Below are 53007 nucleotides of genomic sequence, written 5' to 3'. Positions count from 1 at the left end.
ATGAAATTGGCCAGCGCGCGGGTGCGGCCGGGATGGCCCGACAGCCGCAGGTGCAGCGCGACCGGCATCATCCGGGGCCGCGCGGCGCCTTCCTTGTAGAGCCGGTCGAAAGCGGCCTTCAGGTGCAGCTCGAAGTCCCGCGGCGATCCCGTCATGCCGGTCTCGAATTTCAGGTCGCTGTTGGCGAGCGTCCCGGGGACGACCAGATGCGGGCGGCCCCCCGCCTCGGTCCAGACCGGCAGGTCGTCATTGTAGCTGTCGGCGTCATAGGCGAAGCCGCCCTCCTCGGCGAGCAGCTCGCGGGTGTGCAGGCTTGCGCCGTAGCGGCTGGACCAGCCGAGCGGCCGCGCGCCGGTCGTCTCCGCGATCGAGGCGATGGCGCGGCGCAGCCGCATGGCCCGGGATGCCCCGCTGCCAGCGCCGAAACCGCAGCGGGAGCCATTCCGCCGCGGCGGGCCGCCGCGCCTCGAGCGCCTTCATCCGGCGCCAGTCCAGCCGGCGAAGAGCGTCTCGAACTGCGCCCGGTTCAGCGGCATTGCCCTGTCGGTCACGGGAGGCCAGGCGACGCCGGACTCCTCCAGGCGCTTGCAAGCCATGACCGGACCATTCGCCGTTGTCGCCCGGAATTGCCCATCGCGGCGCCATCGGTCCGGGCCCGATGGGCGGCGGCGCGACATGGCCCATCGTCGCGGAACAGCAGCTTGGGCCTGTCGGCCCGTTTCGAACGGAAGACGAAGACGGCTCCGGCGAACGGGTCTTCCTCCGGCACCGGCTGCACCAGCGCGGACAGGCCGTCATGGCCCTTGCGGAGCTCGACGGGCTTGGTGGCCACGCGGAACCGCACCCGGCCGGACGGGATCATGCCGGCGCCCGCACCACGGCGGCGCTCCGCTCGGCCGAGGCTCCGGGCTCGAGATCACGCCCTCGCGCTCCAGCCGCGAGAGCGCCGATCGCAGCGGCGTGCGAGACACGCCGGTCTGCTCGGCGAGCTGGCGTTCGCTGAGCACGTCCTCGGGCGCGAACCGCGTTTCGAGGATCGCCTGCTTGATCTCGCGCCGGCCTGCGGCGCCGGAGCGGCGCCCGACAGGACGGCCGCCTTCAGCGTCTCCACCGCGCGGGCCAGATCGGCGGGGTCCATGCCCTCTTCGGGGCAGTGGCTGCCATCCCAGTTGCGCACGAAGATCATCGCCGACTCCCAGCCTGCCGCGGCGAAGGCCGCTGCGTCAATCTGGGATCCGCAGGGCATGATGCTCTGACATCCCCATGACATCGCGGCGGGCGCCTGGCGGCGCCCGCGCGGGGATGCGCCGGGGCGCAGGCGATCCGAAAGGCGGCCCTCAGGGGCCGCCTTCCGCGTTGCCGGGACAGGCCTGCGTTTGGGGCCTGCGTTTGGGGCTTGCGGGGGCAGGGCCAGCCGGTAGAGTGAAGGCCAAGACGATGGCCCCCTTCGCCGCACCGGAGGACGCCGCGCGTCCCCTGCATCTTGTCTTTGCCGAAGACCTGTCTTCCTTCGTCGCCACCCTGGCACCCGAGCCCGCCGCCTGGGCCGCCGCCGCGGGCTTCAAGGCCGCGCCGGGCGAGCTTTTGCTGCTGCCGGGCGGCGAGGGCGGAACACGCGCCGCCGCGGGGGCGTCAGTTGCCGCTGCCGGTCATCGGGCCATGGCCGCCCGGCATGCCGTGCTGCATCTGGCCCGGGCCGCGCTGCAGGTCGACGGGGATCTCGACTGCGATCTCGCCCGCCTTCTCGAAGGTCAGCGTCAGCGGAACCATCGCGCCGTCCTCGAAAGGCCGGGTGAGTCCCATGAACATCACGTGGTCGCCGCCGCGCGCCAGCGCGTGGCGGCCATGGGCCGGGATCTCGAAGCCCTCTTCGACCTCGGTCATCCGCATCACGCCGTTGGCGTCCTGGAGATGGGTGTGCAGCTCGACCCGTTCGGCGGCGGGCGAGGCGGCCGAGACCAGCCGGTCGGGCGCGGAGCCGGCATTCTCGATGACCATGAAGGCGGCGCCCGAGGCCGACATGGGCGTCGAGGCGCGGGCATAGGCGTCATGGACGGAAATCTCTCCGGCCGATGCGGCGGCGGACAGGACGGACAGTCCTGCGGACAGGATGAAGGTGCGGAACATGGATGTCTCCTCCTCGGAATGCGTTGAAGCGGGTCAGAAGGAGAGGAGTGGGGGCCCCCTTGCCGGAAGGGCGGGATGCCGGAACCCATGCGCTGCCGGCTGCGCGGGGCGATGGCCCCCAGCCAGGACGTGCGGCGCCGGCGGGACCGGCAGAAGCGCGGGCGGCATCAGCCCCGCCAGCTGGTGGTGCGCTTGGGCGGCGGGCGGCGGCGCCCGGGCGACGAGATCGACCATTCGGCGGGGCTCTCCCAGGTCGCCTCGATCGGTGAACGGGTGGACCAGTTCCGGCCGCTGGCGGTGGTGCATGCCGCCGACAATGCCGCNGCGATGCTGGTCGCCGAGGAAGCGATCCTGCCGCCGATGATCTACGGGAGGGTCGATCCGTGACGCGGGCTTTCCTGGTGGTGATGGACAGCGTCGGCATCGGCGGCGCGCCGGATGCCGCGGCTTTCGGCGATGCGGGCGCGGACACGCTGGGCCATATCGCGGCGGCCTCAGCGCCAGGTGCCGGTCAGGCACGCCCGCGGGCGCCGCGACCACGTTCCTCCCCGGCAGGATCACCGCCTCGGCGAAACCGCCGTCGATCGCCTCGCCAACGAAGCCCATCGTCTCGCAGACCTGCGCCAGCCCGGCCCGGCAGTTGCGGCAGCTGCCGCAGGTCACCCGGCTGTCGACAATCACCCGGTCGCCGGCGGCAACATGGGACACGCCGCCGCCGACGGCTGCGACCATCCCGGTGAATTCATGCCCCGCCACCGAAGGCGCGCGGCTGATCCAGGCGCCGGTGCGGAAATTGTGCAGGTCCGACCCGCAGATCCCCGCCATCGCCACCCGCAGCAGCACCTCGTCCGCACCGGGCGCACCCGGAGCCGCAATCTCCTCGACCCTCAGGTCCTGCACGCCATGCAGCCGCACCGCCTTCATCGCTCAGCCCTTCAGATAGGCGTCGCGCATCGGCCCGACGGCATTGGCATGGGACGAGAACCCTTCGTAATCGGCGAGGATCTTCGCGTTCCGCGCCAGCTCGGGATAGCCCTTCGCGGTGACATAGCCGACCGAGGAGCGGCGCACGAAATCCGACACCGAGAGCGGCCCCCAGCTGCGCGCCCCGCCCGAAGTCGGCAGCACCGCATTCGGGCCGAGGGCGAAATTGCCGATGCAGACCGGCGTGTGCGGCCCCATCAGGATCTCGGCGGCTTCGGTGATCTCGCCGAGATGCTCGAAGGGCTGGGTCGAGAGCAGCTCCAGATGCTCCGGCGCGTACTCATTGACGAAATCATAGCTTTCCTGCAGCGAGCCGGTCAGGACGATGCCGCCGCAAGGCCCGCAGAGCACCGCTTTCGAGAACGCCTCCCGCTGCGGCGCCATCTGCGCCCAGTGCTCCGGCAGCGCGGCCAGCGCCTCCTCGGCGACCCGGCGCGAATGCGTCACCAGCCAGGCCGAGCTGTCCGGCCCGTGCTCCGCCTCGATCAGCAGGTCGAGCGCGGCCAGCCCGCCATGCACCGTGTCATCGGCCAGGATCAGCGATTCCGACGGCCCGGCAGGCAGGCCCGGATCGATCACCCCCGACAGGAGCCGCTTGGCCGCCACCACCCAGGGAGAGCCGGGACCGACGATCTTGCGGCAGGGCTTCACCGTCTCGGTGCCATGGGCCGCCGCCGCCACCGCCTGGGCGCCGCCGACCTTGTAGACGGTTTCCACGCCCGCCAGCCGCGCCGCGACCAGCGTCCCGCCGACCGGCCCCAGGGGCAGGGCTCACCCCACCCGGCGCAGCGCGTCCTGGCCGAGGGCCTTCAGCTCGTCGACAGAGCTCAGCCCCATCAGCTGCAGCGTGATGCCGATCTCGGCCGAAAGCATGTCGAAGGCCGCCGCCACGCCGCGGCGGCCCTCCGCCGCCACCGCCCAGGCAAAGGGCCGCCCCATCAGCACGAAATCCGCCCCCAGCGCCAGCGCCTTGACGATGTCGCTGCCGCGCCGGAAGCCGCTGTCGACATAGATCGCCTTGTCCGCCCCCAGCGCCGCGCGGATCTCGGGGATCAGCTCGACGGTCGACAGCCCGTGGTCGAGCTGCCGCCCGCCATGGTTGGAAATCACGATCCCGTCGATATCCTCGGCCGCCGCGAGCGCCGCATCCTCGGCATCGGAAATCCCCTTGATCACCAGCTTGCCCTTCCAGCGCTGGCGCAGCCGCCGGATCTTCTCCCAGGTCAGGTCCTTGTCCAGCCGGCCCGCCAGGGCCGCCGCCTGCGCCAGGGCCCCCTTGCCGTATTCCGGCCGCCCGGTGACCAGCTCCACCTCGGGAAAGCCGTTGCGCAGGAGGTCGAGCGACCAGACCGGCCTGGTCGCGAACTGCCAGAACAGCTGCGGCGTGATCGTCGTCACCGCGCGGAAGCCGTTCCTGCCGTCGCGCTCGCGGTTCGAGGTGATCGCCGTGTCGACCGTGACGAAGATCGTGTCCGACCCGGCGGCTTCGGCGGCGGCGACATAGCTGTCGGTCCAGTCCGCGTCCTTGTCGAGATAGAGCTGGAACTGCGGCACCTTCCCGCTGCGCTTCGCGATTGTCCCGAGCCCGTTGATCGAGAAGGTCGACAGCACCATCGGCACGCCGCGCGCCGCCGCCTCCTGGCCGATCAGAACGTCGCCGTCGCGGCGGTAGAGGCCGAGGAAGCCGACCGGACCGGGGCCGAAGGGCAGCGCATGGCGCTCGCCCAGCACCTCCGCCGACAGGTCGAGCGGCCCGAACGGACGCAGCGTGCGCTGGCGCAGCGCCCAGGCATCGAAGCCCTCGCGGTTGCGGCGCAGCGTGGTTTCGGAGAACGCGCCGCCCTCGATGTAATCGGCGAAGATGCGCGGCAGGCGGCGGCGCGCGGCCGCAGCGAAATCCTCGACATTCTGGTAGCGGCGGGAAAAGCTCATGAGTCTGCTCCGGAAATGCTGTCGCTCAGGACCTGCCACCCGCGGGCGGCAGGGGCAAGACGCCCGGCCGCTTGGCGCAACGGCAGGGCGGGGAACCGTGCCGGCCGCGACCGGCCCGGCCCCCGGCTTCCTCGATCTCGACCGCGATGCGGGCGAGGCGATGGCGGCGGAGACCGGCGCCGCCTTCGAGCCCTGCGACCTGCGCGACATCGAGGCGCTGAAATCCGCCGTCGCGCGGCTGGCGGAGCGCTGCGGTCCCGCCACGGTGCTGGTCAACAATGCCGCGCGCGACGACCGGCATGACTGGCGCGAGGTCACGCCGGACTACTGGGACGAGCGCATGGCGACCAACCTGCGCCACCAGTTCTTCGCCATCCAGGCCGTGGCGCCGGGGATGATCGCCGCCGGAGGCGGGTCGATCGTCAACATGGGCTCGGGGTCCTGGCTTCAGGGCACGCCGCAGCTGCCGGTCTACGGCACTGCCAAGGCCGGGGTGCACGGGCTGACGCGGATGATGGCGCGCGAGCTCGGGCCGCACCGCATCCGGGTCAATGCGGTGATCCCCGGCTGGGTGATGACCGAGCGCCAGCAGGAGCTCTGGGTGACGCCGGAGAAGCTCGACGGGCTGCGCGCGCGGCAATGCCTGCCGGACCTCCTGGCGCCCGGCGACTTGGCCGATGCGGTGCTGTTCCTCGCCTCGGACGCGGCGAAGATGATCACCGCTGCCGAGCTGATCGTGGATGCAGGCGCGCTCTAGCGCGGTGCCGCAAGAGCCAGATGGGCGGGCTGGCGCCCGGCGCGGCTACCGCGGCAATGGCGCCGGCCAATCCTGTCCCTCGCCGCGGATCGGCGTAGCGGCCCGGATTTCCGCGAAGCATGGCGGCAAGGCCGCTTCCGGCGCGGGGGCGAGGCCGTGCCGCCCCCGCGCTCCGGAGGAGTTCTCGATCCGCTTGCGGGAATTTTGCATCAGGCTCGGGGGCGGGCCGGGATGCGGTCAATGACCGGAGAACTCACCGCCTGGGCGCCGGGCGGGGCCGACACGGCGCGTCGGCTGCGGCTCTGACCGAACCGTCTCCGTCCGTGCGGGATCAGGCGCCTGGGGCCTGGGCATCGGCATGCCGTGCCGGTCGGCAATGCCGTGCATGGCCACCGGCGGCCGGAAATTGCAGGGTTTCGGCCTGAGTCGTGCTCTTCCTTGCAGGGCATGGCGAAGGAAACAGGGCGAAATCTGCAGGGTATCAATGCAATGGGACTTGTTCAGGACGAACTGGGGAGTGGGAAGCATCAGGGAACGATCCGAGGTCGCTTCACCGTCCCCAGCCCCTCGCTCTCGACGGCCAAACTGACAGGCCGTGGCTTGGCACATTACGCAAACGGAATCGCGGTTCATGGAAGGCCATGCAGCCGCCGCGCCATTGCCGCCAAAGTCCTTTTTCCGTCTCGGACAAGGCGCTGCCAATCTACGCCCCCCCGACCAATAACGCTTGCGCGTCATCCCGAACCGAAAGGCTCGGTGGACCGTCCTACGGAACGGCGTCGTCGCAGCCCTCTGATGCCTGTGGTTTCACGCGCCCGGCATAGGCGCGCGCCAGCGCCAAGAGCATGTCCTCGCGGCCGAGCGGGCGGCCCAGCACCTCGGCCAGCGAGATCGGCAGCGTGCCGCCCTGTTCGATCAGCCCGGGATCGGGCGCGGCGGCCAGATTCGCCAGATGCGACAGCCGCCCCGCCTGCCCGGCGCTTTCCAGCAGGATGCCCGCGGCCTTGCAGTCGTAGAGCAGCACGTCGTTCGGCCATTTCAGCGAGATCGCGGAGCGGGCCACGCCCACCGCCTCGAAGGCTTCGGCCAGCGCCACGGCGGCGACGAAGCTGCGCAGGCCGATCCGAAATCCGGCGGCGTCGCCCATGGCGCGCGGGTCTTCACCCATCCGCAGGCGCATCACGTCCCCGAGGTGATCGACGGCATCGCCGCGCGCGAGGCCGAGGAGCTGCTGCGCGGCTTCTTCGCCGATCGCCGCCGCTGAGGCGCCGCGCCCCTTTCCTGCGGGCGGCCGAGCCCCTACCTTCGCGGCAGCGACAGGAGAGCGGCATGCATGACAGCGACGACGACTATCTGCACCGGGATGGCCGGTTCGAGCGGATCCTCTACATGATCGTCTTCCTGGTCCTCTTCGCGATCGGCGAGACGCTGCTCTGGGCGGTGACCGTGGCGCAGATGATCTGGGTCGCGGTCTATGGCCGCCCGAACGACCATGTCGCCGAATTCGGCGCGCGGCTCGGCGTCTGGATCAAGCGCGTGGTGCTCTACCAGTCGGGCGCGACCGACGAGAAGCCCTTTCCGTGGCGCGAAATCGACTGAGCCGCGCGGGATCCGGGCCGGACGGCCGGGGCCGGAAGACGGAGGCCGGAAGACGGAGGCCGGAAAATGGACCGGATTTTAACTGTTAGGACGGCGGTAACGGCAGGGGCCTAGGGTCGGTGGCGATTTGCGCCAAGAGACCGGAACCGTCCCATGTACACGCCGCTCCTGCCCGGCACCTCGCTTTCCAGCTGGCTCTACCTGAAAGACAGCCGCGCGGCCCAGCTCGGCGCCTTCTCCCAGGACGGGCTGCTCAAGCGCGAACAGCAGAATTTCGTGCAGAAGATCGGCCAGATGTCCTCGGTGGACGATCTAATGAAGGACTACCAGTCGCTGAAGGTGGCGCTGGGGGCGCATGGGCTGAAGGACGACCTGCCCAACCGCTATTTCATCCGCCAGGTGATCGAGCAAGGCACCGACGATCCCGGCGATTTCGCCAACCGCCTGTCGGACGGGCGCTATGCGGCGCTGGCCAAGACCTTCGAGGCGCTGGGGCTGACCGGGACCGGCGGGGCCGGGGCTGCGCTGCCGACGCTCAGCGACGGTCTGGCAAGCGCGGTGCAGGCCGCCCATGGCGAAAGCCCGATCTACCTCAATGCGGCGGCGCGGATGTCGAGCAGCCTGACGCTGGGGCTGCTCGGGGCCGACTCGGCCGAGCGGATCTGGGAACGGGCGCTGCGGGTGCCGGGCATGGCCAACACCTTGGGCCGGATCCTCGGCACCTCGGCCACGGTCAGCCTGCTCGACACCAAGGGCCAGATCAGCGTCTTCCGGGATGCGGCGGAGGCCGCCTTCGGCGGCGACCGGCTCTCCGTGCTGACCGATCCGTCGAACGCCTTCGCGGTGGCCGATGCCTATCTGGGCACGGCGGGGCAGGCGCTGGAGGCGGGATTTTCCTATGGCGGCATGAAATCGCGGATCGACGCCATCACGAAAGCCAGCAGCGCGGATGCCGCCCGCTGGACGGCGCTGCAGGCGGATGCGCCGCTGCGCGACGTGCTGGCCAAGGCGCTCGGCGTGTCGGCAGGTTTCGCAGGGCTGTCGGCCGCCGACCAGATCGCCGAGATGAAGACCCGCGCCGGGGCCGTGTTCGGCCGGTCGGAATTCAGCGTCTTCAGCAGCCAGGCCAGCCAGACCCTGATGGGCGACCGCTATCTGGACCCGGATGGCAAGGGGCTCGCCGGGGCCTTTTCGCTCGGTGCCTTCACCGAAGCGGTCTCGGCGGCGCGCGCCGAGGGGCCGAGCATCGACCAGAAATGGGACAGCGTGCTGAAGGTCGAACCGCTGCGCGAAGCGCTCGTCCAGGGGCTGGGGCTGCAGGACGGGTTCGCGGCGCTGTCGCCGGAAGGGCAGGTCGACGCGCTGAAGGCGGCCATGAAGGCGCAATACGGGACAGAGGATGTCGGCGCGCTGGAGGACCCGAAGCTTCTGGCCGCGCTGTCGGGCGCCCAGGTCGATGCGCGAATCGCAGAGGTCACGAAGAACTATGTCGAGCAGGAATTCCGCATCGCCGTGGGCGAACTGCGTCCCGAGCTGAGGGTCGCCATGTCGTTGGCCGAAGAGCTGAGGACTGCGGTGGAAACCGGCGGCACCGAGTCCGGCCAATGGTACCGCATCCTCGGCAATTCGGTGCTGCGCGAGGCGTTCCAGGGCGCCTTGGGGATGGGCGCCAATCTCGGCCAGATGGAGCTCGACGCCCAGGTGTCGCTGATGCGGGCCGGGGCCGAGCGGCTGATCGGGTCGCAGAGGGCGGCGGATTTTCTCGATCCGCAGAACCAGGACAAGCTGATCACCCAGTATCTGGCGCGGGCCGGCAGCAGCGGGACCAGTTTCGCGGGCGCCCCCTCGGGATCGCTTTTTGCCAGCGCCTCGGCCGGATCGATCCTCGCGACCCTCTACGGGGCCTGATCCGCTGCAGGCCTTTCGATGCGCACTACCGGACTTGGCGCGGGGGCCCGGTGTGGCGGACTGAGGCGTCTGATCCGTCAGCCAGGCCCTGGTTGAGCCAAGCGAGGACTTGCCCGGGTGTCCAAGCGGCCTGGTCCGCCCGCAGGCCCTTCGATGCGTACCGCCGGAATTGGCGCGGGCGCCCGGCACGGTTGCCTCCGCGCTGCCGTCATTTACATGCTGATCGGCACGGCCAAGCCGAACGGCATCGCCCTGCAAGGAGGGCTCGCCGATCTCATTGCCCACATTTCGGACCTGCCGGTCCCGCGAATGCCGAATTGCTGCCGTGGTACTGGAAAAGGCCGGAATGGCGATCGGCGCAGGCAGCCTGATGGCCCGCGTCACAAACGTCCCGTCGATGGGCGCGGTCGGCAAGCGGAACGGCGAACCCCCTTGAGCTCATTGGCGCCAATACCGACAAAATCTATTGCGGCGAGATGATCTGGGTCGACAATGGCACCGTGGACGGGATCACGACCTTTGCCGACCGCGGCATCGAATGCCTGCAGGAGGTCCTTGCCGACATCCGCACCCAGGCAGGCGGACCCCGAGAGTTCCTGCGCGACGCGCAATGGGAGTCCGTCGCCATTGAACGCATCATGTCCGGGGAGGAAAGGCGCTGAGGCAAGACGGCTCTGCGCGTCGCCTTGCGTCGATGGCTGCTCGCCGGGAGGCGGACGAAATCTGCGGCTGGCACCTTGCGGACCATACCTTCTCGGTGGTTGCGCGTGCCGACGCCTTCGCCGAACCGTGCGGGCCAGGCACGGAACTGCCTGCAAGACGTCGGTCTCCCTCCCGCGCTTCCGGGGGCACGATGCCGTCCACCGGCGCCATCCACGCGCCTTGCAGGGCTTCGGGATAACCGTCCAGAGACCGAGTTCCGAGTTGCGGTGCGGCTAGCTGCGGGGCCGCTTGCAGTCCATTTCTGGGCGTCCATTCCAGTGCGGATGCACGGCATTTCCAGCCCCCGGAACGCGAAGGACCGAACTGAGGCGGTGGATGCCGCCACCCAACGACATCCCGCAGGCCATGATGGTCCCTTCGCGAGGGCGGGGCGGAGGGCACGGCCATGACGAAGTCCATCAGCATGCGGGCCCTCGATCTGGCAAACGGCAGGTTCCAGGTCTGCGCCGTGGAGCCGGTCGGGCCGTGTTTGCCCCCCTGTTCGGCAGCCGCAATCTTCGGATCGCCGACGGGGGCTTCGAGCGGACATGCGCTCGGCCTCTTGGCGCGGCCTCCGATGGCGCCACGGGCCGGAAGGCCGGGTCAGAGAGCCGCAAGCGCTCCGGCCTCGGGCCTGAATCGCCCTGCCTTGTCCTTCGAATTCCCTGCCGCCTGCTCCCCGCCGATCGCCCACCTTGGCCTTGCGGCCATGTCGTGCCCTTGGCTTTCCCGGGGCTGAGCCACGCCATCCGGGAGTCCTTCTGCGCCCTGGCCATGCTCCGAAGTGAGCAGGCGGACGCCATGGTCCGGTAGAGCCTGCGGAGGCGGGCCATCTTGCCGAGCCGGGTCCCGCCGCTGGCCGATCGCTGCCTCGGGACAAGGCCGGGCCGGGCCGCGACATTGCGGCCGCTGTCGAAGGTTTCGGGATCCGGCGCGGCCGCGGCTCCCGCAGCGACAGCGGCGGTCCCGGGGGCATGTCCGTCTCCGTTGCCGATTCCGGATCGTCTGCCGGGGGCAGGACCAGCTTGGCAAGATGTCCGGCCTGGCGAAGATGGACCGCTCCCATCTCCCGGGCTCCCGGGCGGGGAGCGGAAGATCGCCCGCCTTGCCGACGGGAGCGGCGTCCGGCAAGCTTCAGGCTTGCCGGCCCTTCCGGTGCCGCGAGGCGCTATCCGGCAAGATGGCCCCGGCGGGCATCGGCACGCCTCGGGCGCTGGCGGAGCGGGCCGGAAGGCACCGGCCCGCGCGCAGACAGACAGCGGCGCCGGGTCAGGCGGCGAGCTCGATCCAGACCGGGACGTGGTCTGAGGGTTTCACCCGGCCGCGCACGGCGCGGTCGATCTGGGCGTCCTCCAGACTTCGCTGCCGTCGATCCGCTTGACCGTGTCGCCCAGCTCCACCGCCCGCGTGACCGAGCCGTTCATCGGCATCCGGTCCTTGTCATGCGCGGTCAGCGTGGTCAGCCCGCCCAGCGGCTCGGCGCCGTGGCGGCCGTTCTGCGGGCCCGGCACCGGCACCTTGCCCGCGGCCAGCTCGTCGAGGATCTCGATGAAGCGCTCGGCGGTCAGGTCCTCGTAGTAATCCTTGCCGATCTGGACCATCGGCGCATTGGTGCAGGAGCCGAGGCATTCCACCTCTTCCCAGGAGAACCGGCCGTCCTCGGACAGCACATGCGGCTTCTTCGCGATCTTCTCTCGGCAGATGCCGATCAGATCCTCGGCGCCGCAGATCATGCAGCTGAGCGTGCCGCAGACCTGGACATGCGCGACCGAGCCCACCGGCTGCAGCTGGAACATGAAGTAGAAGGTCGCGACCTCGAGCGCCCGCATGTAGGGCATGCCCAGCATGTCGGCGACATGCTCGATCGCGGGCCGGGTCAGCCAGCCTTCCTGTTCCTGGGCGCGCCACAGGATCGGGATGATCGCCGAGGCCTGGCGGCCCTCGGGATAGCGGGTCATCTGCGCTTCGGCCCAGGCGCGGTTCGCGGGCGTGAAGGCGAAGCTGTCGGGCTGTTCGGGATGGAGGCGACGCAACATTCAGGCTTTCCCTTCTGCTAGCCCGCAGCACCGGACGGGTGCCCGTCCTGCCGCCGGATATTCGCTCGGTGCGCGGTTCCGCGCGCGGTCTTCGCTGTGCAATTTCATCTCCCGCGCGGGCCGGGCCGCGCCTCCGGGGACCGTGCGGCCGTGCTGCCGGACACCTCCCGTCCGCTGCAGCCCCCCGCGTGCTCCGCCGCCGATTTGGCAGGAAATCCCGCGCTGCACAACGGCATAAATGGAGGGGATCCGCAGCGCCGTCACTGTTCGCACTCCACCAGCCGGGCAATCCGCGTCGAGCGGTCGAAGGTGATCCTGCCCTTGCGCAGCAGCCGCTCCAGCGTCTGGGTGAAGAGATCGTCGGTCAGCCGCATCATGCCGGGCTGGAGGCTCCCCGGAATGCCGAGCGCCGCGCCGAAGGNCCGGGAGCACATCCGCGCNGCAGCACCGCGGCGCGGCCGAGATCGACCTGGCAGCCCTGCGCGGAGAGCGTGCGCCGCCCGGCCTCGAGGAACTCCGCCTCGGACAGGCCCAGCACGCGGCTGCGCTCCTCGGCCAGCGCCTGCTGGCGGTCCGAGGCCGCCTTGGCCGCGGTATAGGCCTCGACCTGGCCGTCGGTCAGCACCGGACGGCAATTCGACAGCAGGACGATATTGGCGATGTCGGTGTCGCACAGGAAGGCCGGTCCGCCGCGTTCCTGCACCAGCAGGCCGCCCTCATAGGGGCCGATCACCGAATAGCCGCCGGTTCCGTCGAAATCAGGCAGGCCGTCCTCCGCCGCAACGGCGGGGACCGCACCGATCGCTGCCATTGCCAGCCCGGCCAGAAACGCCCGGGCCTGCCTTGCATGCGGATGCATCTGCATCCCTTTCCATCCATTGCCCGCGGAGCGGTCCGGCTGCCGGGTATGGCCTGGCGCCCCCGATCCGGTCCCTGCCCCGCCTCGAAACATCCTAGCGGTCGACCTCGCCGAACACGATGTCCATCGTGCCGATCAGCGCGGCGACATCGGCCAGCTGGTGGCCCTTGGCGACATGGTCCATCGCCTGCAGGTGCAGATAGCCCGGCGCGCGGATCTTGGCGCGGTAGGGCTTGTTGGTGCCGTCCGATTTCAGGAACACGCCGAATTCGCCCTTGGGCGCCTCCACCGCGCAATAGACCTCGCCCTCGGGGACGTGGAAGCCCTCGGTATAGAGCTTGAAGTGATGGATCAGCGATTCCATCGAGGTCTTCATGTCGCCGCGCTTCGGCGGGGTGATCTTGCCGCGCGCCAGCACGTCTCCCTGGTTTTCGGGCGCCTGCAGCTTGGCGCAGGCCTGGCGGATGATCTTCACGCTCTCGCGCATCTCGGCCATACGGCAGAGGTAGCGGTCATAGCAGTCGCCGTTCTTGCCCACCGGGATCTGGAAGTCGAACTCGTCGTAGCATTCATAGGGCTGCGCGCGGCGCAGGTCCCAGGCCAGCCCGGAGCCGCGCACCATCACGCCCGAGAAGCCCCAGTCGAGGATCTCCTGCTCGGTCACCACGCCGATGAAGGCGTTGCGCTGCTTGAAGATGCGGTTTTCCGTGAGCAGGCCATCGATGTCGTCGAGCACCTTGGGGAACTCGACCGCCCAGGCGTCGATATCCTCGATCAGCTTCGGCGGCAGGTCCTGATGCACGCCGCCGGGCCGGAAATAGGCCGCATGGAGACGCGCGCCGCAGGCCCGCTCGTAGAAGATCATCAACTTCTCGCGCTCCTCGAAGCCCCAGAGCGGCGGCGTCAGCGCGCCCACGTCCATGGCCTGCGTGGTCACGTTCAGCAGATGGTTCAGCACCCGGCCGATCTCGCAGAACAGCACCCGGATCAGCGAGGCGCGGCGCGGCACCTCGGTGCCGGTCAGCTTCTCGATGGCGAGGCACCAGGCATGTTCCTGGTTCATCGGCGCCACGTAGTCGAGCCGGTCGAAATAGGGCAGGTTCTGCAGGTAGGTGCGGCTCTCCATCAGCTTCTCGGTGCCGCGGTGCAACAGCCCGATATGCGGATCGCAGCGCTCCACGATCTCGCCGTCGAGCTCAAGCACCATGCGCAGCACGCCATGCGCCGCCGGGTGCTGCGGGCCGAAATTGATGTTGAAGTTCCGGATCTTCTGTTCGCCGGTCAGAGCATCGTCGAAATTCGCGCCGTCCATCATGCCCGTCCTCCTTCGCTCCGCGCGGGCACGGCGCCCGCCGCGGAGTCCATGTGTGCGTTATCCGCCTGCGGCCGTTCGGCAGCCGCCCATTGCCAGCTCTCCGGCGCGTCGCTGCCGAAGCGCTCGCGGATGAAGTCGTACTGGACCTTCAGCGCGCTGCCGAGCATCTCGCGGACCGACTCGGGCATGTCCAGCCCGGTCCCCTCGTTCGAGCGCCGCCCGAAATCGGCCGGCATATGGTCGATTCCGGCGAAATCGCAGAACATTCCAACCGTGTCCTCGGTGAAGAGCTTCTCGTAGAACAGGTACTGGATCCGCTCGCGCGGCACCGCCGCCTCGAGCTCGGTGATGGTGCGCCGGTAGTTCGAGCGCGGCAGGTCCGCTGCCTGGTAGTTGCCCAGGTAATGCTTGAGCGCCTTGTGCGCCGCCGCCTCGAAATCCGCGCCGGAATTGCGGGCCAGGATGTTCTTCGAGGCCATGCGCGCCTGCGACCAGAGCCGGTCGACCGGATCGCGCATGATGAAGACGAAGCGGGCCTCGTCGGCGAGGCTGTCCATGAAGCCGAAGACCGTCCGGTCGCAGGTCGCGTAGGACGGCGTGAAATCGCACAGATGCGTCGCGTCCCCGGCCCGCGCGGTCATCAGCCGCAGATAGGCTGCCAGCCCGCGGTCGTCGGGCGCGAAGAGCTCGGCCCGCTGCGCTGCCATCTGCAGCTCGGCGAGCTTCTGGCCGAACTGGAAATTGTCCGCCGCCAGCATCGTGTCGAGATGGCGCTTCATGTTCCTGATGGCGACCTTGCGGGCCTGCATGTCGAAGCCGTAGCGCGTGTCGAAGAAGTGGCATTCCTTCATCGGCGGCATGTAGCACCGCGGATGCCCGGCCACGTAATCGGCAAGCCAGGTCGTCCCGCCCTTCTGCGCGCCGACGCAGTAGACCACCGTCTTCCCGTCTGGGAAGCGCATCGGATTGGCCGCAATGCTGGTCACGTTACTCATGTCACCGACACCCTCTTGCGCTCCACGCGCGCCTTGAACCTGTCCCACTGCACCACCGCACGCTGGTGGCGGCCTTCGCCGATCATGTCGGCGCCGTCATGGCCGCGGACGCGGAACCAGACGAATTTCCCGTCGAAGGATTCGATTTCGGTCTCGACCGTCACGGTCAGCCCGGGCGGCGTCGGCGCCACATGGGTCAGCTCGAACCCGGTCCCGAGCGAGCCCTCGCCCGGTTCGTAGAAGGGCGCGATCTGCTCGACGCAGGCCCATTCGAACAGGCCGATCATGTAGGCCGAGGCCAGCACATGCGGCATCGGATCCATCACCCGCGCGTCGGGAAACAGCAGGGGCACCACCTCCTCGGGACGGACCACGCGGGAAAACGTGGCGCGGTCACCTATGGAGAGCCCCGGCTTCACGCGTCAGGCCTCTTTCTTCTCGTCGCCGGGCAGGATGTATTCGGCACCCTCCCAAGGCGACATGAAGTCGAACTGCCGGTATTCCTGCACCAGCTTGACCGGCTCGTAGACCACGCGCTTCTCGACTTCGTCATAGCGGACTTCGGTATAGCCGGTGGTCGGGAAGTCCTTGCGCAGCGGATGGCCGCGGAAGCCGTAATCGGTCAGGATGCGGCGCAGGTCGGGATGGCCCTTGAAGAGGATCCCGAACATGTCGAACACTTCGCGCTCGAACCAGTTGGCCGAGGGGAAGATGCNCGGTGAGGCTCGNGCACCATCTCGTCCTCGAACACCGCGGCGCGCAGGCGGATCCGCTGGTTCTGGTACATGCTGAGGAGATGGTAGACGACGTCGAAGCGCTTCTCGCGCTGCGGATAGTCGATCGCGGTGATGTCGACCAGCGTCGAGAACCGGCAGGTCGGCTCGGTGCGGATGAAATCGGCGAAGCCCGGCAGGCGCGCGGGCGCCACGTTCACGGTCAGCTCGCCGAGGGCGANTCTCGGNTCGACANGGACGCAGTCCGGGCGCTTGAGCTCCAGCGTCGCGGCGAGTTCCTCGAGTTCCTGGCTCATGGTGCCTCCTCAGCGGACGATGGTGCCGGTGCGGCGGATCTTCCGCTGCAGCTGCATGATGCCGTAGAGCAGCGCTTCGGCCGTCGGCGGGCAGCCCGGCACGTAGACATCGACCGGCACGATGCGGTCGCAGCCGCGCACCACGGAATAGCTGTAATGGTAGTAGCCGCCGCCATTGGCGCAGGAACCCATCGAAATGACGTAGCGCGGCTCGGGCATCTGGTCATAGACCTTCCTGAGCGCCGGAGCCATCTTGTTGGTCAGGGTGCCCGCGACGATCATCAGGTCGGACTGGCGCGGCGAGGCGCGCGGCGCGGTGCCGAAGCGTTCGAGGTCGTAGCGCGGCATCGAGGTATGCATCATCTCGACGGCGCAGCAGGCAAGCCCGAAGGTCATCCAGTGCAGCGACCCGGTGCGCGCCCAGTTGACGATGTCCTCCACCGAGGTCAGCAGGAATCCCTTGTCCTGCAGCTCGCGGTTCAGGGTCTGGGTCGCGACCTCGCGGTCGGGCCCGGCGGAATAGGCGGCGGTGCTCACTGCCATTCGAGCGCCCCTTTCTTCCATTCATAGGCGAAGCCCGCGGTCAGCACGCCGAGGAAGGCCATCATCGACCAGAAGGCGGTCATCGAGATGTCCNTTGAAGGCGACGGCCCAGGGGAACAGGAAGGCGATTTCCAGGTCGAAGATGATGAACAGGATCGACACCAGGTAGAACCGCACGTCGAATTTCATCCGCGCATCGTCGAAGGCGTTGAAGCCGCATTCATAGGCGCTGACCTTCTCGGGGTCGGGGTTGCGCACCGCGGCGATGCCGGCGGCGGCGATCAGGATGACCCCCAGCGCGATGGCGATCCCGAGGAAGACGAGGATGGGAAGGTACTCTCTCAAAAGCTCGTCCACGGTCACCTCCTCCTGAGCAGCATGCCTTGACTGGCTAGTTATCGTGGATAAGCCCGTCAAGATTTCCGGTCAACCAACGGGAGGTTAATTCGGCCGGGATAAATGCAATAGCCCACAGGAGTTTACCGATTGGAATCGCCCGGCAGCGCGCTAATGACGCAGCCCCCCGGCCTTCCGGGGCGCAACGGGGGCGCAAGCCCGTGCCGGCGGACGCGGAAACCGCCGCAGGCGGGGCCTGCGGCGGTCAAGGCATCGTGAAGGGCAAAGGTCCCGCGGACCCGGCTCAGCCGCCGGTGTAGCTGCGCCCGTAGCGGCGTCCCAGCGAGGTGAAGAGCTCGTAGCCGATCGTGCCGGCCACGTCGGCCAGCGTGTCGAGCCCGTGATCGGCATTCACCAGATCCAGCGTCTCGGGATCGTGGTCGAGCGCCGAGACGTCGATCGTCAGCAGGTCCATCGACACCCGCCCGACCAGCGGACAGGCGGTCTTGCCCGACCACAGAAGCGCCCGGTTCGACAGTGCGCGGTGGATGCCGTCGGCATAGCCCGCCGCGACGGTCGCGATCCGCGTCGGCTTCGTCGCGCCCCAGACCCAGCCGTAGCCCACGGCCTCGTCGGGCTCGACGGTGCGCACCTGGATCACCGGCAGGCTCAGCGTCACCACCGGCGCGGCCGCTTCGAAAGGCCGCCCGCCATAGAGCCCGATGCCCGGACGCACCACCTCGTAATGGTAGTCGCGGCCGAGCAGGACGCCGCCGGTCGCCGGAAGAGCCGGCCCTTGGGCCGCTCCTCCCGGACCCCCGCCATGTGCCTTCCGCGGGACCGGGGCCCGCGAGCCTGACACCACGGCGCGGGATCACGCCTGCCGCTGCTGGGCGCGCCGCCAGGCGCCAGGGGGATCGCCGACAATGGTGCGGAACGCGCGGATGAAGGCCGATTCCGATTGGTAGCCGACCTGCGAGGCAATCTCCTCGAGCGGGATGTTGGTGTCCCTAAGGTACTGAGCGGCCAGCTGCATCCGCCAGAGCGCGAGATAGCGCATCGGCGAATGGCCGATCACCGAGGTGAAGCGCTCGGACAGAACGGCGCGCGACAGGCCGCTTTCCTTCGCCAGCCCGTTCAGTGTCCAGGCCGCCTGCGGCTGGCCGTGCATCAGCTGCAGCGCGCGGCGGACGCCGTCGTCGCGCATCCCCGCGAGCCAGCCCTTGGAATGCTCCGGCAGGCTCTCGATATGGCGCCGCAGCACGCGCACGAAGAGCAGTTCGCTGAGCTTCGACAGCACCGCTTCGCCGCCGGCCCGCTGCGCGTCGCGCTCGCGCAGCGCGCTGTGGATCAGGTCGACCTCGATATGGTTGCCGTTTTCCGGGCGCGGCGACAGCACCCTGAGCGGCAGCGCCTCGAGCAGCGGGTTGAAGGGCGACTCGGCGCAGGCGAAGTAGCCGCAAACGAAATGCATGCTCGAGCGGCCGCTGTCGTCGAGATCCATCATGATCGGCAGCTGGCTGTCTCCGGGACGGCGGTAGAGGTCGAGATCCGGTTCCAGCCGGTCGCCGATATTGGACACGAAGATATGTCCGTGCCCGTGCGGATAGAAGATGACATCGCCCTCGCGGAACTGGACCGGGGGCTGCGGGCTCTCGGTATCCTCGACCCAGCAGCTCCCCCTCAGCATGATGTGGAACGGAATCACATGGCTGGCCCCGGGCATCACCCGATGGCCGATCAGCTTCATGTTCGGGGTTTCGGCGACGACCGGGTCGCAGGCACGCACATCGAAGAAAACGGCACCGTTGAGGCGTACGGACTGCAGGACGTTCGACAGCACATCCATATGGTTCTCCTTCCGCGGGAACCGGGTCAGCCTGCATGCCGACCCGGACGATCTGCATGTGCATAGCATGAAAACAGGAAATCTGCATGGAAACGAAGACACCTGCGCATGGCCGGAAAGCGGCTTAGGAGCTAGCCTGAATGCAACCTGGAGCAGAATCCGGGCGAAAATGATTTCGGACAGCCAGCGGAGGAACACATGGACAGCCTGCAGATCGACATTCCCGAACGGCTACGCGCCGCTGCGGTCACCCCGGAGAGCCCGGGCTATGACGAGGCCCGCGCGCTCTACAACGGCATGATCGACAAGCGGCCGCGCTTCATCCTGCGCTGCCGCGATCCGGAGGACGTGCGGGCGGCGATCGGTTTCGCCCGCGCCGCGCAGCTGCCGCTGGCGATCCGCGGCGGCGGCCATAACGCCTGCCGAATCCGGAAGGCCGGCCGGGACCGCCCGCCGCCGCCCTCCCGGGCCGGGCTTCCGCCGCTGCGGTATCGCGCGATACCGCGGCGGGCATTGGAGCCGCAGCCCGGATCGGCCAAGCATGGGGACGGACCGGAAGCCCGCCGGAGGAGAGGCGGGCCGGGAAGATCGGAGGACGCCCCATGGGCAAGGTCACGCTAGAGAACATCACCGACATCGTCACCGCCTCGCTGGGGCGGAACGGCGAGATCGACGCCCGCCAGCGGGAGATCATGGCCGCGCTGCTGCGCCACCTGCACGGCTTCGCCAAGGAAGTCCGCCTGCAGCATCACGAGTTCCTCGCCGCCTGCGACTTCCTCGCCCGCGCCGGGCAGACCTGCGATGACAAGCGCCAGGAATTCATCCTGCTCGGCGACATCCTCGGCGTCGAGGTGCTGGTCGACATGCTGACCAACGCGGTCGAGGACGGCGAATCCGAGTCGACCGTCCTGGGCCCGTTCTACCGCGGCAACCCGCCGGTCCTGCCCAAGGGCGCCTCGACCGTGCAGAAGGCGTTCGACGGCCAGGAGACGGTCTATTTCGAGGGCACCATCCGCGATGCCGCGGGCCAGCCGATCCGGGGCGCGATCCTCGATGTCTGGGAGGACGCGCCGAACGGGCTCTACGAGAACCACGATCCCGAGCAGCCCGACTACAACCTGCGCGGCCGCTTCGAGACCGACGAAAACGGCCATTACGCCTTCCGCGCGATCCGCCCCGTGCCCTATCCGATCCCCTCCGACGAGACCGCAGGCGAATTGCTGCGCTACATGGGCCACCATCCGAACCGCCCCGGCCACATGCATTTCATGATCGCCCGCGACGGCTACCGCACGCTGATCAGCCAGGTCTACGACAGCTCCTCGGACTGGCTCGACAATGACAGCGTCTTCGCGGTCAAGGACAGCCTGGTCGGCGAGTTCCGCCCCGCGGATCCGGCGCTCGGCACCGACCTGCATGTCACCTTCGACTTCGTCCTCAAGGCCGCGGCCGCCGAGGACGCCATCGCCGCCGAGTGACCCCCGGACGGCGGGCGCCGCGGACAGCGCATCCCGGCGCCCGCCCCGTCCACGCCCCCGGTTGGAGGACAGCCCCGCAGGACGGCCGCGCGAGACGGGGCAGCCAGCCGGAAACGGAACAGCCGCTGCGCGGGCAGCGGCTGGAAGGACGCGGGACGGCGCCGGAATGGAGGGTCCCGCCGCGCGGGGCCGTGTGCCGGTCAGGCGCCGAGCTTCTCGTCGAGCACTTCGGCGAACTTGTCGTAGCCCATGTTGGAATAGGCCTCGCCGTCGATCAGGAAGGACGGGGTCGCGGTGATGTTGTCGGCCTTGGCGTTCTCGCCGTACCAGTTGACCAGCCCCTGGGCCATCGCGTTGTCGTTCAGGCAGGCGTCGAGCTCGTCCTGGCTGATCCCGGCGCTGAGGCCGATCTTCTTCAGCGACTCGACGATCGCCACCGGCTCGCCCGCCTTGGTCCAGTCGCGCTGGGTGGCAAACATCCGGTCGGCAATGCCGAAATAGCGCATCTCGCCGCCGCAGCGGGCGACCATCGACGCCCAGAGGCCGAAGCGGTCGAAATAGACCTCGCGGAAGATGAAGCGCACCTTGCCGGTGTCGATGTAGTTCGCCTTCAGCTCGTGGAACACGTTGGCGTGGAAATTGGCGCAATGCGGACAGGTGAAGCTGGCATATTCGATCACCGTCACCGGCGCGTCGGCGCTGCCCAGCACCATGTCCGGGATTTCGGGGAGGTCTTCTGCCGGGGCAGCGTCCTGCGCGAAGGAGAATGAGGGCAGCATCGTGGCCGTGCCGAGCATCAGCGCGGAGGTCAGGAGCTCGCGACGTGCGATCATTGGGGTCGTCCCTTGTGTTTCTTTGCGTGAATTCTGGCCCCGAGCCCGGCAAGCGCAGCGCGCAGGCCGGGATCGGCGACGCCCTCGGTCTGGGCCTCGATCTCGGGGGTGGGCATGGGCGGCGCAGGCGGCGCCGGGCGGAACCCGGCCTGCGCCTCGGCGAAACCGCCATAGCCCGATGTCTGGGTCAGCGCGATGCGGGCAATGGCGTTGTAGCCGTAGCAGGCATTGACGCGGGCGCGGATCACTTCCGATTGCGCCTGGATGATCGGACCGGCGGCGCCGCGCACCAGGATGGTCAGCGTCGCGCCGAGCCCGCCCTTCTTGGCATAGCCGACCTTTACCGGCTCGCACATCCGCGCCAGGTCCTCGCCCACCACCTCGGTCCAGTGGGTCAGGAGCCGCGTCATCGCGAAGCCGCGGCTTTCGCCGGCCTTGGCAATGCGGGTCTGGACAAGGCTGCCCGCGCTTGCGAAGCCGTAGCCGCGCCGCGTCTTCCGGGGCAGAGATTTCCGGGCGTCGGACATTGCGTTCCTTCCGTTCGGGCGACAGATTACCCGCTCCGGCCGCATGTGCCAGAGCAAACCGTGTTGGAGGCATAACGCTTGCGTGACAGAGGTCCAGAGGCAACGGCGGAAGATCTGCTGGAATGGTATGACCGCCATGCGCGGGTGCTGCCCTGGCGGGTGCCGCCCGGCGCCGACGAGCGCCCCGATCCCTACCGGATCTGGCTGTCGGAGGTGATGCTGCAGCAGACCACCGTTCCGGCGGTGAAGGCCTATTTCCACCGCTTCACCCTGGAATGGCCGACCGTGCAGGCGCTGGCCGCGGCCGAGGATGCCGACGTGATGGCCGCCTGGGCGGGGCTCGGATATTACGCGCGGGCCAGGAACCTGCTGAAATGCGCGCGCGAAGTGGCGCAGATGGGCCAGTTCCCGGACACGCTCGAGGGGCTCCTCGGCCTGCCGGGCATTGGTCCCTACACCGCCGCGGCGATCGCCGCGATTGCCTTCGACCGGCCCGAGACGGTGGTCGACGGCAACGTGGAACGCGTGATGGCGCGGCTCCACGGCGTCGAAACGCCGCTGCCCACGTCGAAGCCCGAGCTGGTGAAGCTTGCCCGCCACCTGACGCCGAAGCAGCGCCCCGGCGACTATGCCCAGGCGGTGATGGATCTGGGCGCGACGATCTGCACGCCCAGGAACCCGGCCTGCGGCATCTGCCCCTGGCGCGAGCCCTGCGTCGCGCGCTTCGAAGGCAACGCAGCCGAGCTGCCGAAGAAGCTGCCGAAAAAGGAGAAGCCGACGCGGCTGGGCATCGTCTATCTCGGGCGGCGCGCCGACGGGGCGTGGCTTCTGGAAACCCGGCCCGCCTCGGGGCTCTTGGGCGGCATGCTCGGCTGGCCGGGCAGCGACTGGGCCGAGGCCGAGCCTGTCGCCATGCCGCCCGCGGCGCGGCGGTTGCAGGCCGCGTGCGGGTCCTGGAAATAGGCGCAGCGGGTCGCCTGCATCAGGTTCCCGCCGACCGTCGCGGCGTTCCTGAGCTGCGCCGAAGCCCCGGAAAGCAGCGCCTCGGCCACCATCGGGAAGGCGGCGGCGAAACCGGGATCGGCGGCGAGGTCGGAATTGCGCACCAGCGCGCCGATCCGCAGGGCACCGTCCGGCAGGGCCTCGATCCGGTCGAGCCCGGGCAGTCGGGTCAGGTCGACGATCCGCTCGGGCAGGGCCACGCCAAGCTTCATCAGGTCCAAGAGGTTCGTGCCGCCGCCGAGCGCCGCCGCATCCGGATCGGACAGCGCGGCCAGCGCCTCTTCCAGCGAGGCGGGGCGCAGATAGTCGAAGGGTTTCATGCCTCTGCCTCCTCCGCAGCCTTGCGGGCCGCTTCGGCCACGGCGCGGGCGATGCCGCGATAGGCGCCGCAGCGGCAGAGATTGCCGCTCATGCCTTCGCGGATCCGCTCCATGTCGGTGCCGTCGGCGCCTTCGGCGATCAGTCCGGCGGCGCTCATGATCTGCCCCGGGGTGCAATAGCCGCATTGGAAGGCGTCATGCTCGAGAAAGGCCGCCTGCACCGGGTGCAGCGTGCCGTCGGGGGCGAGGCCCTCGATGGTGGTGATCTCGGCGCCGTCCTGCTGCATGGCGAGCGCAAGGCAGCTGTTCAGGCGGCGGCCGTCGACCAGCACGGTGCAGGCGCCGCATTGGCCGCGGTCGCAGCCCTTCTTGGTGCCGGTCAGGCCGAGCCGGTCCCTGAGCAGGTCGAGAAGCGTCACCCGCATGTCGTCGAGCGCCAGGTGATGCGGCGTCCCGTTGACGGTCAGCGTGATGGAGAGGGTCATGTCGTCTCCGTTTTCTGTCGATTTCCGGGATCCGCGCTGTATCTTTTTCAGGCGTGGCAGGGCATGGTTGGCCTCGCGCGGTGCCTGCCTTATACGGAGGTAGCCTCCGCTTTTCAAGTCCGGGGCATTGCGAAAGGAAAGCATGGGCCAGATGGGCGCGAAAACCGGCCGGAAACCCCGGGCAGACGGGCTGAGGAACCGCGAGAAGCTGCTGGCCGCGGCGCGCGAGGTGTTCTCGGCGGGCGGCCCCGAGGCCAGCCTCGAAGCGGTTGCAAGATGCGCGGGCGTCGGCATCGGCACGCTCTACCGGCATTTCCCGACCCGCGAGGCGCTGTTCCAGGAGGTCTATGTCCGCGAGGCCGACCAGCTCGAGGCGATGGCCGACAGCCTGTCGGACCTGGCGGCCGAGGCCGCGCTGAGGACTTGGATGCGGGGCTTCATCGCCATGGTGGCCACCAAGAAGGGGATGCTCTCGGCGCTGGAACCGGCGGTGGACCGGCACGACCAGCCCTATGTCGATGCCGCCGACCGGGTGCGCGCGGCCGCCGGGCGGCTGCTGGCGCATGGCGTCGCGGACGGGACGTTCCGCGACGATGTCACGCCCGAGGAAATGATCCGCGTCTTCGTCGGGCTCTGCAACACCCGCGACGGCGAGGACTGGCGCGAGGCGGTGACGCGGATGCTCGACGTGTTCATCGACGGCATGCTGCACCGGCCGGCGGGCGGCTGACCGGCTATTCCGCGGCACGCGCCGTGCGCCCCCCGGAGACCGAGGCGGCGATCAGCGCGCGGGAATAGGGGTGCTCGGCCCGGCCCCGGCGCAGCTGCTCGACGTCCAGCATCTCGACGATCCGGCCCGACTGCATGACGGCCAGCCTCTGGCACAGGTGCCCGACCACGGCGAGGTCGTGGCTGACCATCACGTAGGTCAGCCCGCGTTCCCCGCGCAGATCGGCCAGCAGATTCAGGATCTCGGCCTGCACCGAGACATCGAGCGCCGAGGTCGGTTCGTCGAGCAGCAGCAGCTCGGGCTCTCCGGCGAGGGCGCGGGCGATGGCGACCCGCTGGCGCTGCCCGCCCGACAGCTGGTGGGGATAGCGGAAGCGGAACTTCGGCCCCAGCCCGACATCCTCGAGGAGCTGCGGCACCCTCCGGTCGATCGCGTCCATGCCGTGGAGCCGCAGCGTTTCCGACAGCACGCGGTCGACCGAATGGCGCGGATGCAGCGAGGCATAGGGGTCCTGGAAGACCATCTGCACGCGCTTGTGGAAGGCCCGGTCGCGGCGGTCGCGGTAGACCGGCTTGCCGTCCACTTCGACCCGGCCGGACCAGCCCGGCGCCAGCCCGGTGATCGCGCGCAGGATCGTCGATTTGCCCGAGCCGCTTTCTCCGACCAGCCCGAAGCTCTCGCCCCGCCCGACGAAGAAGCTCGCGCCCTGCACCGCGTCGACATGGGTCGCGCCCGCGCCGAACCAGACATTCATGCCGTCGACTTCCAGCATCAGCCGCCCTCCGCCCAGGCCGGGTCGCGGGCCAGCACCTCCAGCCGGGCCCGCGGCGCGTCGAGCCGGGGCAGGGAGTTGAGCAGCCCGCGGGTATAGGGATGGCGCGCCTCGTGCAGCCGCGCCGCATCGCAGGTCTCGACGATGCGCCCGGCATACATGATCAGCACGCGGTCGCAGAATTCCGAGACCAGGTTCAGGTCGTGGCTGATGAAGATCAGCCCCATGCCGCGGTCGCGCACCAGCCCGTCCATGATCGACAGCACCTTGCGCTGCACCGAGACATCGAGCGCCGAGGTCGGCTCGTCGGCGATCAGGATGCGCGGATCGGGGATCAGCATCATCGCGATCATGATCCGCTGGCCCATCCCGCCCGAAACCTCGTGCGGATAGGCCTTCATCACCCGTTCGGGATCGCGGATGGCGACGGCCTCCAGCATCTCGAGCGCCTTGCGGCGGGCGGCGCGGCGGCTGTCGCGGGCATGCAGCAGATAGGCCTCCATGATCTGCTCGCCCACGGTCATCACCGGGTTGAGCGAGAACTTGGGGTCCTGCATCACCATCGAGATCCGCCGCCCGCGCACCTTGCGCATCTGCCGTTCGCCCAGGCTTTGCAGGTCCTGGCCTTCGAGCGCGATCCGGTCGGCCTCAACCCGCCCCGGCGGGCGGACCAGGCGCAGGATGGCGCGGCCGGTCATCGACTTGCCCGAACCGCTCTCGCCGACGATGCCCAGCCGCTCCTGCCCGAGCGAGAAGGAGATGCCGCGCACCGCCTCCACCACGCCCTGGCTCGTGTCGAAGGAGACGCGCAGGTTCTCCACGTCCAGAAGGCTCATTTCGACCCCCCCGATTTCGGGTCGAGCACGTCCCTGAGCCCGTCGCCCAGCAGGTTGAAGGCCAGCGACACGGTGAAGATGGCGAGGCCCGGCACCGTCGCCACCCACCAGTGGTCGAGAATGAAGCGGCGCCCCTCCGAGATCATCGCGCCCCATTCCGGGCTGGGCGGCTGCGCGCCGAGCCCGAGGAAGCCGAGGCCGGCGGCGGCGAGGATGATCCCCGCCATGTCCAGCGTGACGCGGACAATCAGCGAGCTGAGGCACAGGGGCCAGATATGCTGGGTGATGATCCGGACGGGACCTGCGCCCTGCAGGCGGATGGCGCTGATGAAGTCCGAATTGCGGATCGTCAGCGTCTCGGCGCGGGCCATGCGCGCATAGGGCGGCCAGGCTGTGAGGCTGATCGCCAGCACCGCGTTCTCGATCCCGGCACCGAGCGCGGCGACGAAGGCCAGCGCCAGAACCAGCCGCGGGAAGGCGAGGAAGATGTCGGTGATCCGCATCAGCACCGCATCCCAGACCCCGCCCGCATAGCCCGCCACCGTGCCGACGAGCAGGCCGACGACCGGCGCGATCAGCGCCACCAGCGTGACGATGTAGAGCGTGGTCCGCGAGCCCCAGATCAGCCGGCTGAGGATGTCGCGGCCGAGGCTGTCGGTGCCGAGCAGGTGGCCCGGCGTTCCGATCGGCTTCAGCCGCATCGCCAGATCCTGCGCATAGGGATCCTGCGGCGCGATCCAGGGCGCGGCGGCGGCGCAGAGCACCAGCGCCGCGAGGATGGCGAGGCCCACCATGGCCAGCGTGTTTCCGCGGAAGGTCAGCCAGCCGGCATAGAGCCGCCCGAGCCTTGCCTGCCGCCGCGAAGCGGGCGCGTCGGACAGCAGCCACGCCCTCATCGCGCCCTCGGATCGAAGAATTTGTAGAGCAGGTCCGACAGCATGTTCAGCACGATGAAGATCGTGCCGACCACCACCGTGCCGCCCAGCACCGCGTTCATGTCGGCCGCCAGAAGCGCATTGGTGATGTAGTAGCCGATGCCCGGCCAGGAGAAGATGATCTCGGTCAGAACCGAACCCTCCAGCAGGTTCGCGTAGCTCAGCACGATGACGGTCAGGAGCTGCACCCGGATGTTGCGGAAGGCATGCACCCAGACCACGCGCCATTCGCTCATGCCCTTGACGCGGGCGGTGGTGATGTATTCGGCCGACAGCGCCTCCAGCATGAAGCTGCGGGTCATCCGGCTGATATAGGCCATCGAGAAATAGCCCAGCAGCGAGGCTGGCAGGACGATGTGCGAAAACGCGTTGCCGAAGACCGTCCAGTCGCCCGCCAGCGCGGCATCGACCAGGATCATGCCGGTGACGGTCGGCACCAGCCCGTCATAGAAGACGTCGAGCCGCCCCGGCCCGCCGACCCAGCCGAGGATGCCGTAGAACACCAGGAGCCCGATCAGCCCGAGCCAGAAGATCGGCATCGAATAGCCGACCAGCGCCACCAATCGGGCGATCTGGTCGATCCAGCTGCCGCGGTTGACCGCGGCCAGCACGCCCAGCGGCACGCCCAGCACGACGCCGGCGAGAACGCCGAGCGTGGCCAGTTCGAGCGTCGCCGGGAAGACCCGCGCGATGTCGTCGATGACGGGCCGCGCGGTCAGCAGGCTCATGCCGAAATCGCCCTGCGCGACCTCGCGCAGGTAGTACCAGAACTGCACCGGGATCGGCTCGTCGAGCCCGAGCGCGGCGCGCGCATCGGCATAGACCTCGGGGCTGGCGCGCTCGCCGACCACGGCCAGAACCGGGTCGATCGGCATCACCCGGCCGATGAAGAAGGTGACGAACAAAAGCCCCAGCACCGTCACCGCCAGCGAGCCCAGGGTCGCCAGCACGCGGCCGGGAAGGCCCGCAAGGGGCGCCGCCGGGCGCCCCCGCCGTGTCGCGGCCTGCGGCATTACTTTGTGACGGGCCAGTAGGCCGCGGAGCTGACCGCGTCGCCGAAGTTCAGGTTCTGCACGGTGTCGGCCACCCCGGTCTGGCGCTTCTGCTGGAAGAGGACCGCGAAGGGCGAGGTGTCGCGGAACCCGGCCTGGATGTCGTGATACATCTCCACCCGCTTGGCGGTATCGTTCTCGGTGACGGCGGCATCGACCTTGGCGGTCAGCTCGCCCGGATCCCAGGCGTTGCGCCAGGCGAGGATGCCGGTCGCGCCGGCCGCATCCGAATTGTCGGGGTTCCAGGCGAAGGTGGAGGCATTGGTATGCGGGTCGGGATAGTCCGGCCCCCAGGTGCCGACATAGACGTCAAGCTCGCGCGCACGGTAGCGGCCGAGGATCTGCGCCGCTGTGCCCACCGTGATGTCGAGCTTGATGCCGACCTGGGCCAGCGCGTTCTGGAAGGTTTGCCTCAGACGATGCCGCCGCCGGTGACGGCGGATTTCGGCCGCGTCTCGGCAACCTTGGCGCGATAACCCGACTGCCGGAAGGTCGCGACCGGGTCGATCGCCCCGCCTGCTTCCAGCCGCGCCATGGCGAGGATCGGCTCGACGTCGGTCCGGAACCCGGCCTTCAGCGTCGCCGTTGCCATCAGCGCGTCGTTTTCCTCCTGGAAACCTTCCAGCGCCGCCCGGTCGACCAGCAGCGCCTGCGCATAGGCCCGCTGGATCTCCATGGCCGAAGACATCAGGCTCTCGATCGGGTCGGTGACGTTGTGGCTCTGGTCGATCATGTGCTCGAGCGACAGGCCCGGCTTGTCTTCCGCATCCACCAGCTCGTTGAAGACGAGGAACAGCCGGTAGGGCTCGACCGAGCCGCTGTCGAGGTCGTCATCGCCGTATTTCGAGTCGTTGAAGTGGAACCCGCCGAGCTTGCCGAACTGGATCAGCCGCGCGACGATCATCTCGATATTCACGTTCGGCGCGTGATGGCCCAGATCGACGAGGCAATACGCCTTGTCGCCCAGCTCCTTCGAGATCAGGTAGCTGGTGCCCCAGTCCTGCACGACGGTGGAATAGAAGGCCGGCTCGTAGATCTTGTGCTCGGAATAGATCCGCCAGTCCTCGGGCAGCTTGGCATAGACCTCCTTCATCGAGGCGAGATAGCGCTCGAACTGGCGGGTCATGTTCGACTGGCCGGGGAAGTTCGAGCCGTCGCCGATCCAGACCGTCAGCGATTTCGAGCCGATCTCGCGGCCGATCTCGATGGTCTCGACATTGTGCTCCACCGCCTGCGCACGGGTCGCCGGGTCGGTGTGGCTGAGCGAGCCGAACTTGTAGCTGTGCTTCTGCCCGTCCTGATCCTGGAAGGTGTTGGAGTTCATGGAGGCAAAACCCAGCCCATGCTCCTCGGCCTTCGCCTTCAGATCCGCCGCGGGGGCCTTGTCCCAAGGGATGTGCAGCGACACGTCAGGCGTGGCGGCAGTGAGCCGGTGGATCACGCCGCAATCGTCGAGCTTGTCGAAGATGTGGCGCGGCTCGCCTGCACCGGGGAAGCGGGCGAAGCGGGTGCCGCCGGTGCCGGTGCCCCAGGAGGGCACCGCGACGCCGAATTTCGCGACCTTGGCCTTCACCGCCTCGATGTCGATCCCGCGGCGGGCGAGATGCGCGCCGAGCGCCTCGTAATCCGCGCGGAGCCCGTCGGCGGCCTTGTCGTTGGCCGCCTCGATGATGCTCTTGTCGATCATGGTGTTACCTCGGGAAGCTCTGCTGGTTGCCGGCATCCACGTTCAGGATGTTGCCGGTCGACTTTGCCGATTTCTCGGAGGCGAAGAAATAGGCGGCTTCGGCGATGTCCTCGGGCAGCACGTTGCGCTTCAGCATGGAGCGGTTGCGGTACATCTCCTCGAGGCCTTCCTTGTCGGTCTTGTAGGTCGACGCGCGCTGTTCCAGCCACTCGCCTTCCCAGATCTTCGAGCCGCGCAGCACCGCATCCGGGTTGACCACGTTCACGCGGATCCCCGCCTCCGCGCCTTCCAGTGCCAGGCAGCGGGCCAGGTGGATTTCCGAAGCCTTCGCCGTGCAATAGGCCGAGGCGTTCGGGCTGGCCGCGAGGCCGTTCTTCGAAGCCACGAAGACGATGGAGCCGCCCATGCCCTGCACGCGCATCAGCTTGAACGCCGCGCGGGAGACGAGGAAGTAACCGGTCGACAGGATCGACATGTTCTTGTTCCACAGCTCCAGCGAGGTTTCCTCGACCGGGGCCGAAGACGCGATGCCGGCATTCGACACGAGGATGTCGATCCCGCCATATTCGACCGTCGCCTCGGCATAGGCCGCATCGACCGCCGCTTCGTCGGTGACGTTCATCACCACGGTGCGGACCACGTCGCGGGAGTATTTCCCGGCCAGCGCCTCGAGCGTGCTGTCCAGCGCATCGGCATTGATGTCCGCGAGCACCACGCAGGCACCTTCGGACAGGTAGCGTTCCGCCGTCGCCGCGCCGATGCCGCCTGCCCCGCCGGTGACCAGCGCGACTTTGCCGGCCAGCGATTTCGGCTTCGGCATGCGCTGCAGCTTGGCCTCTTCGAGCAGCCAGTACTCGATGTCGAAGGCTTCCTGCTCCGGCAGGCCGCAATATTCCGACACGGTCGAGGCGCCGCGCATCACGTTGATCGCGTTGACATAGAACTCGCCCGAGATCCGCGCGGTGGCCTTGTCCTTGGCGAAAGTGATCATGCCGACGCCGGGCACCAGATAGACGACCGCGTTCGGGTCGCGCAGCGCAGGGCTGTCGTCATGCTTGCAGCGGTCGTAATAGGCCGCATAGCCGTCGCGATAGGCCTCGACCTGCGCGGGCAGACCGGCCAGCACCTCGTCGAGATTGCCCTTGGCCGGGTCGAAATCGACGACCAGCGGGCAGATCTTGGTGCGCAGGAAGTGGTCCGGGCAGGAGGTGCCAAGCGCCGCCAGCGGGCGCAGCTCGGCGGAATTGACGAATTCCAGAACGGTTTCGCTGTCGTTGAAATGGCCGACCATCGGCTGCAGGCCCGAGACCATGCCGCGGATCGCGGGCATCAGCGCCGCGGCGACCTTGCGGCGCTCGTCCTTGCCGAGGCTCTCGCAGACCGCACCGCCGAAGATCGTCTTGCCGGCCGTCTCTTCCTCGAAGAAGGCGATCGCCTTGTTGATGATCTCGAGCGTCAGCTCGTAGCACTCTTTCGCATCATCCGCCCAGGTGAACAGGCCGTGCGATTCGAGCACGACGCCCTTGGCGTCGGGGTTCTCGAGGCAGAACTTCTCCAGCCACAGGCCCAGCTCGTAGCCCGGCTTCTTCCACGGCAGCCAGCCGATCTCGTCGCCGAAGATGCGCGCGGTCAGCTCCTTCGAGTTCTTCGAAGCGGCAATCGCGATGATCGCGTCCGGATGCATGTGGTCGACATGGCTTTTCGGGACGTAGGCATGCAGCGGCGTGTCGATCGAGGCGGCGCGCGGGTTCAGGTTGAAGGTGCAGTGCGGCAGGTAGCCGACCATCTCGTCTTCGAAGGCGACACCGCGGTACTTGCCCTTCAGCGCGCGCAGCTTCTCCATGTAGAGCGTGGCGAAGCCGTCCATCTTGATCGAGCCGACATCGCCGCCCGAGCCCTTGACCCACAGCACCTCGGCTTCGTCGCCGGTCAGCGGATCGGGCTGCATCACCTTCGCCGAGGTGTTGCCGCCGCCGTAATTGGTGATGCGCTTGTCGCTGCCCAGCAGGTTCGAGCGGTAAAGCAGCTTTTCCGGCTCGGACATGGCCTTGGCACGGTCGTCGTCCCAGAGCGACGCGAGCCGCGGATTCGCGATGAGCATTGGAGATCCTCCCTCTCCTCCGGTATCCCGGAGCATGAACGTCTGCGCTGACGCTGCCGCATCGGGACGGTCGTTGTCAATCATTTTCGATCATTTCTGATCATTTTGCACCTGCAGCATGATCGTTATGACAGTTTATGATTGACAGTGATCGATTCCCGCCGCAATCTCGCCTGCAAGGGAGGACCAGGATGCACGAGAAGGAACGCCACAGGATCATACTGTCCGCGGTACAGGACCGCCCGGTCGTGACCGTGGCGGAGATCTGTTCCCTGACAGGGGCTTCCGAGGCAACCATCCGCCGGGACATCGCCGCTCTTCACATGCAGAAGAAGGTCCGCCGGGTCCGCGGCGGCGCCGAGGCGCTGAACCCGAACCAGTTTCCCGGGCTCGCCGGCCGTCCGTTTTCCGTCAACGAAACGATCAGGATCGAGCAGAAGCGCGCAATCGCGCGCGCCGCGGTCGATCTCTGCGACGACGGCGACCCGATCATCATCAACGGCGGCACGACGACCTTCCAGATGGTGCATCCGCTGGCCTCGCGGCGGCTGCAGATCTTCACCAACAGCTTCCCGATCGCCGAGCACCTGCTGAAGAATTCGAAGAACACGATCATGCTGTCCGGCGGCGCGATCTACCGCGAGCAGAACATCATCCTGTCGCCCTTCGAGAACGACGTGACCAAGAATTTCTACGCCCGCCGCATGTTCATGGGCGCGCAGGGCATCGGGCCACTGGGGCTGATGGAGGCAGATCCGCTGCTGATCCAGGCCGAGCAGAAGCTGATCGGCCAGGCCGACGAGCTGGTCGTTCTGGTCGACAGCTCGAAATTCGACAACCGCTCCTCGCTGGTCCTTTGCCCGCTGGAGCGGATCGACACGCTGGTCACCGACGAGGGCATTTCCGACCGCGCCGCCGCGATGCTCGAGGCCGCCGACATCAACGTGATCGTCGCCACCGCCACCGGCACCCGCGAGGAGGCTGCGTCATGAGCGAACGCGTGATCCTCTGCTACGGCGACTCGAACACCCACGGCGCCTCGGCAATCGCCGATGACGGCACTTGGCACCGCTATGACACCGGGACGCGCTGGCCGCTGCGGATGGCCGATCTGCTGGGGTCCGGATACCGGGTGATCGAAGAGGGCCTGCCGGGCCGCACCACCTGCCTCGACGACCCGTTCGAGGGCGAGTTCCTGAACGGGCTCAGGGTGCTGCCCGCGGTGCTCAGGACCCACAAGCCGGTCGATCTGATGGTGTTGATGCTCGGCACCAACGACCTGAAGACGCGCTTTTCGCTGACGCCCGCGGACATCGCCAAGGGCATCACCCGGCTGATCACCGAGATCCGCAGCCACCAGGCCGGGCCGGACGGGACCGATCCGGACATCCTGGTCGTCGCCCCCGCGCCGATCTCCGAAACCGGCGTGCCCGGCCCGCACATGGTCGGCGGCGCCCTAAAGTCGCGCGGGCTGGCCCCGGCGATGGCGGCGGCCGCCGCAGCGGCGGGCGCGATGTTCTACGACGCCGGACAGGTGGCCGAGACCGATCCGCAGGACGGCATCCACCTGACGGCGGACGCACATGCCCGGCTGGCTGAGGGGCTGGCCGCGGAAATCAAGGAATGGGGCCACGCGCCCTGACTGGATACCATAGGGAGGAAGACATGAAATCTTTTGCGAAGCTTCTGGCCACCGCGGCCACGTTCGGGCTGATGGCCGGAACCGCCTCGGCCGAGGACATGCGCATCGCGCTGGTCGTCAAGGCGCTCGGCATCGGCTTCTTCGAGGCCGCCGCGAAGGGCGCCGAGGAAGCGGCCGGCGAGCTGGGCGATGTCGAGATCATCTATACCGGTCCGACCGACACCACCGCAGAGGGCCAGATCGAGGTGATCAACTCGCTGATCGCACAGCGGGTCGACGCGATCGCGATCTCCGCCAATGACACCGACGCGCTGGTGCCGACGCTGAAGAAGGCGATGCAGCGCGGGATCACCGTGATCTCGTGGGATTCGGGCGTGGCGCCGGAAGGCCGCCAGATGCACCTGAACCCGTCCTCGAACCCGCTGATCGGCAACATGATCCTCAAGCTCGCGGCCGACAACCTGCCCGAGGGCGGCGACGTGGCGGTGCTGTCGGCGACGACCACCTCGACCAACCAGAACATCTGGATCGACGAGATGAAGAAGGTGATGCCGGAATACCCGGGCATCAACCTGGTCGCGACCGTCTATGGCGACGACCTGGCAGATAAGTCCTACCGCGAGGCCCAGGGCCTGATGCAGTCCTATCCGGATCTCGATGCGATCATCGCGCCGACCTCGGTCGGCATCGTGGCGGCGGCGCAGGCCGTCGTCGATGCGGGCAAGGTGGGCGAGGTCAACGTGACCGGCCTCGGCCTGCCCTCCGAGATGGCCGGCGCCATCGAGTCGGGCGCGTCGAAATCCTTCGCCATCTGGAACCCGATCGACCTCGGCTATGCCGCGACCATGATCGCCTACAATCTCGCCAAGGGCGATGACGAGGCGGCGCCGGGCGCGACCATCGGCATGGGCCGCCTCGGCGAGGTGACGCTGGACGACGACAATACCGGCGCAATGGCCGACCCCTTCGTCTACGACAGCTCGAACATCGACGAGTTCAAAGGCATTTTCTGATCCCCGTCTCCTCCAAGAGCGGGATGCGCGGGGATCCTCCGCGCATCCACGGGACAACTGCATCCAAAAGGGAGGCCCGCATGGCCGAGGCAAGCCCCGAGCCGGTCCTGGAACTGTCCGGCATCGTCAAGACATTCCCCGGCACGCGCGCGCTCGACGGCGTGAGGCTGGAGCTCTATCCGGGCGAGGTCACCGCGCTGATCGGCGAGAACGGTGCCGGGAAGTCGACCATCGTCAAGTGCCTGACCGGCATCTACCAGCCCGACGAGGGCGAGATCCGGCTCGACGGCACGGCGCTGCGCTTCCCGACGCCGCAGGCCGCCGCCGCGGCAGGCGTCACCGCGATCCACCAGGAAACCGTGCTGTTCGACGACCTGACGGTGGCCGAGAACATCTTCCTCGGCCATGCCCCGCGCACCCGCTTCGGGCTGATCGACAAGGGCGAGATGCGCCGCAAGGCCGCCGCGATCCTCAAGGGCATCGGCGCCGAGATCGACCCAGATGTCCTGCTGAAGGATCTGGGCATCGCCTCGAAGCACCTCGTCGCGATCTCCCGCGCGCTCAGCATCGACGCCCGCGTGGTGATCATGGACGAGCCGACCGCCGCGCTGTCGCACAAGGAGATCGAGGAGCTCTACGAGCTGGTCGACGAGCTGAAGCGCCAGGGCAAGGCGATCCTGTTCATCTCGCACAAGTTCGACGAGATCTTCCGCATCAGTGACCGCTACACCGTGTTCCGCGACGGCCAGTTCGTCGGCGCCGGGCGCATGGCCGAGACCACCGAGGCGGATCTGGTCCGCATGATGGTCGGCCGTTCGGTCGAGCAGATCTATCCCAAGCGCGCCCCCCGCATCGGCGGCGAAGTGCTGCGCGTCGCAGGCTATTCCCACCCCACCGAATTCGAGGATATCGGGTTCTCCCTCCGCCAAGGCGAGATCCTGGGCTTCTACGGGCTGGTGGGCGCGGGCCGCTCGGAATTCATGCAGGCGCTGATCGGGCTGACCAAGCCCTCGAAGGGCGTCGTCAAGATGGGCGACAAGGTGCTGGCGATCCGCTCGCCCGCCGAGGCCATCGAGGCGGGCATCGTCTATGTCCCCGAAGACCGCGGCAAGCAGGGCGCCATCACCCAGCTGCCGATCTTCCAGAACGTCACCCTGCCCTCGCTGGCCCAGACCTCCCGGAACGGCTTCCTGCGCATGGCCGAGGAATTCAAGCTGGCGCGCGACTACACCCAGCGGCTCGACCTGCGCGCCGCCTCGCTCGACACGCCGGTCGGCGCGCTTTCGGGCGGCAACCAGCAGAAGGTCGTGATCGCCAAATGGCTGGCGACGAAGCCCAAGGTCATCATCCTCGACGAGCCGACCAAGGGCATCGACATCGGATCGAAGGCGGCCGTGCATGACTTCATGTCGGAGCTGGCGGGCGAAGGCCTGTCGGTGATCATGGTCAGCTCGGAAATCCCCGAGATCCTCGGCATGTCCGACCGCGTGATCGTCATGCGCGAGGGCCGCATCGCGGCCGAGCTCGAAGGCGATGCGCTCACCCCCGAAACCCTTGTCCGGCATGCCGCCGGCATCAGCGCCGCGGAGGCCGCATGAGCATCCTGAAACACCGCGAGACCCTGCTGGTCGCCGTGATCGCGGCCATGCTGGCGCTGATCGCCTCGCGCTTCCCGGGCTTCGTGACGCCCGGCAATCTCGCCGCGGTCTTCACCGACACCGCGCCGCTGATGATCCTCGCCCTCGGCCAGATGGCGGTGATCCTGACCCGCTGCATCGACCTGTCGGTCGCGGCGAACCTGGCGCTGACCGGCATGGCCGTCGCGCTCCTGAACACTGTCGCGCCGGGCCTGCCGGTCGTTCTCACCATTGCGCTGGCCATCGGCATGGGCGCGCTGATGGGGGCCATCAACGGGCTGCTGGTGTGGAAGCTCGACATTCCGTCGATCGTGGTGACTCTCGGCACGATGACCATCTTCCGCGGCATCATCTTCCTGATTTCCGACGGGCAGTGGGTCAACGCGCATGAGATGAGCGCCAATTTCACCGGCTTCCCGCGCATCGAGATCCTCGGCCTGCCGGTGCTCGCCTGGATCGCGATCATCGCCATCGCCGCGATGGGGCTGGTGATGAGCCGCACCGTGCTCGGCCGCTCGATCTTCGCCGCAGGTTCCAACCCCCATGCGGCCGCCTATACCGGCATCGATGTCGGCCGCACGCAATTCGCCGCCTTCGTCATCTCCGGCGCGCTCGCCGGGCTGACCGGATACCTCTGGATCGCCCGCTACGCCGTCGCCTATGTCGACATCGCCGGGGGGTTCGAGCTGGACGTGGTCGCCGCCTGCGTGATCGGCGGCATCTCCATCGCCGGCGGCGTCGGCACCGTCGCGGGGGCCGTCCTGGGCGCGCTCTTCCTCGGCGTGATCAAGAACGCCCTGCCGGTCGTCGACATCTCGCCCTTCTGGCAGCTTGCCATTTCCGGTGCCGCCATCCTGATCGCCGTCGCCTTCAACGCCCGTGCAGGCCGTTCGAAAGGCCGCGTCATCCTCAAATCCGCGGAGCATGCAGCATGAGCCTGGCAGATCCCGACATGGTCCCCGCCCCCCGCCAAATCCCCGACCGCCTCGCCTCTCCGGCCGCGAAGCTGCTGAAAAGCTGGGAGTCGCTGCTGCTCCTCGTCGCGGTGGCGGTGTTCATCCTCAACTCCTTCGCCTCGCCTTATTTCCTCGACGCCTGGAGCCTGTCGGACGCGACCTTCAACTTTACCGAGAAGGCGATGATCGCCTTCGCCATGGCGCTGCTGATCATCGCGGGCGAGATCGACCTGAGCGTTGCCTCGATCATCGCACTCTGCTCGACCGCAATGGGCGTAGTCATGCAGATGGGCGGCGGCACAGGCGCGCTGGTCTTCACCGGGCTTGCGGTGGGCCTCTCCTGCGGCGCCTTCAACGGGCTTCTGGTCACGCGGCTGGGCCTGCCGTCGATCGTCGTGACGATCGGCACGATGAGCCTCTTCCGCGGCATCTCCTATATCGTGCTGGGCGACGGCGCCTTCCGCGGCTATCCCGAGGGCTTCGCCTGGTTCGGCCAAGGCTATGTCTTCTGGGTGATCACGGTCGAGATGGTGATCTTCACGCTCCTCGCCATCGTCTTCGGCGTGGTGCTGCACAAGACCAATTTCGGCCGCCAGGTCTATGCAATCGGCAACAACTCCACCGCCGCGCTGTTTTCCGGCATCCGGGTCCAGCGGGTGAAAATGATCCTCTTCCTGCTCACCGGGTTAATGTCCGGCCTCGCGGCAGTCTGCCTGACCTCGCGGCTCGGTTCCACCCGCCCCTCCATCGCCTCGGGCATGGAGCTTGAGGTGGTGACCATGGTCGTGCTCGGCGGCGTGTCGATCCTCGGCGGCTCCGGCTCGATCCCCGGCGTGGTGATCGCGGCGATCCTGATGGGGCTCGTGACCTTCGGACTGGGCCTCCTCAACGTGCCGGGCATCGTCATGTCGATCTTCATCGGCCTCATGCTGATCGGCGTCATCGCCGTGCCGCGGCTGTTCAAGATGGCGCGGGGCAAGTGATGGAGAAGATCGCCTTCCGTATGGTGCTGCATCCGGGCAAGCTCGACGAGTACCGCAAGCGCCATGACGAGATCTGGCCGGAACTGGTCGATCTGCTGAAGCAGGCAAGCGTCGAGGATTACTCGATCCATCACGACCCGGAGACGAATGCGCTTTTCGGCGTGCTCTGGCGGCGGCAGGATCACGGCATGGACGCCCTGCCCGCCCACGATGTGATGAAACGCTGGTGGGCGCATATGGCCGACATCATGCAGACCCATCCCGATAACGAGCCGGTCTCGGTTCCCCTGGAAACGGTGTTCCACCTGCCATGACGACGCCCCGCCATATTGCCGTGATCGATGTCGGCAAGACCAATGCCAAGCTCGCGCTGGTCGATGCCGCGACCCTCTCCGAAATCGCCGTGGTCAAGCGAGCGAACGAAGTGATCCCCGGCCCGCCCTATCCGCATTACGATCTGGAGGGGCATTGGGCGTTCTTCCTCGAGCATCTCGCCGCCTTCCAGGCCAGCCACGGGATCGACGCGATTTCCGTGACGACCCACGGTGCGGCAGCGGTGATGCTGGAGGCGGATGGCCGGCTCGCCACGCCGATGCTCGATTACGAGCACGACCTGTCGGAGACCGCCGCCGCCTATGACGCGCTGCGCCCGGATTTCGCCGTCACCGGCAGCCCCCGCCTGCCCTTCGGCCTGAATCTCGGCGCCAAGCTGCATTACCTGAAGGTGACCCAGCCCGAAGCCTGGGCGGAGACCGCCCATGTCGTCACCTATCCGCAATACTGGGGCTTCCGCCTGACCGGCCGCTTCGCCACCGACGTGACCTCGCTCGGCTGCCATACCGACCTGTGGGACCCGGCGGCGCGGGCCTTCTCGCCGCTCGCCGCCGCGCTCGGGCTCGAGGGCCGGCTGGCCGGAAGCCCGCCGACTCGGCGGCGTCGAGGACAGGGCCGAGCCAGGCGAGGGCGGCTTCGCTGCGGCGGGTGGACTTGAAGACCAAGTCGCGCGCCAGCCCGGCGGTGCGGAACGCGCGGTTGCGGTGCCCGCCCCGGATCGGGACGAGCGGCGCGGTGCATCCCCAAGCCTCGATCGGCGGTGTCTCCATGCGGCGCGGGCTCCTGCGGTTCCGCAACCGATGGTAGCCTCACGTATGCGTGAGTCCATGCCCCAGGGGCAGGTTTTCCGCTGGACGGCCCGCGCGGGCCTCAGCCGCGCTCCTTCCAGCGCACCATCTGGCGCAGCATGCCGTGGAAGATCTGCACGTCGGACCGGGTCAGCGGCATCCGCGACCAGAGATTGCGCAGCACGATCTTCATGCTCTCGGCCTTCTCCGGCGGGAAGAAGAACCCGGCCTCCTCGAGACGCCGGTCGTAATGCTCGGCGAGCTTCTCGATCTCGACGGCGGTGGCCATGTCCGCGCCCGCAAGCTCCAGCCGTTCGGGCGCGACCTCCATCACCTGGCGGCGCCATTCATAGGCGGTCAAAAGGACGCATTGCGCGAGGTTGAGCGAGGCGAATTCCGGGTTGACCGGCACGTTGATGATCGCGTTGGCGCGCGCGATATCGTCGTTTTCCAGCCCCGCGCGTTCCGGTCCGAAGAGCACGGCGGTGCGCTGGCCGTTCGCGGCCAGCTTCGCGGCATGGGCCATCGCCGCCTCGGGGGTGAAGACCGGCTTGGTGAGCCCGCGGGCGCGGGCGGTGGTGGCGAAGACATAGGCGCAGTCCTCGAGCGCCCCGGCGGTCTCGTCGACATGCACCGCCTCGTCGAGGAGCCGTCCCGCGCCCGAGGCCATCGCGACAGCCTTCGGGTTCGGCCAGCCGTCGCGCGGCGCCACGACCCGCATGCGGTCGAGGCCGAAATTCCACATCGCGCGGGCGGCGCCCCCGATATTCTCGCCCATCTGCGGACGGACGAGGACGAAGACCGGGGCGAGTTCGGGGGGGATTGCGGCGTTCTGGCTCATGGCGCGCGCATAGCGCAGGCGGCGGCCGCGGGCAATGGTCCCGGCGCCCGGGGCTTGCCTTGCGGGGGCGGCCCGAATAGGAGGTCGGTCCAACCCCAGCATGGAAGCCCCGATGTCAGACGAAGCAGATCCCAAGGACCGCACCCAGCTTTACCTGATCACCCCGCCGGGGATCGATCCCGAGACCTTCCCCGACCGCCTGGCCGCGCTGCTGGACGCGGTGGAGATTTCCTGCCTGCGGCTGCGGCTGGGCAGCCAGGATGCCGATGCGGTGGCGCGCGCCGCCGATGCCGTGCGGCTGATCGCGCATGAGCGCGACGTGCCCTTCGTGGTCGAGAAGCATCTGGCGCTGGCCGAGCGGCTCGGGCTCGACGGCGTGCATCTCGAAGGCACCCGCAACGTGCGCAAGGCCCGCGAAACGCTGGGCGAGGACGCGATCGTCGGCACCTTCTGCGGCGTGTCGCGCCATGACGGCATGACTGCGGGCGAGGCGGGCGCCGACTATGTCAGCTTCGGCCCGGTGGCAGATACCGGCCTCGGCGAGGAGATCGCGGAGACCGAGCTGTTTTCCTGGTGGAGCGACATGATCGAGCTGCCGGTGGTGGCCGAGGGCGCGCTGATCGGGCGCGACGGCGACCGGCTGGCCAAGGTGCGCGAACTGGCGCCGATCGCCGATTTCCTCGGCCTAGGCGAAGACCTCTGGGCCCAGCCCGATCCGGTCGCGACCCTGAAGGAAATCGACAAGCTGCTCGGCTGACCCTTCAGGTCAGCCCCTCGGTGTCGATATGGATGATCGCGCCGCAATGCTTGCAGTGGATCGCGTCTGCATCATGCAGGCCGAGCCCGCAGCGCTGGCATTCGGTGCGCACCTTCGAGGGCCGGAACATCACCTGCGCCAGCCGCAGGAACAGCGTGACGCCGAAGATCATCACCGCCACCGCCAGCATCCGCCCCGTCGTGCCCATCAGGGTGATGTCGCCGAATCCGGTGGTGGTCAGCGTGGTGACGGTGAAATAGAGCGCATCGGCATAGTTGTTGATCTGCGGATTGATCGCTTCCTGGCTGGCATAGATCATGCCGGTCACGATGAAGAGGAAGACGAACAGGTTGACCGTGGCGAGGACCACCTCTTCCTGCTTGCGGAAATACTTGGAATCCTGCCGCAGCCGCGCCAGCAGCTGGTAGGAATGCAGCAGCCGCAGCGTGCGCATCGCCCTGAGGAATCCCAGCCCCTCGCCGGTGATCGGCGCCAGGAACGAGAAGATCGCCGCCATGTCCGCCCAGGTCGAGGGCCGGGTGAAGAACTTCCAGCGCTCCTTTTCCAGCCAGACCCGGATCAGGAAATCGGTGATGATGAACAGGCCGAGGAACAGGTCGGCGATTTCGATCCAGCTCGCGCGGGGCAGGAAGGACGTCACCACGATGAAGCCGATCGTGGCCAGGTCGAAGGCCACCAGCCCGTAGCGGAACCGGTGCGCCTCGCGGCTGTCGCCGTGATAGAGCTCCCTCAGACGCTCCATGTCCCGTCTCCTTTTCGGGTGTTTCCCAAGGGATAGCCGCCGTTCGGGTCCGGGCCAAGCGAAACGGCGCCGGGTCGGCGCTGTGCCGCGGGGCGTTGACGGGCCGCGGATTGCGGGGCAGGGAGGCTTGGCCCGCCATCCGGTGCCGGCGCAGGCTTGTCGGAGGGGTGCAATGTCCGCAATCACGTCACATGGCAGCAGCCGGGCGAACCTCGCCGGGAGCCTCTGGATGATCGCCGCGATGGCCGCCTTCGCGGTGGAGGACGCTTTCGTCAAGGCGGCCGCGGCGAGGCTGCCGGTCGCCGAGGTGCTGGTTCTGTTCGGGATCGGCGGCGCGCTGGTCTTTGCGCTGGCGGCACGGCTTTCCGGGGCGCGGCTCTTCACCCCGGCAGTGCTGTCGCGTGCGATGCAGGTGCGGGCGGTCTTCGAGGTGACGGGACGGCTGTTCTACGTTCTGGCGCTGGCGCTGGCGCCGTTGTCCTCGACCACGGTGATCCTCCAGGCGACGCCCCTGCTGGTGGTCGGCGGCGCCGCGATCTTCCTCGGCGAAAAGGTCGGCTGGCGCCGCTGGAGCGCCATCGCGCTGGGACTTGCGGGGGTCGTGCTGATCGTCGGCCCGGGGGTGGACGGGGTCTCGGCGATGACCATCCTGGCGGTGATCGGCACCATCGGCTTTGCCGGGCGCGACCTTGCCAGCCGGATGGCGCCGGCCTCGCTCGGCGCGCCGGTCCTGGGCTTCTACGGATTTCTTTCGGTCATCGTGGCCGGGCTCCTGTTCGCGCTCTGGTCGGGCGAGGCTTTCGTCCTGCCGTCCGCCGCGGCCATTCTGCCGGTCGCGGCGGCGGTGCTCTGCGGCGCGCTGGCCTATGGCTGCCTGATGACCGCGATGCGCACCGGCGAGGTCGGCGCGGTGACGCCGTTCCGCTACACCCGGCTGCTGTTCGGTATCGCGCTCGGCCTCGTCTTCTTCGGCGAGAGCCTCTCTCCGCAGACGCTGCTCGGGGCGGGTCTGATCGTGCTCTCCGGGCTGTTCATCCTGTGGCGCAGCCGCGCTTGAACCGGAGCCTCCGGCCTGTTGTAGCGGCCGAGGCGGTCTATCAAGTCATTGATAAGTAGAACCATGAGCCCGCCGCAGGCGTGGCGGAGCGGCGGGCGCTCAGGTGCGGGCTGCGGGCGTCGGACAGGCGTCGCTGATCTTGCTGCCCGGATCGGCGAGGCCGGTCCAGGCATGGATCTCCGCGGGGTCGAAGCCCGCGCGGCGGCTGCCGCCGACCTGGTCCAGCGCCTCCGGACGGACCCTGCCGGACCGGATTGCGGGGGCGGCGGCGTTGAACCAGGCGGCGACCGGCATGGCACCGAAAAAAGGTCGCAGCGTGGCGGGCGTCCAGGGCTGTGCGAGCAGGTTTGCAATCGGGAGTTGATGGCCGGAATTTTCCAGAAGCCGCTTTTGCCGGGCGTTCGAGATGCAGCCTGGCTTTTCGAAGAAAGTGATGTTTGCCATGAAGATAGCCCCTGCTGACCTGTCATTCTGCAGGAGCAGCGGACATGTCAACGGAGTCGCCGGAGATGCGCGGCAAGCGGTGCGAATCAAACCGCATGAGGAGGCCGAAATGCCGCGATCGCGGACGGAGGGGCTGGAAATCGACAAATTATGGCGTTTGTGGAGCAATATGCCCGGGGCGTTACTGGCATTTTATCCAGATTTTGAACAAAAAGGTCGCAATTGCGCAAAACACGTAAAATTCCAGTGTAAAGACCGATCTTGAATCGTGTATAACCTCGAAGAGGGAAAACCCCGCGAGTTTCAGAAGGATTATTCTAATGGAGATGGCAACCGCTATCCGAAGCTTCGCTGTTGGCGGAGCAATGCTCATGGCGGCTTCGGCCGGCCAGGCTTCGGTGATGTTCGACTCCGACGATTGCGACGGTGTCGCCGGCATCAGCGATCTCGTCGGCAGCCAGTGCTACATTTCGTCGAATTCCACCTATTCGATCGACATTCTCTACACCGACGCAATCGACACCACCGGCGGCGTTGCAGGGGCATGGTTCTTCACGGTCGTCGCATTTGACGAAATCGAAGTGTCGAACCTGTCGTTCAGCGTGAACGCGGCTCTGCCGCTGACGCTCGGCGCGACGGCGATGTTCGACGTTGCAGGCGACGAGGCTGTGGGCGTGGGCTACGTGACCCTGGCCAACTACACCGACGGCGACGTGATCGGCACCCTGACCTTCGACACCGGCTCGCTGGGCTACGGCGTCGATGACGACGTGTTCGACCTCAAGCTGATCGGCATGACCGGCCCGGTGCCGGGCGCGCCGCAGCTGACCGTCTACGATCCGGTTTCCGATCTGGCCCTGCGCCGTTCGGGCGTCGACCTGCAGACCATTCCGCTTCCGGTCCCGGCGCTGCTGCTGATGGGCGGCATCGGTGCCCTGGTTGGCCTGCGCCGCCGCTCCGCCTGACGGAGCCGCCCGCAAGGGCAGCTGCAAAAGTTCCGCAAAGGGCTCCTTCGGGAGCCCTTTCGCTTTTCCGCCCGCGGGGCCGCGCCGTCCGCTGGTCTCGATTTTCCGCCGCGCCATGTCCCTGGCATCGCCCGCCGGTTTCGCCGTGCCGCGCAAGCGGGCAACCGGGCCCGTCCGTGCCGCGCAGGAGGCGCAGCAACCTGCGGGGGGCCGTGAAACCCGCAACTGCCGCACACCTTTCCGTTGGTTGATACATTTATGAACTCTCGGCCTCCGGCGCGCGGCTATGGTTCCGGAGGCCGAGGGCCATACGGAAGTTCGGAGGCATTTTGCCATGAAGTTTGGTACGATTTGCAAGCAAGTTGCCGTTGCGGCGCCATCGATCTCATCTAGACCGACGCCGTGGACTCCACCGGGGGGAGGCCCGGCATCTGGGCGCTGTCCGTCATCGCCTTCGATACGGTCGAAGCCCCGTCGATGGATTTCGCCTGCAAGAGCATGCTTGGGCTGACCCGGGATGTCGTCCTGCCGACCGGGCGTCCCGCGATCGGCATCGGCTATCGGCTGACGCATGCGCTTCCGGACGGCGACCGGATCGGCCCGCTGACCTTCGCCACCGGCGCGATCGGCATGGCCCCGGATGACGAGGTGGCGGATCTGCGGATGGGCGGAAGCATGTTCACCGGGACGACCCTCTGCGACCCGATCTGCGGGCTGGTGGCGCGCTCCAACGCGGATCCGCAGCCGGTTCCGCTGCCGGTCCCGGCGCTGCTTTTGGCGGGCGGCCTCGGCGCGCTGGCGGCTCTGCGCCGCCGGACCGCCTGACGGCTGCGCGCGAAGGGTCAGGCACAGGGCCATGGCTTCCGCAGGAGCCCCTTCGCTTTCGCGGCGCAGGCTTGCCGGAACGGCCCGGCTTGCCCATATCGGCAGGAGAGTTCCGGAGGGCAAGATGGGCTATGTGAAGACCGCCACGCGCTCGGTCGCGACATTGCCCTTGGCGCCGGGCGCATAGGGGCAGCCGNCCGAGCCCGCCGGCAGAGCTGTCGAAGATCCGCAGGCCGCGGGCGAGGCTGGCCTCGATATTGGCCAGCGCCGTGTTCCGCGTGTCGTGGAAATGCCCGGCGAGCCGGTTCGCCGGGACCTGCGCGAGAACGGCGTCAAGCATCCTGCCGACCGTCTCCGGGGTTCCGGCGCCGATCGTGTCGCCGAGGCTGATCTCGTCGCAGCCCATCGCCAGCATCGCCGCGGCGACCTTTGCCACCGTCTCCGGCGCCACCGGCCCGTCATAGGGACAGTCGGTGACGCAGGAAACATAGCCGCGGACCGGGATCATGGCCGCCCTGGCCGCGGCGAGGACCGGCCGGAAGCGCTCCAGGCTCCCGGCGACGGAGCAATTGATGTTGCGGCGCGAGAACCCCTCGGAGGCGGAGCCGAAGACCGCGACCCGGTCGGCCCCGGCCAGCAGCGCGGCCTCGAACCCGGCGAGGTTCGGGGCCAGCGCCGAATAGGTCACGCCGGGAACCCGCCTGATGCCGTTCAGCACCTGCGCGGCATCGGCCATCTGCGGCACCCATTTGGGGCTGACGAGGCCTGATGGAGCGTCTCGGTTTCGGGACGGGCATCGACATGGACAGGCTGGCTGTCGCGGCCGCGCTCGCCAAGGGACTGAGGGAACCGGCATGACCTTTTCGGCGATCCGCCTGAACCCGGACGTGCGCGGCGTCGCGCATCTGGAACTCGCTGCGCCCGACCGGCGCAACGTCCTGTCGGCGGCGATGATTGCCGAACTGACCGACGCCGCCGCTGCGCTGGACGCCGATCCGGCCATCCGCGCTGTCGTTCTCTCCGGGGCGGGGAAGATCTTCTGCGCCGGGGGCGACCTTGCCTGGATGAAGGCGCAGGTCTCGGCCGGTCGCGCCGAGCGCATGGCCGAAGCCCGCAAGCTCGCGGAGATGCTCGACGCGCTGAACCGGATGCGCAAGCCGCTGATCGGCCGCATCCAGGGCGGCGCCTTCGGCGGCGGCGTGGGGCTGGCCTGCATCTGCGACGTGGCCATTGCGGCCGAAGACAGCAAGTTCAGCTTCTCGGAGACCCGTCTCGGCATCATTCCGGCCACGATCGGACCCTATGTCCTGGCCCGGATGGGCGAAGGCAAGGCGCGCCGGGTCTTCATGTCCGCCCGCGTCTTCGGCGCAGCCGAGGCCCGCGAGCTCGGCGTGGTGGCCCGGGTCGTGGAAGCAGGCGAACTCGACAGGGCCGTCGAGGCCGAGGTCGAGCCCTATCTGCACACCGCCCCGGGAGCCGCGGGCGCGGCGAAGGCGCTCGCGCGCACGCTCGGCCCCCGCATCGATGCCGGGGTGATCGAAGAGACGATCCGCCAGCTTGCGGATGCCTGGGAAACCGAGGAGGCCGCACATGGCATCGCGGCCTTCCTGGACAAGACCCCGCCCCGCTGGGCGTGAAAGGACCGCTCAGGAGGGGTCGCGGACATGCCAGTAGGCCGCCGTCGATTCCTCCAGATGCAGCCGCATCGCTTCCTCGGCCGCATCCGCATCCCCGGCCTGGATCGCCGCGAAGATCTGCTCGTGCCGCTGATAGGCGCGCTCGGTGGCGCCGGGATCGCGGATGGCGGTCCGCCGGTGCTCGGCCAACCATGTCTGGACCGCCTCGTGCAGGGATTCGAGGAACATGTTGCCCGAGACCCGCGCGATCTCCAGGTGGAACTCGATATTGGTCTGCACGAAGGCCTCGCGGTCGCCGATGGCCGCGCGGTTGCGCTCCAGGGCACCGGAGATCCGCGCAAGCCCCTCCGGCGTGACGTTGCGCGCCGCATTGCGGGCAAGGAAGGACTCGAACATCATCCGCGCCTCCTGAAGCTGGCGCAGGCTCTCGGGGCGCGACAGCACGTAGCGCGCCGGGCCGCCGAGTTCGTCGATCAGCCTTGCCGCCGACGGTTCCACCACGCGCGCGCGCTTGCCGTTCTCCAGCTCGATGAGGCCGTTCTGCTGCAGCGCGAAAAGCGCCTCGCGGATCGCCGTGCGGCTGACTCCGAAACTGTCGCAAAGATCGCGTTCCGCGGGCAGCAATTCTCCCGGCGCCAGGTCCCCGGCAAGGATCGACGCCTCGATCTGCTCAGCTACCCGTTCGTAAAGGCGGCGCTTCCGTATCGGCTCGGTCTTCAGCATGGCATCTCCCCTGTCCGAACAAAATATTCGAAACCTGTCGTTGTTTCCACCTATAATTTGGTATAATAGGTAGACAGCCCGTTGGGAGGCGGGCGAGTCTCGGGAGGAGAAAAGAAAATGCTTAGCCGTAACTTCATCTGTGGCGCCCTTCTGGCCGCCGCTCCGGTATTGGCGCCCTGCGCGATGGCCGGAACCGTGCTGCAGCTCGCGTCGGTCGAGACGCCGCAGACCGCCTGGGGCCAGGCCGCGCAGCGCTTTGCCGACGGCGTCGCGGAGGCGTCGGGCGGAGAGCTGCGCGTCGAGCTCGCGCTCTCGGGCACGACCGGTTCCCCGAGAGAGACGCTGGAGGCCCTGACCATCGGCACGAACGACATCGTCCTCACGGTGATCGCTTCGCTCAACCCCTACGATCCGCTTCCGGGCATCGAGAGCTATCCCTATCTGATCCGCGATCCAGGCCATTTCGACCGGGTCTATAACGGGCCGGTAGGTGCCGAGCTCTATGACGAGATCGCAAAGCGGACCGGTTTCCGGATGATCGGCGCAGGCGCCCGCGGCGCCCGCGAGATGGCCTCAAAAAGCCCGGTAAACTCGGTGGAAGACCTCAAGGGCCTCAAGATCCGGGTGCCGAACATCGACATCTTCCGCGCGACCTGGCAGATTCTGGGGGCTTCGCCGACGCCGATGTCCTCCAGCGAGGTCTATACCGGGCTGCAATCCGGCATCATCGACGCGGTCGAGAACCCGCTCTCCGCCCATGTCAGGTCGAAATACTACGAGGCCGCGGAATACGTCGTCATGACGGATCACGTCTACGGCGCCTACACCTTCATCTTCGACCAGGCCCGCTTCGACTCGCTGACCGACGAGGAGCGCGCCATCATCGAGGAGGAAGGCCGCAAGGCCCTGCGCTGGGGCAGCGGAATGGAACTGGAGAATGCCGAGGAAAGCCGCGCGACCCTCGAGGCGGCTGGCGCCACCTTCCTCGAGCCCGATCTCGGCCCGTTCCGGGAAAAGCTCGCCGCGATGGCCGGGGAATTCCCCGATCTCGCGCCTTGGGTCGGGAAGATCCAGGCGGTCGAATGATCCGACCCGGGCTTCCGCTGCCGGAAGGCGGCCGGAAGCCCGGTGCCCGGTCCGCAACCTCAGCTTTCGACGGAAACAGCCATGAAGCCAATTGCCCGCGCCAGCCATGCCGTCGCAGGCCTTGCCACCCTTTCCGCCAATATCATGCTGATTGTCATGATCCTGGCGATCGGGGTCCAGGTCTGCGCGCGCTTCCTCCTCGGAGCGCCCACGGTATGGGCCGAAGAACTTGCCCGCTATCTCCTCGTCGCGCTGACGATGCTCGGATCGGCCGCCCTGATCGAGCGCAACGACCATATCAGCATCGACATCTTCGTGTACATCCTACCGGAGCCTGTCCAGCGGATTGTCGGCTGGCTGCGTGACGCGATCACGCTGACCGTCTGCGGCACGCTGGCCTGGTACGGCTGGCTGCTGGTCGGCATCGGCGGGCGCCAGACCTCGACCGGACTAGGCGTCAAGATGTCCCTGCCCTACCTCGCGATCCCTGTCGGTGCCGCGCTCATCGCGCTGGTGCTGCTGCTGTCCCGGCTCGGCCGGGTGAACGATCCGGAGGAACTCTGACATGGATCTGCTGATGGTTTCCTCCGTCCTGATCGGAGTCATCACCTTCTGCATCATTATCGGCGTGCCGCTGGCGGTCTCGATCGTGGCGGGCTCGCTGGCGGCGATTTTCGCCCATGGCGGCGCCAACCCCGTGATCGCACCGCAGCGGCTCTTCGCCGGCATGGATTCCTTCTCGCTGATGGCGATCCCTGCCTTCCTTCTCGGCGGCGCACTGATGTCGCGCGGCGGCATCTCGGAACGGCTGATCGCCTTCGCCAACGCGCTGGTCGGACGGTTCTCCGGCGGGCTCGCCATCTCGAACGTGCTGTCCTCTGTAATGTTCGGCGGCATCTCCGGCTCCGCCGTGGCCGACACCTCCGCGATCGGCGGCACTTTCATCCCGGCGATGAAGAACGCCGGCTTCCCGGCCGCATATTCCGTCGGCATCACCGCCGCGTCCTCGCCGATTTCGCCGCTGATCCCGCCCTCCATCGCCTGGATCGTCTACGCCTACATCACCGACCAGTCCGTGATGCGGCTGTTCATCGCCGGTGTCGTGCCCGGAATGCTCTGGGCCGCGGCCCTGATCTTTGCCGCATGGCTCGTGGCCCGGCGCAACAGCTATCCGGTGCAGGCCGCCGCCGGAGCGAGCGAGCTGTGGCGCACGTTCGTCATCGCCCTGCCGGCCCTCGCCATGCCCTTCCTGCTGATCGGCGGCATCCTCTCGGCGATGTTCACCGTCACCGAAGCCTCGGTCATCCTCGTCGTCTACGCGCTCCTGGTCTCGGGCCTGGTCTACCGCGAGCTCAGCTGGCGCATCCTGTGGGAGTCGATCACCTCGGCCGCCCGCTTGACTGCCGCCGTCATGCTGATTCTCGCCGGGGCCTCGCTCTTCGCCTGGATGCTGGCCTGGGTCCACGCGCCCGAGACCTTCGGCGCCTGGATCCGCTCCTGGGTGACCACGCCGACAATGTTCCTGCTCATCGTCAATGTCCTGCTCCTGATCGTCGGGATGATCATGGAAGTGAATGCCGCCAAGGTCATGCTGCTGCCGGTGCTGTTCCCGATCAGCCAGGAGCTGGGCGTCGACCCGATCCATTTCGGCGTCGTCGTGACGGTGAATCTCTGCATCGGCCTTGTCACACCGCCCATCGGCATCGTGCTGGCCATAGCCAGCCAAATCGGGGGCATCTCCATCGCCGAGGGAACCCGCGGCACCCTGCCCTACGTTCTGGTCGCGCTTGCCGTTCTGATCGCGCTGACCTTCATCCCGGTCCTGTCCACCGGACTGCCGGACCTGCTGCTCGGAAAGGCGCTTTCATGACGATCTCCGACCGCCTGCTCGCGCTCGGCAGCGCCACGCTCAGCGACGTGCTGGACGAGGCCGGCTTCCAGGCGCAGACGCTGTCTCCGGCAATCCGCCCGGTGAGCCGCGACGCCGCCTTCTGCGGACCGGCCCTGTGCATCGGCCTGCAGCGCCGCGTCGCCACCCGCACCGCGCGCGGCCCAAGGCCGGGGTCTTCGCGGTGCGCGCCGCGCAGGTGCTGGACCGCAACCTGCGCGCCGTCCTGGCGGAGCGGCCGACCCGGCCCTTCCGGCCGCAGCTGAGCTACCTGAAGCTGATCTCGCTCGGCCCGCGGGAAGCGCTCGGACAGAAGGGGCCGCTGACCCTGTCGGGACCGCTGATGTGGCGCTGGAAGGACCGGATCGACCGGAAATTCATGGAGAAGTTCGACGGCCTGCCGGCGATGGCCGCGCCTGCCCTGCCGAAGGACGCGATTCCGGCGCTGCGCCGCGCAGTGCCCTCGGACAAGCCGATGTGCGGCGGCTGCGGCGCCAAGGTCGGGCCCGGGGCCGCGAGGCAGAGCGGCGTGTTCGACAGCAGCAGGAGGTCCTCGGGCACGTCGATCCCGAGCTCCGCCGAGACGAAGGCGCGCCGCTGGGCGCAGCGCGCCGCGACTTCGGGATGGAGCCGCGCCAGCTCGCCGCGCAGCCCGGCATCGGCGAAGGTCACCGGGTCCTCGCAATTGAGCGCCCAGCCGTTGCGGAGCGGCACAGGGATGATGTCGACCTGGAAGGGCATGCCCGAGCGGATCTGCAGCTCCGAGCCGGGGAAGACCGGCGAATGGACCCATTCGTCATAGCCGGTCAGATGGCCGGGATTGAGCATCGAGCGGATGCCCGCCGGAGCCAGCGCTTCGGCCACCGCGGCCTCGATCTCGCCGCCCGCCACGCCGATCCGCGCGGTGGCGTACCAGGCGGCCTGGGCGCCGTAATAGGCCTGTGCAAGGGCCAGGAAGCCGTCATCCTCCTCCGCGAGCAGCCCGGCCCGCGCGGTCAGCCCGCCGGGAAAGGACACGCAGGTGGTCGCGCCGTCGCCCAAGGCGGGCACCCGGGCGGTCGGGCTGCGCATCCCGAGGATCGGCGCCTCGGGGCCGGAGGAGGAGAACATCGGATGGCAGTTCATCGCCGGTCCGCCAAGCCCCATCCGCGCCGCGGCGGCAAGCTCGCTGTCGCCGGGGCGGTAGCCCGACAGGATGTTCCACACCGCAACCGAGGAGCGCTGCGCCGCCCATTCGGCATGGGCGATGGCATGCGCGTCGAGCCGGGTGCGCAGGCCGTCCACCGGGTTCATCAGCACCGGCGTCACGTCGCGGACCGCCTGCGGACCGCCCGCGGCGCGCCTGATTGTAGCTCTTCCAGTTGGTCGTCTTGTACGTCGTCTTAGGAGGTCTGCTCATGCCGCACGGCTAGCATGCTGGATTCACGAGATGAATCCCCTAGTTTTGCGCAACAACGCCGGTGCCGATTTCCCCGTCTTCGGAGAACTGGTCGAGAAGGTCAGGCAGTACGGGGCTGTCGCCCTCGCGGCTGGAGGTGCATTCCACAGCCCGGATGTCGCTGGTGGCCGTGCCCATTGCCAGATGGACCTTGCGTTGCTGGCGGCGGCGGCGGGTGCCATGCGTCCTGGCCAGCCACTCGCCGTCGCCAAGAAGTTTGATGCCGGTTCTGTCCACTGCCCGGCAGGGCATCGCGCAGCAATGCCCGAGAGGGAACAGCAGGTCGAGCGGACCCGGGTTCCGGCGTGCCGAGAGCTTGACGTCGATTGTCTTCCGACGCCGGCCGAGCGTGAAAAAGTCGGGATTGAACCAGATCGACAACGAGCCATGCCGCTTCGGCGAAGTGTCGCAGTCGGACCAGTTCATCGTGCGGCACCCGGCGGGCAGCTGGTCCTGCCGGCCCTCGTCACGCTTCTCGGCCTGCGCCTGCGGCCGCGGAAACCGGCGCGGGAGCCCGGCGGCAGCCGGGCCGGGAGACCGCTACAGGCGCGCCTCGATCAGGCGGGGCCCCGGTGCCGCCATCGCGTCCCGGAAGGCTTCGCTGAACGCGGCAGCGTCGGTGGCGCGGCATGCCGCAACGCCATGGCCGACGGCAAGCGCCACCCAGTCGAGCTCCGGATCGGCCACATCCAGCATGCGCTCGGCATTCCGGCCCACCTCGGTGACACCGACATTGCCGAGTTCTCCCAGAAGGATGCGGTAGCCGCGATTGGCCAGCACGATCACCGTCACGTCGAGACGCTCGCGCGCCATCGTCCAGAGCACCTGCAGCGTGTACATCGCCGAGCCGTCGCCGCTGACGGCAATGACCTTGCGATCCGGGCAGGCCACCGCGGCCCCCACCGCCAGCGGCAGTGCCGCGCCGATCGCCCCGCCAGGATTGGCCAGCCAGTCGTGGCGGCGTGCCGTGCGGGTGGCATCGGCAATGGCCTGCCCAGCGGTGATCGCCTCGCTGCACAGGATTGCGCCCTCCGGCATCAGCTGGTGATCCTCGGTCCTTCGGGGCAGGTCGAGGCGGCGATCGCCCGCGGCCGGATCGCCTTCGCCCGCGGCGCCGTGGCCCACGCGCTGTTCGGCTGAGACCGGGCGGCGCGACCGGCTTCGACTTGCCGATCGCGCCATGCGGAGCGCCCGAATTTCGGGCTCGGGCCCGATTCCGTCGCGTTCCCTTGCCGGAAAGCGCTTGCATCGCATTTTCAACGTATATCCGATGCAGGGAATGCCGGGCCGGAAGAGCCCGCCGCAGGACAGGGATTTTCAGGGAGATACCCCATGACGCTCAACACGGTGCTGCGCCTGACCGCCGCCACGCTGGTCCTCGGGCCGGGGCTGGCCTTTGCCGCCGGTCCGCAGGAGGGCGAGACGCTGGCCGAAAGCCAGACCTTCACCTACCGGCTGCTCGACGAAGTGCCGACGCTCGACCCGCAGCTGAACGAGGATG

Annotated in this window: 56 protein-coding genes and 10 pseudogenes (2 of these 66 only partly in view); 29 read left to right on the top strand and 37 right to left on the bottom strand. The window is 68.2% G+C overall.

Annotated elements, in window-relative coordinates:
• The 4 genes from C7T91_RS09920 to C7T91_RS09900 form a co-directional block, all read right to left on the bottom strand.
• On the bottom strand, positions 1-395 hold the 5' portion of the coding sequence (locus C7T91_RS09920; RefSeq protein ID WP_108259089.1) for a polysaccharide deacetylase family protein. The gene continues 106 nt to the left of window position 1, outside the view; the window shows 395 of its 501 coding nt (coding positions 1-395); its start codon is at positions 393-395; the stop codon falls past the left edge of the window.
• A gap of 152 nt (positions 396-547) precedes the next feature.
• Positions 548-862 (bottom strand): IS66 family insertion sequence element accessory protein TnpB, encoded by a 315-nt coding sequence (tnpB, locus tag C7T91_RS39315; protein ID WP_108259088.1) that lies wholly within the window; start codon positions 860-862, stop codon positions 548-550.
• Positions 795-1049 (bottom strand): GntR family transcriptional regulator, encoded by a 255-nt coding sequence (locus C7T91_RS35310; protein ID WP_108259087.1) that lies wholly within the window; start codon positions 1047-1049, stop codon positions 795-797. Before C7T91_RS35310 ends, tnpB begins: the two co-directional genes overlap by 68 nt.
• A 583-nt stretch (positions 1050-1632) precedes the next feature.
• Positions 1633-2127, bottom strand: coding sequence for a copper chaperone PCu(A)C (locus C7T91_RS09900; RefSeq protein WP_108259086.1), 495 nt, complete (start codon positions 2125-2127; stop codon positions 1633-1635).
• Positions 2128-2202: 75 nt separating this feature from the next.
• Between C7T91_RS09900 and C7T91_RS09895 the strand changes: the two genes are divergently transcribed.
• Together C7T91_RS09895 and C7T91_RS35305 are read left to right on the top strand one after the other, a co-directional pair.
• A complete protein-coding gene (locus C7T91_RS09895; protein WP_108259085.1) occupies positions 2203-2514 on the top strand; it encodes a hypothetical protein in 312 nt (103 codons plus the stop codon).
• Positions 2511-2690, top strand: a pseudogene (locus C7T91_RS35305) (phosphopentomutase); the annotation flags it as partial. The gene C7T91_RS09895 and the pseudogene C7T91_RS35305, both read left to right, overlap by 4 nt.
• A gap of 22 nt (positions 2691-2712) precedes the next feature.
• Here the strand turns inward: C7T91_RS35305 and C7T91_RS39310 are convergent.
• From C7T91_RS39310 to C7T91_RS09875, 3 genes and pseudogenes are all read right to left on the bottom strand, one after another.
• Positions 2713-2952, bottom strand: a pseudogene (locus C7T91_RS39310) (alcohol dehydrogenase catalytic domain-containing protein); the annotation flags it as partial.
• Positions 2953-3054: 102 nt separating this feature from the next.
• The gene (gene hisD, locus C7T91_RS09880) at positions 3055-3852 is read right to left on the bottom strand and encodes a histidinol dehydrogenase (RefSeq protein WP_269101180.1); all 798 of its coding nucleotides are present in this window, start codon (positions 3850-3852) and stop codon (positions 3055-3057) included.
• Positions 3853-3882: 30 nt separating this feature from the next.
• Positions 3883-5043: an alpha-hydroxy acid oxidase gene (locus C7T91_RS09875; protein ID WP_108259084.1), complete on the bottom strand. Its 1161-nt coding sequence runs from the start codon at positions 5041-5043 to the stop codon at positions 3883-3885.
• Positions 5044-5140: 97 nt separating this feature from the next.
• Between C7T91_RS09875 and C7T91_RS09870 the strand changes: the two genes are divergently transcribed.
• Positions 5141-5800, top strand: a complete 660-nt coding sequence (locus C7T91_RS09870; RefSeq protein ID WP_236638142.1) for an SDR family NAD(P)-dependent oxidoreductase — start codon at positions 5141-5143, stop codon at positions 5798-5800.
• Positions 5801-6566: 766 nt separating this feature from the next.
• Here C7T91_RS09870 and C7T91_RS32425 read toward each other — a convergent pair.
• Complete coding sequence (locus C7T91_RS32425) at positions 6567-6968, bottom strand: hypothetical protein (RefSeq protein ID WP_161555832.1); 402 nt, start codon at positions 6966-6968, stop codon at positions 6567-6569.
• Between C7T91_RS32425 and C7T91_RS35295 the strand changes: the two are divergent.
• From C7T91_RS35295 to C7T91_RS09845, 4 genes and pseudogenes are all read left to right on the top strand, one after another.
• Positions 6918-7064, top strand: a pseudogene (locus C7T91_RS35295) (nucleoside deaminase); the annotation flags it as partial. The gene C7T91_RS32425 and the pseudogene C7T91_RS35295 sit on opposite strands and share 51 nt — an antisense overlap.
• 65 nt (positions 7065-7129) lie before the next feature.
• Entirely contained in the window at positions 7130-7399 is a 270-nt protein-coding gene (locus C7T91_RS09855; RefSeq protein WP_108259081.1) for a DUF4389 domain-containing protein, read from the top strand.
• Positions 7400-7552: 153 nt separating this feature from the next.
• Complete coding sequence (locus C7T91_RS09850) at positions 7553-9307, top strand: DUF1217 domain-containing protein (protein WP_108259080.1); 1755 nt, start codon at positions 7553-7555, stop codon at positions 9305-9307.
• Between the two features lie 476 nt (positions 9308-9783).
• Positions 9784-9969 (top strand): hypothetical protein, encoded by a 186-nt coding sequence (locus C7T91_RS09845; RefSeq protein ID WP_108259079.1) that lies wholly within the window; start codon positions 9784-9786, stop codon positions 9967-9969.
• Between the two features lie 1309 nt (positions 9970-11278).
• On the opposite strand, the pseudogene C7T91_RS38440 reads toward C7T91_RS09845, so the two are convergent.
• The 10 genes and pseudogenes from C7T91_RS38440 to C7T91_RS09790 all read right to left on the bottom strand — a co-directional run.
• A pseudogene (locus C7T91_RS38440) lies at positions 11279-11365 on the bottom strand (exodeoxyribonuclease III); the annotation flags it as partial.
• Positions 11365-12045, bottom strand: a pseudogene (gene nuoE, locus C7T91_RS09835) (NADH-quinone oxidoreductase subunit NuoE); the annotation flags it as partial. The pseudogenes nuoE and C7T91_RS38440, both read right to left, overlap by 1 nt.
• A 953-nt stretch (positions 12046-12998) precedes the next feature.
• Complete coding sequence (locus tag C7T91_RS09825; RefSeq protein ID WP_201742073.1) at positions 12999-14216, bottom strand: NADH-quinone oxidoreductase subunit D; 1218 nt, start codon at positions 14214-14216, stop codon at positions 12999-13001.
• Positions 14216-15214: a sulfotransferase gene (locus C7T91_RS09820; RefSeq protein WP_108259076.1), complete on the bottom strand. Its 999-nt coding sequence runs from the start codon at positions 15212-15214 to the stop codon at positions 14216-14218. Before C7T91_RS09820 ends, C7T91_RS09825 begins: the two co-directional genes overlap by 1 nt.
• Positions 15211-15633, bottom strand: coding sequence for a thioesterase family protein (locus tag C7T91_RS09815; RefSeq protein ID WP_108259075.1), 423 nt, complete (start codon positions 15631-15633; stop codon positions 15211-15213). Before C7T91_RS09815 ends, C7T91_RS09820 begins: the two co-directional genes overlap by 4 nt.
• Before the next feature lie 3 nt (positions 15634-15636).
• Positions 15637-16244, bottom strand: a pseudogene (locus tag C7T91_RS09810) (NADH-quinone oxidoreductase subunit C).
• Positions 16245-16253: 9 nt separating this feature from the next.
• Positions 16254-16787, bottom strand: coding sequence for a NuoB/complex I 20 kDa subunit family protein (locus C7T91_RS09805; protein ID WP_108259074.1), 534 nt, complete (start codon positions 16785-16787; stop codon positions 16254-16256).
• Positions 16778-17144 (bottom strand): annotated as a pseudogene (locus C7T91_RS09800) (NADH-quinone oxidoreductase subunit A). The gene C7T91_RS09805 and the pseudogene C7T91_RS09800 overlap by 10 nt, the downstream one beginning before the upstream one ends.
• 283 nt (positions 17145-17427) lie before the next feature.
• On the bottom strand, positions 17428-17988 hold the full coding sequence (locus C7T91_RS09795; protein WP_108259073.1) for an alanine racemase: 561 nt from the start codon (positions 17986-17988) through the stop codon (positions 17428-17430).
• A 9-nt stretch (positions 17989-17997) separates the two neighbouring features.
• Positions 17998-18972, bottom strand: coding sequence for an AraC family transcriptional regulator (locus C7T91_RS09790; protein ID WP_161555831.1), 975 nt, complete (start codon positions 18970-18972; stop codon positions 17998-18000).
• A 198-nt stretch (positions 18973-19170) separates the two neighbouring features.
• On the opposite strand from C7T91_RS09790, the gene C7T91_RS09785 reads away from it, so the two are divergent.
• Together C7T91_RS09785 and C7T91_RS09780 are read left to right on the top strand one after the other, a co-directional pair.
• Positions 19171-19593 carry an FAD-binding protein gene (locus C7T91_RS09785; protein ID WP_108259071.1) on the top strand — a complete coding sequence of 141 codons (423 nt, stop codon included), beginning with the start codon at positions 19171-19173 and terminating at the stop codon, positions 19591-19593.
• Positions 19575-20450, top strand: coding sequence for a dioxygenase family protein (locus tag C7T91_RS09780; protein ID WP_108259070.1), 876 nt, complete (start codon positions 19575-19577; stop codon positions 20448-20450). The genes C7T91_RS09785 and C7T91_RS09780 overlap by 19 nt, the downstream gene beginning before the upstream one ends.
• A gap of 200 nt (positions 20451-20650) precedes the next feature.
• Here C7T91_RS09780 and C7T91_RS09775 read toward each other — a convergent pair whose 3' ends face one another.
• Positions 20651-21283, bottom strand: coding sequence for a DsbA family protein (locus C7T91_RS09775; protein WP_108259069.1), 633 nt, complete (start codon positions 21281-21283; stop codon positions 20651-20653).
• Positions 21280-21810 (bottom strand): DUF721 domain-containing protein, encoded by a 531-nt coding sequence (locus C7T91_RS09770; protein ID WP_108259068.1) that lies wholly within the window; start codon positions 21808-21810, stop codon positions 21280-21282. Before C7T91_RS09770 ends, C7T91_RS09775 begins: the two co-directional genes overlap by 4 nt.
• A gap of 78 nt (positions 21811-21888) precedes the next feature.
• Here C7T91_RS09770 and mutY point away from each other — a divergent pair, with 78 nt between their 5' ends.
• Positions 21889-22773 carry an A/G-specific adenine glycosylase gene (mutY, locus tag C7T91_RS09765; protein ID WP_108259067.1) on the top strand — a complete coding sequence of 295 codons (885 nt, stop codon included), beginning with the start codon at positions 21889-21891 and terminating at the stop codon, positions 22771-22773.
• 14 nt (positions 22774-22787) lie between these two features.
• On the opposite strand, the pseudogene C7T91_RS09760 reads toward mutY, so the two are convergent.
• Both C7T91_RS09760 and C7T91_RS09755 read right to left on the bottom strand, forming a co-directional pair.
• Positions 22788-23132 (bottom strand): annotated as a pseudogene (locus tag C7T91_RS09760) (FAD binding domain-containing protein); the annotation flags it as partial.
• Positions 23129-23617 (bottom strand): (2Fe-2S)-binding protein, encoded by a 489-nt coding sequence (locus tag C7T91_RS09755; RefSeq protein ID WP_108259066.1) that lies wholly within the window; start codon positions 23615-23617, stop codon positions 23129-23131. The pseudogene C7T91_RS09760 and the gene C7T91_RS09755, both read right to left, overlap by 4 nt.
• 151 nt (positions 23618-23768) lie before the next feature.
• Between C7T91_RS09755 and C7T91_RS09750 the strand changes: the two genes are divergently transcribed.
• Positions 23769-24347 carry a TetR/AcrR family transcriptional regulator gene (locus C7T91_RS09750; RefSeq protein ID WP_236638141.1) on the top strand — a complete coding sequence of 193 codons (579 nt, stop codon included), beginning with the start codon at positions 23769-23771 and terminating at the stop codon, positions 24345-24347.
• Positions 24348-24351: 4 nt separating this feature from the next.
• Here C7T91_RS09750 and C7T91_RS09745 read toward each other — a convergent pair whose 3' ends face one another.
• The 7 genes from C7T91_RS09745 to C7T91_RS09715 all read right to left on the bottom strand — a co-directional run bounded on the left by C7T91_RS09745 (position 24352) and on the right by C7T91_RS09715 (position 31730).
• The gene (locus C7T91_RS09745; protein ID WP_108259064.1) at positions 24352-25119 is read right to left on the bottom strand and encodes an ABC transporter ATP-binding protein; all 768 of its coding nucleotides are present in this window, start codon (positions 25117-25119) and stop codon (positions 24352-24354) included.
• Positions 25119-25955, bottom strand: a complete 837-nt coding sequence (locus tag C7T91_RS09740) for an ABC transporter ATP-binding protein (protein WP_108259063.1) — start codon at positions 25953-25955, stop codon at positions 25119-25121. The genes C7T91_RS09745 and C7T91_RS09740 overlap by 1 nt, the downstream gene beginning before the upstream one ends.
• Positions 25952-26851 (bottom strand): ABC transporter permease, encoded by a 900-nt coding sequence (locus tag C7T91_RS09735; RefSeq protein WP_108259062.1) that lies wholly within the window; start codon positions 26849-26851, stop codon positions 25952-25954. The genes C7T91_RS09740 and C7T91_RS09735 overlap by 4 nt, the downstream gene beginning before the upstream one ends.
• Positions 26848-27840, bottom strand: a complete 993-nt coding sequence (locus tag C7T91_RS09730; protein ID WP_236638140.1) for an ABC transporter permease — start codon at positions 27838-27840, stop codon at positions 26848-26850. The genes C7T91_RS09735 and C7T91_RS09730 overlap by 4 nt, the downstream gene beginning before the upstream one ends.
• Before the next feature lie 62 nt (positions 27841-27902).
• On the bottom strand, positions 27903-28301 hold the full coding sequence (locus C7T91_RS09725; protein WP_161555830.1) for a periplasmic substrate-binding domain-containing protein: 399 nt from the start codon (positions 28299-28301) through the stop codon (positions 27903-27905).
• Positions 28302-28354: 53 nt separating this feature from the next.
• Positions 28355-29629, bottom strand: a complete 1275-nt coding sequence (gene rhaI, locus C7T91_RS09720; protein ID WP_108259059.1) for an L-rhamnose catabolism isomerase — start codon at positions 29627-29629, stop codon at positions 28355-28357.
• Positions 29630-29633: 4 nt separating this feature from the next.
• Positions 29634-31730, bottom strand: a complete 2097-nt coding sequence (locus tag C7T91_RS09715) for a bifunctional rhamnulose-1-phosphate aldolase/short-chain dehydrogenase (RefSeq protein ID WP_108259058.1) — start codon at positions 31728-31730, stop codon at positions 29634-29636.
• 191 nt (positions 31731-31921) lie between these two features.
• On the opposite strand from C7T91_RS09715, the gene C7T91_RS09710 reads away from it, so the two are divergent.
• From C7T91_RS09710 to C7T91_RS09675, 8 genes are all read left to right on the top strand, one after another.
• Positions 31922-32722, top strand: coding sequence for a DeoR/GlpR family DNA-binding transcription regulator (locus C7T91_RS09710; protein WP_108259057.1), 801 nt, complete (start codon positions 31922-31924; stop codon positions 32720-32722).
• The gene (locus tag C7T91_RS09705; RefSeq protein WP_108259056.1) at positions 32719-33372 is read left to right on the top strand and encodes an SGNH/GDSL hydrolase family protein; all 654 of its coding nucleotides are present in this window, start codon (positions 32719-32721) and stop codon (positions 33370-33372) included. The genes C7T91_RS09710 and C7T91_RS09705 overlap by 4 nt, the downstream gene beginning before the upstream one ends.
• A gap of 23 nt (positions 33373-33395) precedes the next feature.
• Positions 33396-34385: a rhamnose ABC transporter substrate-binding protein gene (gene rhaS, locus C7T91_RS09700; protein ID WP_108259055.1), complete on the top strand. Its 990-nt coding sequence runs from the start codon at positions 33396-33398 to the stop codon at positions 34383-34385.
• A gap of 80 nt (positions 34386-34465) precedes the next feature.
• The gene (locus C7T91_RS09695) at positions 34466-35983 is read left to right on the top strand and encodes a sugar ABC transporter ATP-binding protein (protein WP_108259054.1); all 1518 of its coding nucleotides are present in this window, start codon (positions 34466-34468) and stop codon (positions 35981-35983) included.
• On the top strand, positions 35980-36957 hold the full coding sequence (locus tag C7T91_RS09690; RefSeq protein WP_108259053.1) for an ABC transporter permease: 978 nt from the start codon (positions 35980-35982) through the stop codon (positions 36955-36957). Before C7T91_RS09695 ends, C7T91_RS09690 begins: the two co-directional genes overlap by 4 nt.
• Positions 36954-37961 carry an ABC transporter permease gene (locus C7T91_RS09685; protein WP_108259052.1) on the top strand — a complete coding sequence of 336 codons (1008 nt, stop codon included), beginning with the start codon at positions 36954-36956 and terminating at the stop codon, positions 37959-37961. Before C7T91_RS09690 ends, C7T91_RS09685 begins: the two co-directional genes overlap by 4 nt.
• Positions 37961-38275, top strand: coding sequence for an L-rhamnose mutarotase (rhaM, locus tag C7T91_RS09680; protein ID WP_201742054.1), 315 nt, complete (start codon positions 37961-37963; stop codon positions 38273-38275). Before C7T91_RS09685 ends, rhaM begins: the two co-directional genes overlap by 1 nt.
• Positions 38272-38952, top strand: coding sequence for an FGGY family carbohydrate kinase (locus C7T91_RS09675; protein WP_108259050.1), 681 nt, complete (start codon positions 38272-38274; stop codon positions 38950-38952). The genes rhaM and C7T91_RS09675 overlap by 4 nt, the downstream gene beginning before the upstream one ends.
• 212 nt (positions 38953-39164) lie before the next feature.
• Here the strand turns inward: C7T91_RS09675 and C7T91_RS09670 are convergent, their stop codons facing one another.
• Positions 39165-39923, bottom strand: a complete 759-nt coding sequence (locus tag C7T91_RS09670; protein ID WP_108259049.1) for an RNA methyltransferase — start codon at positions 39921-39923, stop codon at positions 39165-39167.
• 112 nt (positions 39924-40035) lie between these two features.
• On the opposite strand from C7T91_RS09670, the gene C7T91_RS09665 reads away from it, so the two are divergent.
• Complete coding sequence (locus C7T91_RS09665) at positions 40036-40680, top strand: thiamine phosphate synthase (RefSeq protein WP_108259048.1); 645 nt, start codon at positions 40036-40038, stop codon at positions 40678-40680.
• Between the two features lie 4 nt (positions 40681-40684).
• On the opposite strand, the gene C7T91_RS09660 is transcribed toward C7T91_RS09665, so the two are convergent.
• Positions 40685-41443, bottom strand: a complete 759-nt coding sequence (locus C7T91_RS09660) for an ion channel (protein ID WP_201742053.1) — start codon at positions 41441-41443, stop codon at positions 40685-40687.
• Positions 41444-41615: 172 nt separating this feature from the next.
• Between C7T91_RS09660 and C7T91_RS09655 the strand changes: the two genes are divergently transcribed.
• The gene (locus C7T91_RS09655) at positions 41616-42500 is read left to right on the top strand and encodes a DMT family transporter (protein ID WP_236638139.1); all 885 of its coding nucleotides are present in this window, start codon (positions 41616-41618) and stop codon (positions 42498-42500) included.
• 99 nt (positions 42501-42599) lie between these two features.
• On the opposite strand, the gene C7T91_RS09650 is transcribed toward C7T91_RS09655, so the two are convergent.
• Positions 42600-42944: a thioredoxin domain-containing protein gene (locus tag C7T91_RS09650; protein WP_108259046.1), complete on the bottom strand. Its 345-nt coding sequence runs from the start codon at positions 42942-42944 to the stop codon at positions 42600-42602.
• Positions 42945-43315: 371 nt separating this feature from the next.
• Between C7T91_RS09650 and C7T91_RS09645 the strand changes: the two genes are divergently transcribed.
• Both C7T91_RS09645 and C7T91_RS09640 read left to right on the top strand, forming a co-directional pair.
• Positions 43316-43909 (top strand): VPLPA-CTERM sorting domain-containing protein, encoded by a 594-nt coding sequence (locus C7T91_RS09645; protein ID WP_145962830.1) that lies wholly within the window; start codon positions 43316-43318, stop codon positions 43907-43909.
• A 402-nt stretch (positions 43910-44311) separates the two neighbouring features.
• On the top strand, positions 44312-44734 hold the full coding sequence (locus tag C7T91_RS09640; RefSeq protein WP_108259044.1) for a hypothetical protein: 423 nt from the start codon (positions 44312-44314) through the stop codon (positions 44732-44734).
• A 141-nt stretch (positions 44735-44875) separates the two neighbouring features.
• Here the strand turns inward: C7T91_RS09640 and C7T91_RS09635 are convergent.
• Positions 44876-45503 (bottom strand): annotated as a pseudogene (locus C7T91_RS09635) (hydroxymethylglutaryl-CoA lyase); the annotation flags it as partial.
• An 85-nt stretch (positions 45504-45588) separates the two neighbouring features.
• On the opposite strand from C7T91_RS09635, the gene C7T91_RS09630 reads away from it, so the two are divergent.
• Entirely contained in the window at positions 45589-46371 is a 783-nt protein-coding gene (locus C7T91_RS09630) for a crotonase/enoyl-CoA hydratase family protein (protein WP_108259043.1), read from the top strand.
• 9 nt (positions 46372-46380) lie between these two features.
• Here the strand turns inward: C7T91_RS09630 and C7T91_RS09625 are convergent, their stop codons facing one another.
• Complete coding sequence (locus C7T91_RS09625; protein WP_108259042.1) at positions 46381-47094, bottom strand: FCD domain-containing protein; 714 nt, start codon at positions 47092-47094, stop codon at positions 46381-46383.
• 117 nt (positions 47095-47211) lie between these two features.
• Here C7T91_RS09625 and C7T91_RS09620 point away from each other — a divergent pair, with 117 nt between their 5' ends.
• The 4 genes from C7T91_RS09620 to C7T91_RS09605 all read left to right on the top strand — a co-directional run bounded on the left by C7T91_RS09620 (position 47212) and on the right by C7T91_RS09605 (position 50334).
• Positions 47212-48180, top strand: coding sequence for a TRAP transporter substrate-binding protein (locus C7T91_RS09620; RefSeq protein ID WP_108259041.1), 969 nt, complete (start codon positions 47212-47214; stop codon positions 48178-48180).
• An 81-nt stretch (positions 48181-48261) separates the two neighbouring features.
• Positions 48262-48744: a TRAP transporter small permease gene (locus C7T91_RS09615; RefSeq protein ID WP_108259040.1), complete on the top strand. Its 483-nt coding sequence runs from the start codon at positions 48262-48264 to the stop codon at positions 48742-48744.
• Position 48745: 1 nt separating this feature from the next.
• Positions 48746-50050, top strand: coding sequence for a TRAP transporter large permease (locus C7T91_RS09610; RefSeq protein WP_201742052.1), 1305 nt, complete (start codon positions 48746-48748; stop codon positions 50048-50050).
• Complete coding sequence (locus C7T91_RS09605) at positions 50047-50334, top strand: RraA family protein (RefSeq protein WP_108259039.1); 288 nt, start codon at positions 50047-50049, stop codon at positions 50332-50334. The genes C7T91_RS09610 and C7T91_RS09605 overlap by 4 nt, the downstream gene beginning before the upstream one ends.
• Before the next feature lies 1 nt (position 50335).
• On the opposite strand, the gene C7T91_RS38435 is transcribed toward C7T91_RS09605, so the two are convergent.
• The 3 genes and pseudogenes from C7T91_RS38435 to C7T91_RS09590 all read right to left on the bottom strand — a co-directional run bounded on the left by C7T91_RS38435 (position 50336) and on the right by C7T91_RS09590 (position 52544).
• A complete protein-coding gene (locus C7T91_RS38435; protein ID WP_108259038.1) occupies positions 50336-51376 on the bottom strand; it encodes a hypothetical protein in 1041 nt (346 codons plus the stop codon).
• A gap of 151 nt (positions 51377-51527) precedes the next feature.
• Positions 51528-51878: pseudogene (locus C7T91_RS09595) on the bottom strand (transposase); the annotation flags it as partial.
• 168 nt (positions 51879-52046) lie between these two features.
• On the bottom strand, positions 52047-52544 hold the full coding sequence (locus C7T91_RS09590) for a thiamine pyrophosphate-dependent enzyme (RefSeq protein ID WP_236638137.1): 498 nt from the start codon (positions 52542-52544) through the stop codon (positions 52047-52049).
• Positions 52545-52838: 294 nt separating this feature from the next.
• Between C7T91_RS09590 and C7T91_RS09585 the strand changes: the two genes are divergently transcribed.
• Positions 52839-53007 carry the 5' end (the start) of a peptide ABC transporter substrate-binding protein gene (locus C7T91_RS09585; RefSeq protein WP_108259036.1) on the top strand. Its footprint extends 1454 nt past the window's final position, so the window shows 169 of its 1623 coding nt (coding positions 1-169); it begins with the start codon at positions 52839-52841; its stop codon lies off the right edge, out of view.

Origin of the sequence: Mangrovicoccus ximenensis (genome assembly GCF_003056725.1) — a bacterium.
Lineage (GTDB): Bacteria > Pseudomonadota > Alphaproteobacteria > Rhodobacterales > Rhodobacteraceae > Mangrovicoccus > Mangrovicoccus ximenensis.
The sequence above is the reverse complement of the archived record's forward strand: the minus strand, read 5'-3'. Positions and strand labels throughout refer to the sequence as shown.

Coding starts and splice junctions, on each gene's coding strand:
- C7T91_RS09615 (WP_108259040.1), top strand. CDS start 48,262: ATGAAGCCAATTGCCCGCGCCAGCCATGCCGTCGCAGGCCTTGCCACC.
- C7T91_RS09825 (WP_201742073.1), bottom strand. CDS start 14,216: ATGGACGGCGCGAATTTCGACGATGCTCTGACCGGCGAACAGAAGATC.
- C7T91_RS09610 (WP_201742052.1), top strand. CDS start 48,746: ATGGATCTGCTGATGGTTTCCTCCGTCCTGATCGGAGTCATCACCTTC.
- rhaS (WP_108259055.1), top strand. CDS start 33,396: ATGAAATCTTTTGCGAAGCTTCTGGCCACCGCGGCCACGTTCGGGCTG.
- C7T91_RS09695 (WP_108259054.1), top strand. CDS start 34,466: ATGGCCGAGGCAAGCCCCGAGCCGGTCCTGGAACTGTCCGGCATCGTC.
- C7T91_RS09605 (WP_108259039.1), top strand. CDS start 50,047: ATGACGATCTCCGACCGCCTGCTCGCGCTCGGCAGCGCCACGCTCAGC.
- C7T91_RS09715 (WP_108259058.1), bottom strand. CDS start 31,730: ATGCTCATCGCGAATCCGCGGCTCGCGTCGCTCTGGGACGACGACCGT.
- C7T91_RS09775 (WP_108259069.1), bottom strand. CDS start 21,283: ATGATCGCACGTCGCGAGCTCCTGACCTCCGCGCTGATGCTCGGCACG.
- C7T91_RS09820 (WP_108259076.1), bottom strand. CDS start 15,214: ATGAGTAACGTGACCAGCATTGCGGCCAATCCGATGCGCTTCCCAGAC.
- C7T91_RS09645 (WP_145962830.1), top strand. CDS start 43,316: ATGGCGGCTTCGGCCGGCCAGGCTTCGGTGATGTTCGACTCCGACGAT.
- C7T91_RS09630 (WP_108259043.1), top strand. CDS start 45,589: ATGACCTTTTCGGCGATCCGCCTGAACCCGGACGTGCGCGGCGTCGCG.
- C7T91_RS09620 (WP_108259041.1), top strand. CDS start 47,212: ATGCTTAGCCGTAACTTCATCTGTGGCGCCCTTCTGGCCGCCGCTCCG.
- C7T91_RS09710 (WP_108259057.1), top strand. CDS start 31,922: ATGCACGAGAAGGAACGCCACAGGATCATACTGTCCGCGGTACAGGAC.
- C7T91_RS09655 (WP_236638139.1), top strand. CDS start 41,616: ATGTCCGCAATCACGTCACATGGCAGCAGCCGGGCGAACCTCGCCGGG.
- C7T91_RS09875 (WP_108259084.1), bottom strand. CDS start 5,043: ATGAGCTTTTCCCGCCGCTACCAGAATGTCGAGGATTTCGCTGCGGCC.
- C7T91_RS09785 (WP_108259071.1), top strand. CDS start 19,171: ATGGACAGCCTGCAGATCGACATTCCCGAACGGCTACGCGCCGCTGCG.
- C7T91_RS09855 (WP_108259081.1), top strand. CDS start 7,130: ATGCATGACAGCGACGACGACTATCTGCACCGGGATGGCCGGTTCGAG.
- C7T91_RS09650 (WP_108259046.1), bottom strand. CDS start 42,944: ATGGCAAACATCACTTTCTTCGAAAAGCCAGGCTGCATCTCGAACGCC.
- C7T91_RS09780 (WP_108259070.1), top strand. CDS start 19,575: ATGGGCAAGGTCACGCTAGAGAACATCACCGACATCGTCACCGCCTCG.
- C7T91_RS09665 (WP_108259048.1), top strand. CDS start 40,036: ATGTCAGACGAAGCAGATCCCAAGGACCGCACCCAGCTTTACCTGATC.
- C7T91_RS09750 (WP_236638141.1), top strand. CDS start 23,769: ATGGGCGCGAAAACCGGCCGGAAACCCCGGGCAGACGGGCTGAGGAAC.
- C7T91_RS09845 (WP_108259079.1), top strand. CDS start 9,784: ATGATCTGGGTCGACAATGGCACCGTGGACGGGATCACGACCTTTGCC.
- C7T91_RS09740 (WP_108259063.1), bottom strand. CDS start 25,955: ATGAGCCTTCTGGACGTGGAGAACCTGCGCGTCTCCTTCGACACGAGC.
- C7T91_RS32425 (WP_161555832.1), bottom strand. CDS start 6,968: ATGGGTGAAGACCCGCGCGCCATGGGCGACGCCGCCGGATTTCGGATC.
- C7T91_RS09755 (WP_108259066.1), bottom strand. CDS start 23,617: ATGACCCTCTCCATCACGCTGACCGTCAACGGGACGCCGCATCACCTG.
- C7T91_RS09900 (WP_108259086.1), bottom strand. CDS start 2,127: ATGTTCCGCACCTTCATCCTGTCCGCAGGACTGTCCGTCCTGTCCGCC.
- rhaM (WP_201742054.1), top strand. CDS start 37,961: ATGGAGAAGATCGCCTTCCGTATGGTGCTGCATCCGGGCAAGCTCGAC.
- C7T91_RS09850 (WP_108259080.1), top strand. CDS start 7,553: ATGTACACGCCGCTCCTGCCCGGCACCTCGCTTTCCAGCTGGCTCTAC.
- C7T91_RS09685 (WP_108259052.1), top strand. CDS start 36,954: ATGAGCCTGGCAGATCCCGACATGGTCCCCGCCCCCCGCCAAATCCCC.
- C7T91_RS09660 (WP_201742053.1), bottom strand. CDS start 41,443: ATGGAGCGTCTGAGGGAGCTCTATCACGGCGACAGCCGCGAGGCGCAC.
- C7T91_RS09745 (WP_108259064.1), bottom strand. CDS start 25,119: ATGCTGGAAGTCGACGGCATGAATGTCTGGTTCGGCGCGGGCGCGACC.
- C7T91_RS09670 (WP_108259049.1), bottom strand. CDS start 39,923: ATGAGCCAGAACGCCGCAATCCCCCCCGAACTCGCCCCGGTCTTCGTC.
- C7T91_RS09625 (WP_108259042.1), bottom strand. CDS start 47,094: ATGCTGAAGACCGAGCCGATACGGAAGCGCCGCCTTTACGAACGGGTA.
- C7T91_RS09770 (WP_108259068.1), bottom strand. CDS start 21,810: ATGTCCGACGCCCGGAAATCTCTGCCCCGGAAGACGCGGCGCGGCTAC.
- C7T91_RS09675 (WP_108259050.1), top strand. CDS start 38,272: ATGACGACGCCCCGCCATATTGCCGTGATCGATGTCGGCAAGACCAAT.
- C7T91_RS09590 (WP_236638137.1), bottom strand. CDS start 52,544: ATGCCGGAGGGCGCAATCCTGTGCAGCGAGGCGATCACCGCTGGGCAG.
- tnpB (WP_108259088.1), bottom strand. CDS start 862: ATGATCCCGTCCGGCCGGGTGCGGTTCCGCGTGGCCACCAAGCCCGTC.
- C7T91_RS09705 (WP_108259056.1), top strand. CDS start 32,719: ATGAGCGAACGCGTGATCCTCTGCTACGGCGACTCGAACACCCACGGC.
- C7T91_RS09805 (WP_108259074.1), bottom strand. CDS start 16,787: ATGGCAGTGAGCACCGCCGCCTATTCCGCCGGGCCCGACCGCGAGGTC.
- C7T91_RS09790 (WP_161555831.1), bottom strand. CDS start 18,972: ATGGATGTGCTGTCGAACGTCCTGCAGTCCGTACGCCTCAACGGTGCC.
- C7T91_RS09735 (WP_108259062.1), bottom strand. CDS start 26,851: ATGAGGGCGTGGCTGCTGTCCGACGCGCCCGCTTCGCGGCGGCAGGCA.
- C7T91_RS09690 (WP_108259053.1), top strand. CDS start 35,980: ATGAGCATCCTGAAACACCGCGAGACCCTGCTGGTCGCCGTGATCGCG.
- rhaI (WP_108259059.1), bottom strand. CDS start 29,629: ATGATCGACAAGAGCATCATCGAGGCGGCCAACGACAAGGCCGCCGAC.